The sequence below is a fragment of the Caulobacter sp. UNC279MFTsu5.1 genome, assembly GCF_900114015.1.
Taxonomy (GTDB): Bacteria; Pseudomonadota; Alphaproteobacteria; order Caulobacterales; family Caulobacteraceae; genus Caulobacter.
In genome coordinates this window covers 1-57,671 of the sequence record NZ_FORN01000038.1, presented here as the reverse complement: position 1 = coordinate 57,671, position 57,671 = coordinate 1, and the positions used below count along the sequence as shown (strand labels likewise).

The following is a 57,671-nucleotide window of genomic DNA, read 5'->3' as shown; positions in this document are numbered from 1 at the left end:
GTTGGAGCCTCTCGACGGAGCGGCCCTTGTCGAGAATGACCGGCCAAACTTGGTCGCGATACCGATCGGCGGAACTTCCGCGAGCCCAAGATAACGATAACGCGGCCTCCCATGAGGGGGCCGCGATCAAATGACAGAGCCATTAGGGAGAAATTGCATGCGATACGGATGGATGCTGGCCACCTGTCTTGGCTGGACGATGGCCGGCTCGGCGTTGGCGGCCTCGGAGCCGGTCAAGGTGACGATCGACGGCGCCCAACGCGCCGCACCGATCACCCGGTACGAGTACGGCATGTTCGTCGAGCCCATCGGCGGCCTCGTCGCGCGCACGCTCTGGGCGGAGATGCTGGACGACCGCAAGTTCTACTATCCGGTCGTCCCGCCCGCCCTTGATACGCCGCCGCCGCTGAACGCCGAGGGACGACCCGGCGTGTCCTACCGCAAATGGCGGCCGGTCGGCGGCGACGACGCCGTCGCCATGGACGCCAAGAACCCTTACGTCGGCGCCCGGAGCCCCCGCGTCGCGCTCGATCGAACGGTGCGCAGGGGTCTCGCGCAATCAGGTCTCGGGCTCGCCAGGGGCAAGCGCTACGACGGCTATGTGCTGCTGTCCGGGGACGCCGGCGCCCAGGTGGCAGTCACGCTGATCTGGGGCCCCGCCCCCGGTGATCGCCAGACCGTCGCCCTGCCCTCCCCCGACGGCGACTGGAAGCGCGCGCCGTTCAGCTTCGTCCCCACCGCCGACGCCGCCGATGCGCGCCTGGAGATCACCGGCCTCGGCTCGGGGGCGTTCCGCGTCGGCGCGGTGTCCCTAATGCCCTCCGACAATATCCGGGGGTGGCGCGCCGACACCACGACCATCGCGCGCTCGCTCAATTCCGGCATGTGGCGCCTGCCGGGCGGCAACTTCCTGTCGAACTGGGACTGGCATGGCGCGCTGGGGCCGCGCGACAAGCGCGAACCCATGTTCGACCACGCCTGGAGCGCGATGCAGCCGAACGACATCGGCATGGACGAATGGATGGACCTGACCCGGATTCTCGGCGTGGAGCCCTACGTGACCGTCGACGCCGGTCTCGGCGACGCCAATTCGGCCGCCGAAGAGGTCGAGTATCTCAACGGTCCGGCGACCAGCGTCTGGGGGGCACGACGCGCGGCCAACGGCCATCCCGAACCCTATGGCGTCAAGTTCTGGAACATCGGCAACGAGCCGTACGGCTGGTGGCAGATCGGCAAGACCTCGCTCGACTATTTCATGATCAAGCACAACGCCTTCGCCAAGGCGATGCGCACGGTCGATCCGACGATCACCCTGATCGGCTCGGGCGCCATGCCCGACCAGTTGCATCCGCGCGACGTCCAGGAGAACGCCTCGCTCGACAGCATCGCGCCCAAGTTCGGCACCGAGCAGGACTGGACGGGCGGCCTCCTGGCCAAGGCCTGGGGCAATTTCGACGGCATTTCCGAGCACTGGTACGACCGACCCGAGAAGCGCCCGGACGCTCCGGCCGACGCCGAACTGATGGAGTACGCCCGTGCGCCGTCCAATCAGGTGCGGATGAAGGCCGAAGAGTGGAAGATCTACGAACGACGCTTCCCGGCGATGAAGGACAAGAAGACCTTCCTGTCGATCGACGAGTACGCCTATTTCGGCGAGGTCAATCTGAAGTCCGCTCTGGCCTACGCCTTGGTCCTGCAGGAGATGCTGCGCCACACCGACTTTCTGACCATGTCGGCCTTCACCACCGGCGCCTCGACCATGGACATCACGCCGACCGACGCGACGCTCAACTCGACCGGCGCGGTCTTCAAGTTCTACGGCGAACACTTCGGCGCCGGCGTGACCCCGGTCGCCGTTCTCGGTGACTCCGCGCAGCCGGAACCGCGCTATCCGGTCGGCTTTGCTCACCCCAAGGTGCGCGCCGGCAGTCCCACCTATCCGCTTGACGTGATCGCGGGCCTCGGCCCCGACGGCAAGACCCTGCGGATCGGGGTGGTCAACGCCACCTTCGATCCGCAGCCGTTGGACCTGGATCTGAAGTCCCTCGCCGTACGCGGCGCAGGCCGCCGCTGGGTCCTCACCGGCGCATCACTGGAGGCGGCCAACAAGGTCGGGGCGCCAGCGGGCGTGACCGTCACGGCCGGTCCGGTTTCCCGTCCTGGTTCACGCCTGGTGGTTCCGCCCATCTCGGCGACGGTGTTCGAATTCCCGATCTCGGCCGGCTCGCGATAAAGACATGGGCGCCGACCTCCGACGGTCGGCGCCCTAGCCACCGCGCAGCATTCGCATGACGCTGGCGCGGATCTTCCCATAGTTCCCGTCCGCCAACGGCCCGAGGATTCCGTGGCGCGAGGGCGAAAGATGGCTCAGCGGATGGCCGTTCGGGCGAAAGACATAGTGGTCGAAGAACGCACGCCAGGCCTGGCGCTCGGCCGCAGGGCGTTCGGCGATGGCGATCATCGCCAGCATCATGGTGACGAACGGCGCGTCAGGTCCAGCTGAGAACCCGTCCCACCAATAGTTGACCAGAAGGTTCCGGGGCTCGAGCGCTTCGACCTGGTGCCACCAGAGCTTGGGCAGATAAAGCGCGTCTCCAGCCGCGAGCTCGACCACCACGGCGCGATGCCGGGCGTTTTCGAAACGCGGAAAGCGCGGGTCGTCCGGCTCGGCCCCGACCGCCAACCCCACCGGTTGGCCCGCCAGGGTATGATCGATCGGGCCCACATAGAGATCGCCGACCGCGTCCGGAGGATAGAGCGTGAAGCGGCGGCGGCCGGCGACGACGCAAGCCAGGTTGTCGTAGGTGTCGTAATGGCAGGCTACGCGGCCGGCGTTGCCAAGCCAGACGCGGGGTCGCGCTGTCGCTGGCAGGAAAGCGACCTGATGGTCCAGAGCGAAGCCCGGCAGATAGTCGTCGACCGGCAGCGAACCCATATAGATGCTGGTGCGGCCGGCGTCGGCGGCGGCTTGGTCGATGCGTTCCAGGGTCTGGCGCAGGGTGAGGGATTCGCGGTCGAAATTGAATCCGTCCGGCCCGTCACCGTAGTCATAACGCCCGGCGATGGCCGGCGCGCCGACAAAAGCCTGGCCGCGCAACCCGGCGTCGAATCCGATCAAATAGTCCGACAACTCCTGCCAGGAGCACGAGGCCGCCCGGGTCGACGGCCAATCGCGGCACAGACCGCGCAGCACGATCGGCCGGCAGGCCTGCGCCAGGTCGCGCGCGAACCCTGCCGCGTCCCATCCTTCCACAGCGTCAAGCTCGACAGGCGTCGGCTCCGGCCCGCCCGACGTCATGCCGCCAACCGCTCGTTTCTCAGATGCGCCAGGATCGAAACCTGCTTGAGCGATCCGGCCATAGCGTAGGCGAGCTGAAGGTAGCCTCGGCGAAAGAACTCGAGCACGGCCGCGTCTTCCAGCTCGGCCAGCGCATCCAGGCTGACGGTGTAGAGGCCGCCCAGGCTCACGGTCTTGCCGTCGTCGAAGGACAGGTCGATGTCGATCGGCTCGACCAGCCGTTGGGCGACGAGCGCTTGAATCAAGGCGTCGGTCTCCGGAACGCCGGTGGTCAACTGCGCGATCACGTGCTGGATGCGACGCAACGCCTGGCTTGGCTGCCCGTCCGCCTCGAAGAGCGCCGCCCCACGTCCAGCCCCAAATCGCGGATGGTCAGGGTCGATCGCGATGGCGCCGCCTGGCGCGAGGAAAAAACCCTGCCGCTCAAGATCGAGCGGCACGAACGCTCGCCGTCCAGACGAATCGCCCGCCAGCAGGTTTTCGCCCGGCTCGAAGCCGAACATCGCCCCGGCGTAGAACTGTCCCGTGTCCGGGTTCTTAGTCAGGAAGATCGGGCAGGTCGCCGCGGCGGCGACGAACTCGGCGGCGACGATTTGAACGAAATGCGGCCCTTTGGCGGGAAGGTCCGCCTGGCGCAAGCCGGCGTGATCCCGAGCGTTCAGCAGTTCCAGATCCATGGTCGTTTCCTCGTTGAACGCCGCCGCTTAAGGCCGCGTGCGTGTTTGCATGATCGATAGCCGCGATTGCGACACCGGCGCAACACGCCGACAACTACCCCGACAAATACCCTTGATACCGGTACCTGTTAGCGCTACCTTCTCAGTAATAAAAAGATATTCTGCATAGGGAGACGATGATGCGATCGGACCGTAAGGACGACGGCTGAGGCCCCTTTCTTTCAAAAAATGAGACGTAACGGCTGAAAACATGCGTTCGGCCGAGCGATAGCGCACGCGTTCATCTCGAGGAAACAGGAGGGGAAACATGAAAAAGACCCAACTCACTAGTCAGACTAGTCAGAATAATGCGCCCGCGATTCAGTGGGCGTCCAAGGCGGCGCTTGTCGGCGCATCCAGCTTTCTGACGCTCGCGCTGTGTGGCGCGGCCAACGCCGCCGAGCGCGCGGCCGAAGAGCCCATGGCGACCGCCTCGGCCGTCGCGGCGCCGGCGGGCGAACAGGCCGCCGAGCCGCAGTCCGGCGGAGCCACCGTCGTCGAAGAGGTGATCGTCACGGGCCTGCGGGGCTCGCTGCAACGCAACCTCGACATCAAACGCAGCTCGGCGGGCGTCGTCGACGCCATTTCGGCCGAGGACATCGGCAAGTTTCCCGATTCCAACGTCGCCGCGTCGCTGCAACGCCTGCCCGGCGTGTCCATCCAGCGCGCCGGCGCGCGCGGCGAGCCCACGGGGATCACCGTTCGCGGCTTCAGCGGCGACTTCAACGAAACTCTTTATGACGGCCGTCGGATCTCGACGGCCTCGGGCGGACGCTCGGTGGACTTCAGCACCGTCGGCGCTGACTTCGTCGGCGGCCTGTCCGTGCTCAAGACCCCCGACGTCTCGCTGTCGAGCAGCTCGATCGGTGCGACCGTCAATGTCGCCTTCCCCAAGCCGTTCGATCATCCCGGCCGCCGCATGGCGTTCACCGCCTCGGGTTCGATGCAGGACGACGCAGGCAAAGTCGTGCCGACCATCGGCGCGCTGTTCAGCGACACCTTCGCCGACAACAAGTTCGGGGTGCTGGTCGACGCGATGTACACGCGCCACGACACCCAGACCAACCGGGTCTTCGTCAGCGGCTGGCCGGGCGGCTACTACAGGCCTTGCCAGCTGACGCCCTCCTGTACGGACGCCCAGCTGGCCGACCCGGCCGGCAAGACCATCCTCGGCTGGTTCGAACAGCAAGCCGGCGCAAGCCAGATCTACACCAAGGATGAACGGATCGACGGGCGCATCGCCCTGCAATGGGCCCCGGTCGACGGCGTGACGGTGACCCTGGACGACAACTACTCGCGCCAGAACATCCGCGCCGACAACTTCGGTTACGGCATCTGGTTCAACCAGGACAACCTGAGAAACGTCAAGCTGGATCAGAACGGCACGACGGTCGACTTCACCCAGGGCGGCTCGCAGACCGATTTCGTGGCGGGAACCGATCGCTCGGTCCTGCAGACCAACCAGACCGGCCTGAACGTCCAGTGGGACGTGTCGGATAACCTGAAGTTCGAGGCCGACGGTAGCTACGCCAAGAGCTGGCTCAACCCCGGTGGCGAAATTAGCAGCGACAACGCCGACGTCGGCTACGGCTTCGACATCGGTCCAGCCCTGGGCATCAGCATCGGCGGCGACAGCAAGAACACCCTGCCGGTGCTCCACAGCTACGGCCCCAACGGCGACGCCACACGCTGGGCTGACACCGCGGTCATCGGTTCGCACGTCACCGTGCGCCAGGCCCAGGAGAACACCGACGTCGTCAAGCAATTGCGGTTCGCCGGCTCCTGGGAACAGGAAGGCTTCCGCATCAAGGCCGGCGGCAGCTATCTGGAAGATCACTACAAACTCCAGAACCGCAACACCTTCGCCAACAACTACTGGCAGGCCTATTCGGGCTATGGCCCGCCGTCCGGAAACCACGGCGGCGTCCTGGTTCCGGCCAGCTTGTTCACCGGCCGCGTCGGCACCAACAACTTCATCCCCGGCTTCGACGGCGCCCTACCGCCATACCTGCTGAAGTTCGACGCTCACGCCTACCAGCAGTACCTGACGAGCCTGGGCAATCCGCAGACCAAGAACATCCCCGGCTTCAACTACGGCGCTGGGACGGTCGGAACCCAATTCACCGGCGCGTTCGACCTGGCGCTGGACAACGGCAGCATCCGCGACATCACCGAAAAGACCTGGGCGCTGTTCGTGAAGGCCAATTTCGACGTCGATGTGGCCGGCATGCCGTTCCACTTCAACGCCGGCGTGCGCGAAGAAAACACCCGTGTCACGGCCAACGGCTTTGGTCAGCTGCCCACGGAGATCAAGCCCAACACGGGCGATCCGACCCTGCTGACGGTGGTCCTGAGCAATCCCCAGGCCGTCTCAACCAAGAGCAACTACTCCTACCTGTTGCCCAGCGTCGACATGAAGCTGGAACTGACCGACAGCATCCACCTGCGTCTGGACGCCTCGCGGACCTTGACCCGTCCGGGCCTGAACCTGCTGACGCCCGTACTCAGCGTCGGGACCGGCCAGCGGGTCGGCGCCTTGACGGCCAGCGGCGGCAGCCCGGCGCTGAAGCCGTACCTGGCCGACAACTTCGATGCAGCGGTGGAGTGGTACTACCGGCCCAACTCTTATGCGTCGGTCAACTTCTTCATCAAGGACGTCAGCAACTTCATCGTCGGGGGCACCCAGCGCCAGACGATCAACGGCGTGATCGATCCCTCCACCGGTCAGCCGGCGCTGTTCAGCGTCACCCAGCAGGTGAACGGGCCCGAGGCGACCGTGCGCGGCGTCGAACTGGCCTGGCAACACGTGTTCGGCGACAGCGGCTTCGGCTTCAACGGCAACGTTACCCTGGTCGACACCAACAAGCCCTATGACCGCACCGACATCTCCCAGAGCGGCTTTGCGATCACGGGCTTGGCCGACTCCGCCAACCTAGTGGCCTTCTACGACAAGAACGGCTTCGAAGCGCGGTTCGCGGTCAACTACCGCAAGGAATATCTGCGCCAGTTTGGCCAGAACCAGAACACCGGCGCCTTCGGTTCGGAGCCGACCTTCGAGAACCCAAGCCTGCAGATCGACTTCAGCACCAGCTACGCGCTGACCAAGCAGGTCAACCTGTTCTTCGAAGCCCTGAATCTCACCAACGAGACTCAGAGCACGCACGGACGGTTCGACAACCAGCTGCTCGACGTCTTCGCCTATGGCCGACGTTATACGGCCGGGGCGCGGTTCCGCTTCTAGGCACCTCCCCTCGACTGGGAAGATCAATCGTTCGATCTTCCCAGTCGTTTTTTCCGGGTTTCGAGGTCATGGTGCGTCCCATCAAGAACATCGTCATCGTCGGCGGCGGAACCGCCGGCTGGCTTACCGCCGGCATTATCGCCGCCAAACACCGCGCGCGCGCCGCGACCGGTTTTACCGTCACGCTGGTGGAGTCGCCAAACACGCCCATCATCGGCGTGGGCGAAGGCACTTGGCCGACCCTGCGCACGACGCTGGCCACGATCGGCGTGTCGGAGACCGACTTCTTTCGCGAATGCGACGCGGCGTTCAAACAGGGCGCCAAGTTCGCGCGCTGGACCACGGGCGCGGCCGACGACGCCTATTACCACCCGCTGATGCTGCCGCAGGGCTTCTCGCAGGTGAACCTCGCGGCCCACTGGCTGGCCGGCGACGGAACTCAGAGCTTCTGCGACGCGGTCACCCCGCAGGGACGGCTCTGCGACGACGGCCTGGCGCCCAAGACCATCACCGCCGGCCCTTACCAGGGCGTGGCCAACTACGCCTACCATCTCGACGCGGGCAAGTTCGCGCCGTTTCTGCAGCGTCATTGCTGCGACAAGCTCGGCGTGCGCCATGTCCTGGCGGACGTGCGCGGCGTCGCCTTGACCGAGGACGGCGATATACGCGGCGTCGTCACCGAACAGTGCGGCGAGATCCAAGGCGATCTTTTCGTGGACTGCACCGGCTTCCGGTCCCTGCTGCTGGGCGAGACCCTTGGCGTGCCGTTCCGGGATTGCGGCAACGTGCTGTTCTGTGACACGGCGCTGGCCATCCAGGTCCCTTACGAGAGCGAAACCAGCCCGATCGCCAGCCACACCATTTCCACGGCCCAGTCGGCCGGATGGATCTGGGACATCGGCCTGCCCACGCGCCGCGGCGTCGGACACGTCTATTCCAGCCGCTACATCTCCGATGAAGACGCCGAACGCGAACTGCGGGCCTATATCGGCCCGGCCGCCCGCGACCTCTCGGCCAGGAAGATTCCGATCCGCTCGGGTCACCGCGAGACGTTCTGGAAACGCAACTGCGTGGCCGTCGGCCTGGCCGCGGGCTTCCTGGAACCGCTGGAAGCCTCGGCCATCGTGCTGATCGAGCTCTCGGCCAAGATGATCGCCATGCAGATGCCGGCCTGCCGTGAGGTGATGGACGTCGTCGCCTCGCGTTTCAACGCCACAACGCACTATCGCTGGGGCCGGATCATCGATTTCCTCAAGCTGCACTATGTGCTCAGCCAACGGTCCGACACCGCCTTCTGGCGTGACAACCGCGATCCCGAGACCGTTCCCGAGCGCCTGGCCGATCTCCTGCGGCTCTGGCGCCATCAACCGCCCTGGCTGCACGACGAGTTCGACCGGGTCGAGGAGGTCTTCCCGACCGCCAGCTATCAATACGTGCTCTACGGCATGGGTTTTCGGACAGAGATCGAGCCGGAGGCCTTGGCGGACGAACGCTCGATGGCGGAACGAGCGCTGCGCGAGAACGCCGTCCAGACCGAACGCCTGCGCGCGAATCTGCCTCGCCACCGTGACCTGATCCGCAAGATCGTCGAACACGGCCTGCAGCCGGTATGAAGCCGGCCCAGGCGCCCAAGCCCTCCGCCCGGCCTGGCGCCGACGCGGCGAGCGTCCGATCGCGGATCCAGGGCGGATCCGCGATCGCGCACGCCCTGGGTTTGGCGCTGTTCGGCGGCGCGCCCGCCGTCGCCCAATCGCTTCCGACCTTCCCCATCCCAGCAATTCCATCGGCCAGCCGGCCCAACTCCGAGCAAGCCTTCGCCGCGGTGGAGATCCACGAACGCCCCGCGCCCGTCCCCGTGGTTTTCGAAGTCTCGCCGCGTGGATCTGACACCGGTAACGGCTCGTCGGCGCGTCCCTTCGCGAGCCTCGAGCGGGCCCAGGCGGCGGTTCGCGGCGTGAACGCGAGCCATTCGGTGACGGTGCGGCTGGCCGACGGCGTCTATCGCCTGGGCGCGCCTTTGCGCTTCTCCGAAGCGGATGGCGGCCAGAATGGCTACGTGGTGCGCTGGGAAGCGGTCGCAGGCGCCCGACCCGTGATCTCCGGTGGCGTCCCGGTCGCCGGCTGGCGAATCGCCGACGCGCGGCGAAACATCTGGGTCGCCGACATCCCGCGCGGCGCCGATCCGCGCCAACTCTGGGTCAATGACCGACCGGCCCGTCGCGCCGAGGTCGAGGCTCCGAGGCGGGCGTTCGCGTTTCACGACTGGGGCATCCAGATCGTCGATCCGGCTTGGCGCTTCCTGGCCGAGATTCCCGACCAGGACCGCATGGAGGTGGAGAACACCGGCTTCTTCACCGACCGCCGGGCCCGGGTGGAGAGCATTCACGGCGATCGCATCGTGCTGGCCCAGCCGGGCTGGCGCAACAATCTGATCGGCTATGACACCTTCGCCCGCCCGGTCTCAGGCGATCGGGCTCGGTTCTTTATCGCCAACGCCCTGGCCTTCGTGCGCGACGAGGGCGACTGGTGGGCCAATCCCGCGCGCGGCAAGCTCTACTACAAGCCAAGAGCCGGCGAACCGCTGGCCACGAGCCAGGTCATCATGCCCAGACTGTCGGCCCTGGTGTCGGTGGCCGGCGCGCCAGGCCGTCCGGTCCATGATCTGCAGTTTTCCGGGATCAGTTTCCAGCACACCAGCTGGCTTGGCCCCTCCGGGCCGGAGGGCTACGCCAGCCAGCAGAGCGGCGCCTTCCTGGCCGGCGAAACGCCGAACTATCCGGCGGACCCGATCCGGGATTGCAGCTGGGGGTGCTGGGCCTTCGAGGCCATGCGCAACCACTGGCGCCAGCAGCCGGCCGCGGTGCAGGTCGCGGCGGCGACAAGGATCCTCTTCGAGAACGCCGAATTCACCCGCCTGGGCCAGATCGGGCTGGGCGTCGGCAATGACGCCAGCGCCAATCTGAGCGGCGTGGGCCTGCAGACTCGCTCGGTCGAGGTGGTGCGCAGCCGGTTCGTCGACCTGGCCGGCGGCGCGATCATGGTCGGCGGGGTGACCCCGGACGCGCACCACCCCTCCAGTCCAGAACTCGCGGTGCGCGACATCGTCATTCGCGACAACACCATCACCAGGGTCTCGCAGGTCTATCGCGAACAGGCCGCGATCCTGGTCACCTATGCGACGGCGCCGATCATTCTACACAACGAGGTCTCCGAAACCCCCTATGACGGCATCGACGTGGGTTGGGGCTGGGGAGTCAACGACCCGGGCGGCAACACGGCCTACATGTCACTGAACCGAGGCTATTACGACCAGCCCGGCAACGTCGTCTACGACACCCCGACCATCCTGCGCGACGCGGTGATCGTGGGCAATCGGGTCCACGGCGTCAAACGCTGGTTCCCCGACGGCGGGGCCATCTACCATCTGTCGGCGGACCCTGGCGCCCTGATCGCCGAGAACCACGTATACGACGTCCCCGGCGGCATCGGCGTCTATCTCGACGAGGGCTCGCGCTACGTGACCGTGCGCGACAACGTGTTCGACGGCCTGGGCCTCTGGGTCAATCTGAACGCGCTGGACGGCGCCCACCCTCGGCGGACCGCGGCCGACAACGTCGCGCGCGGCAATTGGCACAACGCCGGCAAGGCCAACGGAAGCTGGTCCGGCTACGCCAACAATCGGCTCGTCGACAACATGGCCGTCGATGGTCAGGCCTGGCCCGAAGGCGCGCGCAAGGTGATCGAGCGCGCGGGCCCCGCGCCGGAAGAAAAGAAACCCCGGATCAACTCGCAAGGTGACGAATAATGTCCAGATCCAAATGGCGTCGACGCGGCCTGGCCGCGACCCTGTCCGGCGCGCTGTCGATCGGCGCGACGCTGGCCCGCGCCGCGCCCGCCGACCCGCCCTCCCCTTCGGTCTCGGCCGACCGCGTCAAGGCCGACCGCCTGGCCGCCCAACTGGTCGGCCAGATGACGTCGGACGAAAAGGTCGAGCAACTGCTCAACACCGCCCCGGCCATCCCGCGGCTGGGCATTCCGGCCTACAACTGGTGGACGGAGTCGCTGCACGGCGCGCTCGGCGCCTTGCCGACCACCAACTTCCCTGAACCGATCGGCCTGGCCGCGACCTTCGACCCCGCGCTGGTCCACGACGTCGCCGACGCGGTCGGGGCCGAAGTTCGCGGACTGCACACGCTGGCGCGGAACACCGGCCGCATGGGTCGCATCGGCACCGGCCTCGACACATGGTCTCCCAACATCAACATCTTCCGCGATCCGCGCTGGGGCCGAGGCCAGGAGACCTATGGCGAAGATCCCTTCCTGACCGCGCGCATGGGCGTCGCCTTCGTCCAGGGCGTCCAGGGCCCCAATCCGGACTTGCCGCAGGTGGTGGCCACGCCCAAGCACTTCGCCGTCCACAGCGGTCCGGAATCGACCCGCCACAGCGCCAACGTCTTCGTTTCGCGGCATGACCTTGAGGACACGTATCTGCCCGCCTTCCGCGCCGCGATCACGGAGGGGCGGGCCGGTTCGGTGATGTGCGCCTACAATCGGATCGACGGCCAGCCGGCCTGCGCCAGCGACCTGCTGCTCAAGGACTACCTGCGCGAGGCCTGGGACTTCAACGGCTACGTCGTTTCCGACTGCGACGCGGTTAAGGACATCAGCGACAATCACAAATACGCCCCGGACGCCGCCACGGCCGTCGCCGCGGCCATGCGAGCTGGCGTCGACAACGAGTGCAACGGCGCGACGCTCACTGACACCGACGGCCTGGCCGAGCGCTACCGCGAGGCCCTGCGGCGCGGCCTGATCAGCGCCGAAGACGTCGACAGGTCGCTGGTGCGGCTGTTCTCGGCCCGCCTTCGCGCGGGCGACCTTCCCGGCGTCCGCGCGCCCGACACCGCTTCGGAGGCTCCGGCGAGCGTGATGACGCCGGGACACGAGGCCCTGGCGCTGGTCGCGGGTGAAAAGAGCCTCGTCCTGCTGAAGAACGACGGCTTGCTGCCGCTGAAGGCGGACACACGGATCGCCGTGATCGGACCGCTGGGCGACGCCACTCGCGTGCTGCGCGGCAACTATTCCTCGGCCCAGTCGGCGCCGCCCATTTCCGTGCTGGCCGGCCTGCGCCAGGCCATGCCTTCGGCGCGGATCGTCCACGCGCCGTTCGGAGCCTCGTTCACCGACGGCGACCGCGTGCCGACCTCGGCGCTGCGGTCGCCCGACGGCAAGCCAGGCCTCCTGGCCCGCTACTACAATCCGACCGAGCCCGCGCCCAAGCGCTTCGCGCCTGGGACCTTCGGCGACATTGTCGCCAAGATGCGGTTTTCCGACAAGCCGGTGGTCACGCGCCTGGAGCCTGACGTGGCGGCCCGCAGCCTGGATCTGGCGACAGTCTCCGATCACCATCGCGTGGTCTGGACCGGCTTCCTGGTCCCCCCCGAGAGCGGGACCTATCGCCTGGGCCTGACCGGCTTCAACGGCGAGCTCAAGCTGGACGGCAAACCGTTCGCCGACCTGCGCAAGTCCGGCTGGGGCAGCCTGCCGACCTTGAAGACGATCAAGCTGGAAAAGGGGCGAAAATACCCCGTCGAGATCGCCTCGGAGTCTCACGCGCTGTCGGGCGTCGACCTGGTCTGGAAGCGCATCTCCGACGATCCCGCCGGCGATCTGAAGGCCGCGGCCGACCAGGCCGACGTCCTGGTCGCCGTCGTGGGCTTGACGTCCGATCTTGAGGCCGAAGAGGCGCCGGTCGACGTCCCCGGCTTCAAGGGCGGCGACAAGACCACGCTCGACATCCCGCCCGACCAGCAGGCCCTGCTGGAACAGGCCAAGGCGCTGGGCAAGCCGCTGATCGTGGTGACCATGAACGGCAGCCCGCTGAACCTCTCCTGGGCCAAGGACAACGCTTCGGCGATTCTCGAGGCCTGGTATCCGGGGCAGTCCGGCGGACTGGCCATCGCCAATGTCCTCTCGGGCAAGACCAACCCCGCCGGACGTCTGCCGCTGACCTTCTATCGCTCGGTCGACGACCTGCCGCCGTTCGGCGATTACGCCATGGCTGGCCGCACCTACCGCTACTTCGAGGGTGCGGCGGTGTACCCGTTTGGCTACGGCCTCAGCTACACGCGGTTCGCGTACGAGCCCCTGAAGATCGAGCCGGCCGCCGCTGGCGCGGGCAAGGGCCTGCGCGTGACCACAAGCGTGCGGAATGTCGGCGCGCGTTCCGGCGACGAAGTGGCCCAGCTCTACCTCGACTTCCCCGACACGCCCGGCGCTCCGCGGATCGCCTTGCGCGGCTTCCAACGGATCGCCCTCAAGCCGGGCGAGGCGCGAACGGTAACGTTCACGCTGTCGCCGCGGGATCTCAGCTCGGTGGACCTGGACGGCCAGCGCCGGGTCGCGGCGGGGCGTTACAAGGTGAGCGTGGGTTCGGGTCAACCCGACAGCGGCGCGCCCAGCCAGTCGGCCGCCTTCGCGGTTGATGCGGATGTCGCCCTGGCCAAGTAGCAACCCCAACAACCGACGCGCCGATCGCAGGCCCAAAACAACAAGCAAAGGGAGAAACTGTCATGAGAAACATCAGTTCGATGGAAAAGGTCCGACCGACCTGGACGCGTCTGGCCGCGATCGGCGTGGCGGTCGCCTGCGCCCTGGCGACGCCGGCCTACGCCCAGAACGACAAGATGCAAGTGGTGCCGATCCCCGCACAGCCGAACGCCATCACGCTGGATACCGGCGCCCTGCCGGGCGCGACGGCGCCGGAGTCCTGGCATAGCCAATATGGCAGCCTCTTCGCCCGCAACGTCACGGTCGCGACCCTGACCCCGTTCCTCCCGGATCCGGCCAAGGCGACGGGCGCCGCGGTGATCGTCGCGCCCGGCGGCGGATTCCGCACCCTGTCGATGGAGAACGAGGGCTGGGAGGTCGCCCGGGCGCTGGCCGACAAGGGCGTCGCCGCCTTCGTGCTCAAATACCGCCTGAACCAGACGCCAGCCGACATGCCCGGGTTCGAGCGCTCGATGAACCAGATGTTCTCGGGCGCCGCCGCCCGTCCCCCGCGGCCAAATCCGCAGATGGCCATGGCCGGCCTGGCCCCGCAGATCGCGGACTCCCGTGCGGCCTTCGCCCTGGTGCGCAAGCGCGCAACGGAATGGCATGTCGATCCCGATCGCGTCGGCATGATCGGCTTCTCGGCCGGCGCCATGCTGACCATGGCGACAACCCTGAACGGCGAAGACGCCAAGCCCGCCTTCATCGGCCTCATCTACGGTTCGCTCGCGCCCGTGACGGTCCCGACCGATGCGCCGCCGATGTTCGTCGCGCTGGCCGCCGACGACCCGTTCTTCGCCAACGGCGGCTTCGGATTGATCGACAGCTGGAAGTCGGCCAAGCGGCTGGTCGAGTTCCATCTGTACGAACAGGGCGGGCACGGCTTTGGCATGTATCAGAAGGAAACCACCAGCACCGGTTGGTTCGACGCCTATGTGCGCTGGATCGGCATGCATGGCCTGCTGAAACCCAAGCATTAAGCGCGACACGCTTGAGCAAAGCGCGACGGTCGGCCCAAGCCGACCGTCGCTGCGATAACAGCCAACAACCCTTTGAACCGCCGGTTCAGTTGCCGGGTCGGCGGCCTACCCATCCACGACCGCGAACGCAACCAGCGGCGGTCGGAGACGCCCGCGCCCTCGTACCAGGCGACCGGCTCGTCGACGCGGGGGCCGGGGGCGGCGCAGCATGGCGCCGCTGGCATTGTACTTGGCGGCGATGGCGGCGCCGTCATAGAGGAAGCGCGTCGCGGCGCTGGCCGAGATCTGCGACAGCCGGCCGGGGTCATAACCCAGGGTCGCGCCGGTCGAGGCGCTGGTCAGCTGGTTTTGGACGTCGTAGCCGAAGGTCCTCGCGCCGTCGGAGGAAGGATTGCCCCGTCCGTCATAGGCCAGGGTCAGCGAACCTGAGATGGTCAACGGGTTCAGGCCGTTCGAACCGTAGGATCGGCTAACCGCGCCGCCGCCCGTCCATTGGTAGGCGTCGTTGCTCGCCGTCCGGCTCTTGATCTGGCCGGCGGCATTATAGGTGTAACCATGGGTCTGGTCCTGGCCCGTGCCGGCCAGGTCCTGGCCAAGACTCGCCAGCCGCGAGGCCGCGTCGTAGCTGATCTGGAGGACCGATTGGATCGCCCCGCCGGCGTTCACGGCCACTGGATGAGCTCCAGGAAGCAGACCTCCGACACTACGCGTGCGTGGCCGGCGTCGACCTGTCGTCCCTCCACGACCCTTCGGCCTCACAGCCCCGCGCGCGTCCTGATGAACCCGTCCACGGCGTCGGTGTAGTCGCCGGGCAGGCCCAGGGTGCGGTTGATGTCGGCGTGGGTGAGAGCGCGGGGCAGCACCGGCATGGGGACCCCCGCGCGCCCGGCCATGGCCTGGAAGGCGCGGGCGTCGTCGCAGGGTTTGTCGGGACGCTTGGTCGAGCAGACCAGGAACATCGGCACGGCCGAGGGCGTCCACCGGTCCATCGGCGAAGCCTGGGCCCAACCGGCGGGATCGCTGCCGAACGCCTCGTCGTAGAATTTCGGATGGCGGCCGGCCATGGTCGCGGAGATCTTCATCGCCGCGGAGTCCAACACCACCGTCCCGGCCCACGGCTTGCCGACCATATCGGGTCTGGACGACAGCAGGGCGACCAGATGCGCCCCGGCCGAGTGGCCCATCAGGATGATCTTGCGGTCGCTCGCTCCCCAGTCGGCGGCGTGGCTCTGCGTCCAGCGCAGGGCGGCGGCGACGTCCTGGGCCTGGGCGTAGGCCATGGCCTGAGGCAGCATGCGATAGTTGACGCTGACGAACACATAGCCTCTGGGCAGCCAGCGCCGCAGCTTGTTCTCGACCGAGCCGGTATTGGCCTTGTCGCCGATCTTCCAGGCTCCGCCATGGACCATGATGATCACCGGCGCGTCGCGCGGGAGGTTCGGCGGCAGGTAGACGTCGAGGACCTGGGCCGGATCGGCGCCGTAGGCGGCGGTCAGCTTCCGGGCGCCGGGCAGGATGGTCTGGAGGTCGATCGGCCGCTCCTCCTCGGCCCTCTTCGCTTGCAGGCGCTGCGCCATGCGCTCGCGCATCTTGCCGCGCAGGCCGTTCTGGGCGTCGGCGACGCCAGTGACGCCGGTGACGACGAGGGCGGCGGCCAAAGTCGCGGTCAACAGGTGGGTCTTCTTCACGACGGTCTCTTCGAAACGGGAGGATGGGCCGGCGCGGGGGCGTGCGCCGGCCCGGGGAAGGTGCGATCAGGGACGGCTTACCGTGCCGCTGACCGAACGCGTGTCGCCATCGTAGCCGGTGCGGCTGTGGCTGTAGCTGTAGGAGCCGTCGCGGTTATTGACGACGCTGGTCGAACGGCTGGCGGAGGCGCCGTTGTTGAACGTGCGGCTGGCGCCGCTCGAATAGACGCCGTCGCCCCAGCTGGCGCCGCGCTGGCTGGCGACGCCGTAGCCGCCGTTGGTCTGGGTCCCGCGCGAGACCGAGACGGCGCCCGGCTGGCGATTGACGTGACGGTCGTGGACATAGCCGCGACCGAAAGCGCCCTGGACGCGCACGGTGCGGCCGTGCTGGCCGGCCTCCGCAGCGGGGGCTAGGGCGATGAACAGGGCCGTGGCGGACAGGCCGGCGGCAAGAACGGACTTACGCATGGTGTCTCCGTCGGTGGAGTGACGTCCCTCGTCGCCGGACAGAAACCACGTGATAGGGCTCTCCTTGATGTTTCGCCGTCGACGAAACGTATCGAAATGTAATTGTGGCTCCCTTGGCCTTTTCCGCGCCGCCCGGCTCGGGCAAGGCTTTGGACATGATCGACAACACCCTGATCGCGGTCGTCGAGGACGACGCCGAGATCCGCGACCTGACGTTGGGCCTCTTGCGCCGCGAGGGCTGGGAGGTCGTGGGCTGCCAGGACGTCGCGGCCTTCGATCGCTTGGCCGTCCGCCGCCGCGTCGACCTCGTGTTGCTGGACATCATGATGCCCGGCGAGGATGGCCTGTCGTTGTGCCGCCGCCTGCGAGCCACGGGCGACATGGCGATCCTGATGGTCACGGCCAAGGGCGACGACATCGACCGGGTCATCGGCCTGGAGATCGGCGCCGACGACTACCTGGCCAAGCCCTACAATCCGCGCGAGCTGCTGGCCCGCGTCCGCGCCATTCTGCGGCGCACGCGCCAGGTCCACCGCGTGGCCGCCGCGCCGCCGGGCGAGGTCTACGGCTTCGCCGGCTGGCGGCTGGACCCGGCCAGCCGCGATCTTATCGATGCGCGGGGTCAGCCGGTGGCCCTGACGGGCGGCGAGCACGACCTCCTGATGGCCTTCTTGCGCCATACCCAGCGGGTGCTGAGCCGCGACCAATTGCTCGACTGGACACGCGGTCGCAGCGCCAGCCCTTTCGACCGCTCGATCGACGTCCTGCTGGGGCGCTTGCGTCGCAAGCTGGCCTCCGGCGCGGGCGGCGAAGGACTGATCAAGACCGTGCGCGGCGGCGGTTACCTGTTCAGTGCGCCGGTCGAGCGACTCTGATGGCGCTGCTCGACAACCTCTCCTCGCGCGTCGCCGCCATCCTGCTGGCGGGACTGACGACCCTGCTGGTGCTGGGCGCGGTCCTGCTGATCTGGCCTTCGGGCAACGGCGGTGGCGTGCGTTTCTACCAGCTGCCGCAGCCGGTCGAAGCGATGGCCATGGTCGAGGCCCTGGACGCCTCGCCGCCGTCGGCTCGCCCGGCCGTGATGAAGGCGCTGGACACCGGGGTGATCCGCGCCAGCCTTGCCGCGGACTTCCCCGCCACCCTGCGCCGGGCCCGCCCGGCAGACGCCCGCGATCCGGGTTACGCCGCCTACGCCCGGGTCCTGGCGGGGCGCGACTGGCGGATCGAGGTGCTGCGCGGCGGGCGCCTGCGCGACGGCTACATGCCCGGCCGCGCAGCCCTGCGCCTGTCGGTGCGGCTGAAGGACGGCTCGGTCCTGACCCTGCGTCGGCGCGCGCCCGAGGCGGCGCGGCGCTATCTAGGCCGTATCACCCTGGCCTGCGCCTCCCTGCTGGCGGTGACCCTGCTGATGATCATGATGGCCGTGCACCAAACGACGCGACCGGTCGCGAGCCTGGCCCAGGCCGTGGCGCGGTTCGGCGACGATCTGGACGCCGCGCCCCTGCCGCAGGGCGGGCCGCGCGAGATCCGCGAGCTGTCGGGCGCCTTCAACACCATGCGCGGGCGCATCCGCGGCCTGGTCGACGAGCGCACGCGCATGCTGGCTGCTATCGCCCACGACCTGCGCACCTACCTGACCCGCCTGACCCTGCGGGCCGAGTTCATCGCCGATCCCGAGCAGCGGACCAAGGCGGCCAAGGACCTCTCCGAGATGTCCCAGCTCCTCGACGACACCCTATTGTTCGCCCGCCAGGAGGCCGGACGCGGCGAAGGCGCGCGGCCGGTGGAGGTGCGTCGCGAGCTGGAGGCCCTGGTGGCCCTGCGCGCCGAGATGGGCCAGAATCTGACGCTGTCGCCCGGCGCGCCGGTGACCGCCCTGGTCTCGCCCGTCGCCCTGCGGCGGATGCTGAACAACCTCGCGGACAACGCCGTCGCCTATGGCGGAGCGGTGACGCTGGAGGTCGAGGTCGCGGACGGAGAGGCGCGGATCGCCGTGCTGGACCGCGGCCCCGGCTTGCCCGATGCGACCCTGGCCCGCGTCGCCGCCCCGTTCGAGCGCGGCGAGGGCTCGCGCAACCGGGGCACAGGCGGAGCGGGCCTGGGCTTGTCGATCGTCCAGGCCTTGGCCAAGGCGCATAACGGCCGACTGGTCCTGGCCAACCGCGAAGGCGGCGGGCTGTCGGCGACGGTGGTGTTGCCGACGGCATAGATCACAAGGCGGGGCGGGCGACCGGCGCCAGCAGTGGTCCTCTGGCCGCCTACAGAAAGGCGACGTTCGGCCCCGACATCGGAGACCAGGACCGACCGGGGTGCGAGCGCCTACTGAGCTTCCGACAGGCGACGGACGAGAAACTCGGCTCGGTCCCTGCGCGCAGCCCCATCCGGCGCCTTGATGCGGATCAATGCCAAGGCCCCCTCCTTGCATAGGCTTACGTGAAAGATCCGTGGAGTACGGTCCGTGTCCTTGAGCTTCACAAGCCGCGCCCTTGCCTACGCTGCGCTGTCGGCCGGCGTTGTGCTGGCCTTCTTCGTTTTGCGCGAACACTGGGCTCATGCCCTAGGCTTGGCGCCCTACCTACTTCTGCTCGCCTGTCCCTTGATGCACTTTTTCCACCATGGGCATCGGCGCGCGGAGCTCGCCGAAGCACCGCCCCCAAGCCGCCTATCGACCCAAGTCGATCAGCCTTTCGAAGATTGATCCGTCGCAGTGAGGGAAGGCGTTTGGGGGTGCGTAATGCCCAGCGTGTCGTGGCGCGGAAGGCAGGCGGATGAATGGTTCGAACTCGCACCAAGGGCATCACCCCGATCTTGGCGCCTCGGGTAGCCATCATCGCGACCCGGTCTGCGGCATGAGCGTGGATCCAGCCACCGCCCCGGAGCACCGCCTGCATGCGGGGCGGCATTTCCAGTTCTGCTCGGCCGGCTGCGCTCGCAAGTTCGACGCCGAGCCCGAACGCTATCTGCAGGACGCCGCCTCGCCGAACGCCGCATCGTCCGAGGCCGCGCCAGGAGCGGTCTATACCTGCCCGATGCATCCCGAGATCCGGCGTTCCGGTCCGGGCAGTTGCCCGATCTGCGGCATGGCGCTGGAGCCGCTCACGGTGACGGCCGACAGCGGCCCCAATCCCGAACTGCGGGACATGACGATCCGGTTCTGGATCGGACTGGCCTTGGCCCTTCCAGTCTTCGCGCTGGAGATGGGCGGCCACGTCGGGCTGATGGCGCTGCACCTAGCGCCAGGAGTGTCCAATTGGGTCCAACTGGCCCTGGCCACCCCCGTGGTGCTGGGCTGCGGCTGGCCCTTCTTCGAGCGTGGCGCGCGCTCGCTGGCGACACGTCAGCTCAACATGTTCACGCTGATCGCCATGGGCATCGGCGTGGCCTGGGCCTACAGCGTGGTGGCCACCCTGACGCCCCAGCTCTTCCCGGCCGCCTTCCGCCGTCCCGACGGCTCGACGCCGATCTATTTCGAGGCCGCCGCGGTGATCACGGTCCTGGTGCTGCTAGGCCAGGTACTCGAGCTGCGCGCCCGCGAGAACACCTCCGGCGCGATCAAGGCGCTGCTGGACCTGTCGCCCAAGACCGCGCGCCGGACGTTGGACGGCGAGGATTTCGAGATTCCCGTCGAGGACATCCAGGTCGGTTTCCACCTGCGCGTGCGCCCCGGCGAGAAAATCCCTGTCGATGGGCGGGTGCTGACGGGCGAGGCCTCGGTCGACGAGTCTCTGGTGACCGGCGAGTCCATGCCGGTCCACAAGTCGCCGGGCGACAAGGTGATCGGCGGAGCCCTGAACAAGACGGGGTCGTTCTTGATGATCGCCGACAAGGTCGGCGCGGACACCCTGCTCTCCCAGATCGTGGCCATGGTGGCCGAGGCCCAGCGCAGCCGAGCGCCCATCCAGCGCATGGCCGACCGGGTTTCGGGCTGGTTCGTGCCGGCCGTCATGCTCGTCGCCCTGCTCGCCTTCGGCGCCTGGGCGGTGTTGGGACCGCCTCCCAGCATGGCCTTCGCCCTGGTCTCGGCGGTCTCGGTCCTGATCATCGCCTGCCCCTGCGCCCTGGGGCTGGCCACGCCGATCTCGATCATGGTCGGCGTCGGCCGGGGCGCCGCCGCGGGCGTGCTGATCAAGAACGCCGAGGCCCTGGAACGCTTCGAGAAGATCGACACCCTCGTCGTCGACAAGACGGGCACCCTGACGGAGGGCCGGCCGGCCGTCACAGCGATCCGCCCGGCGGCGAGCTTCACCGAGAACGAGATCCTGCGCCTGGCCGCCAGCCTGGAGCGGGCCAGCGAACATCCGCTGGCCGACGCGATCGTCCGGGCCGCGGCGGCGCGGGGGCTGGCGCTGTCGCATCCCGAAGACTTCGACTCGCCCGTGGGCAAGGGCGTGGTCGGTCGGGTCGAGGGGCGCGCCATGGCGATCGGTTCGGCCCGCTTCCTGGACGAGCAAGGCGTGCCGTCGGGACCGCTGGCCGACCAGGCCGAGGCCCTGCGCCAGGACGGCGCCACGGCGATCTATGTCGCCATCGACGGAGCGGTCGCCGCCGTGCTGGCCATCGCCGACCCCGTCAAGCCGACCACCCAGAAGGCCGTCGAGGCCCTGAGGGCCGACGGCGTGCGCGTGGTCATGCTGACCGGCGACAACCGCACGACCGCCCGGGCCGTAGCCAAGCGGCTGGGCATCGACGAGGTCGAGGCCGACGTCCTGCCCGACGAGAAGGCCGCCGTGGTCAAGCGCCTGCGCGCCGAGGGCCGCAAGGTCGCCATGGCGGGCGATGGCGTCAACGACGCGCCGGCCCTGGCGGCGGCCGAGGTTGGTGTCGCCATGGGCGCGGGTTCGGACGTCGCCATCGAGAGCGCGGGGGTCACGCTTTTGCACGGGGACCTGGAGGGCCTGGTCAAGGCCCGGCGCCTCTCGCGGGCGGTGATGGGCAATATCCGGCAGAACCTGTTCTTCGCGTTCGCCTACAATGTCGCGGGCGTGCCGATCGCGGCCGGGGTGCTCTATCCGGTGTTTGGCTGGCTGCTGTCGCCAGCGATCGCGGCGACCGCCATGGCCTTGTCCTCGGTTAGCGTGGTCGGTAACGCGCTGCGCCTAAGATCGGTGCGGCTCTAGGCGGCGACTGTGCAGGGGTGCTGAGGGATCGGGCCGCGGCCTGCGTAGGAACTCAAGACAATGTCGCCCTCATCAGGACCCGTCCCATGACCTATCGCGCCTTCCTCGCCACCGCCGTAGCGTCGGCCTCGATCCTGGCCGGCGGCCAGGCCAGCGCCCACGCCAAGCTCGTGGCTTCCGACCCCGCGGCCAACGCCACGGTCGCCGCGCCCAAGACCATCCGCCTGACCTTCAATGAAAAACTCGCCCCGGCCTTCTCGACCTTCGAACTGGCCATGGCCGACGGGATGAAGACGCCGGTGAAGACCACCGTCTCGGCAGACCGCAAGACCATCACGGGCGTGCCCAAGGGCCGGCTGATGGCGGGCGTCTACAAGCTCACCTGGCGCGCGGCCGCGGCCGATGACGGCCATCGCATGGACGGGACCCTGGCCTTCACGGTGAAGTAGCCGATGGAGTTCGCGGTCGTCCTGCTGCGCTGGGCGCAGTACGCGGCGAGCTTCGTCCTGGCGGGCGGGGCTCTCTTCGCGCTCTACGCCCTGCCGGCCGCGGGTCCGTCCAGCGCCGCGGCGCTGGGCTGGCCGCGCCGGCTGCTGGCGGGCTCGGCCGCCCTGCTGGTCCTGGCCAGCCTCTTGGGACTGCTGCTGCAAACCGCCGTGGTCGCCGGATCCCTTTCCGCGGCGCTCGATCCCTCGATCCTAGCCTCGGTGATCGGCGAGATGGCCATGGGCGCGGCCTCGCTTGCGCGGGCCCTGGCCGCGGTCCTGGCCCTGCACGTGCTGCTGTTCGTGCGACCTGGCCGCCCTGTCTGGATCGCTGTGGCGGCTTTGGGCGCCGCCGCGGCGGCGAGCATGGCCTGGATGGGTCACGGCGCGGCCACGGAGGGTTCAGGCGAGAGCCTGCACCTGGCGGCCGACCTCGCCCACCTGGCGGCGGCGGCCGTCTGGGTCGGCGCCTTGGTGTTCTTCGTCGGGCTGGCCGGGGTCAGCTGGCGCGACGCGCGACATGCGCCGACCTTCCACGCCGCATTGGCGGGATTTTCGGGAATCGGCTCGGGCGTCGTCGCCGTGCTGGTCGTCAGCGGCCTAGTCAACAGCTGGTTCCTCGTCGGGCCCACGGGCGTTCCGGCGCTGGTCCGCACGCCCTACGGCCTTCTCCTGCTTCTCAAGCTCGTCCTGTTTGGCGCCATGGTCGCGCTGGCCGCCGCCAACCGGTTTCGCCTGACCCCGGTCCTGCGCGAGGCCCTGGTCGAGTCGGCGAACTCCAACGCGGCGGTCAGGGCGTTGCGCCGCAGTCTCGCGCTGGAACTGGGCGCGGCGACGGCGCTTCTCGCGGTAGTCGCCTGGCTTGGGCGCCTCGCGCCGATCAGCGCGCAATAGCCGGAACGTTCAGATCACCGGGCACGGGTCGACGCTGGCGCCCCCGCCACGACGGCGGTGGAAAGTCTCTTCGTGTGGGGGCGCCTCGGAAAAAGATCGGCTAGAACCAGGCGCGCAGGCCGACAACGACGCTGGTGTCGGAAACGTCCTGTCCCAGGGCGCGGGCGTAGTCAGCGGTCCGTCCGAAGCGCTTGGCCCAGGTCACGCCGACATAGGGCGCGAAGTCGCGGCGGACTTCGTAGCGCAGGCGCAATCCCAGCTCGCCGTCCGAGAGCCCGGAGCCGGTCGCCGTCTCCGGGATGTCCTGGACCGCGAAATTGAGTTCGGCGCGAGGCTGCAGGATCAGGCGCTGGGTCAGACGCCAATCGATCGCGCCTTCGGCCCGGCCGAGCACATCGCCCTTGTTGGACAAGAACAGGGCGCCGCCGGCCTCGATCCAGTAGGGCAGCAAGGTCTCGAAACCGATCGTGGCGTAGGTGCGTGACTTGGGCTCGACGTCCTGGCGCAGGCCGACCTGCACGTCGGTGTAGAGGCCCACGGCCCGGGAATAGAGCGCCTGGACCTCGCCGGCCTCGACGCCGTGGCGGCCGCCCTCCCCCTCGGACTTCAGGACCAAGCGGTTAAGATCGCCGCCGAACCAGGCCTCGCCGTCCCAGTGGTAGCCGTCGCCGTCCGGGCGCGCCCGATATTCGAGGAGGTTGGCCATGACCTGCGAGGCCTGGGCTCCGCCATGCTCCTTGCGAAGCACGGCGCGAGCCCGGTCCATGGCGGCCGGATCGAACACCGTGTCGGCGAGGTGGCCGGCGGGTGACGCCGGCGGGGCCGTTTCCTGATCGGGCAAGGGCGGCGGCCCCATCGCTTCGGCCTGGCTCCCGGATTGACCGGGGGCGTTCATGCCGGGCATGGCGCCCATGTCATGGCCTGCGTGCGGATCGGCGGCCGGCGCGGCCTGCATATTGGGCATGGCCATGCCCGGCATGGCGCCCATGTCATGTCCGGCGTGGGGATCGGCGGCCGGAAGCGAGCTCGCCGGCGCGGGCTCGGGGCTGGTGGCCGGCGCGCCGGCGTGGCCGGCGTGCTGCGCCAAGGCCGGCGCCGCCCACAGGGCCGGCAGGAGGGCGATCAACGAGGCTCTCATCGCGCGCCCTCCGCCTGGGCGTCGCGCACGCTGAAGACCTGAAACATCCCCGCGTGCATGTGGTAGAGCATGTGGCAGTGGAAGGCCCAGTCGCCGGTCTCGGGCGTGAAGTCGAAGCTCGCGCGGCCGCCCGGCAGGACGATGACCGTGTGCTTGCGCGGCATGTGGCCAGCCGGTCCGAAGGCCAGTTCGAAGAAGTGGCCGTGCAGGTGGATCGGGTGGGCCATCATGGTGTCGTTGACCAGGGTGACCCGGACCCGCTCGCCGCTGCGGAACGCGTAGGGCGGCGGCCGATCGCTGAACTTGCGCCCGTCGAACCCCCACATGAACCGTTCCATGTTTCCGGTCAGGTGGATTTCGAGGGATCGCTGCGGGGCGCGGGTGTCGGGGTTCGGTTCGAGCGCCGCCAGATCGCGATAGACCAGCACCCGGTGGCCGACGCTTTCGAGGCCCTGCCCAGGCTCGCCGGTGCGATCCATCGGCATCGGCGCGATCGTCTGCACGCCCGGGCCAAGCCTGACCTGCGGCGCGTTGTCGGGATTACGCATGGACATGTCCATGCCGCCCATGTCCATCTTGCCCATCACGTCGCTTCCGCGCTGGCGGGGCGGCGCCATGCCGGGCGCGGGGCTCGTGGCGTCGTGCCCCATGGACCCGTGGTCCATGCCGCTCATCTGCATGCCGCTCATGTCCATGCCCATGTCGCGCATCGTGGTCAGCGGCCGTTCGCGCAGCGACGGGACCTCGGCGGTCATGCCTGGCCGCGGCGCAAGGGTGGCGCGGCCAAGTCCGGAGCGGTCGACCGATTCCGAAACGATGGTGAAGGCCTTGTCCTCGGCGGGCCGGACGATGACGTCATAGGTCTCGGCGTTGCCGATCTGAAACTCGTCGACCTCGACAGGACGCACGTTCTGGCCGTCGGCGGCGACCACGGTCATGCGCAGCCCCGGAATGCGGACATTGAAGACCGACTGGGCCGCGGCGTTGATGAACCTCAGGCGCACGCGCTCGCCCGGCGTGAACAGCGCGGTCCAGTTGTCCTTGGGTCCGTGGCCGTTGACCAGGAAGGTGTAGGCCGCGCCGGTGACGTCGGAGATGTCGGTCGGGTCCATCAGCATCTTGGCCCAGTCCAGGCGCTCGGCCAGGGTCTGATCCCTGCCGGCCAGAAGCCCGGCGATGGTCTGGCGCTGATAGTTGAAGGCGCCGCTCTGCTGCTTGAGCTTCTTGAAGATCTGGTGCGGATGCAGGCGGCTGAAGTCCGACAGCACCACGACGTGCTCGCGATCGAAGGCCACCGGATCCGGACCGGCCGGGTCGATGATGATGGGACCGTAGTGGCCCATCTGCTCCTGCAGGCCCGAGTGGCTGTGGTACCAATAGGTCCCCGACTGCCGGACGTGGAATTCGTAGACGAAGGTCTCGCCTGGCTTGATCCCCGGGAAGGTGACGCCCGGCACGCCGTCCATCTGGAACGGCACGAGCAGGCCGTGCCAGTGGATCGAACTATCTTCATCCAAGTTGTTGGTCACCGACAGCCGGACGTGCTGGCCTTCCTTCAGCCGGATCAGCGGGCCTGGAACCGTGCCGTTGATCGTCACGGCGTGGGCGCTCTTGCCGTCCACCGTGATCGGCGCGTGGCCGATGGTCAGCTTGATGTCCTCGCCGGAAAGGGCGGCTGGCGCGCGGCCTGGATCGCCCGCCGCGCGCGCCCAGCCCGGCAAGAGGCTGCCCAAGGTCGCGCCGCCGCCAAGGACGGCGAGCGATTGCAGGAAACGGCGGCGCTCGAAAGCCGCGCTGGATCGACGCATGACAGCCCTTTTGACGATGGCGCGCTGGCGGGAGACCGTGGGACGGCCGCAACGCGATCTCAAGGGAGGCTACGCGCCGAACCTCCGCCTCCCTCATCGGCGGACGAAAAAATCAGGGATCGACCAGCCAGTCGGCCAGGCGCTTGCGGGCGCGGTAGGCGCGCGTCTCGATCGTCTTGACGCTGACGCCCAGGAACGCGGCGGCTTCCTGTTGCGAGCAGCCTTCGAGATAGGTGAGGATCAGCGGCTCCTTGAGCCGGTCGGGAAGGCGCGCGATCGCGGCCTCCAGGCGCGACAGCTGCTCAGTGCGCAGACTCGCCGCCTCCGGTCCCGCCGCGGGGTCGGCATAGTCAGGCGCTCCAGAGGCGTCGATCGACCGCTCGCCCAGGATCAGTCGGCGAACGCGCAACCGCCGCCCCCGGTCGCGACACTTGTTGAGGACGATGGCCCGCATCCAGGCGCCGAATGGCCGAGTCGGATCATAGCGATCGAGCGCCTTCCAGGCCGCGACGAAGCTTTCCTGCACCACTTCGTGGGCCGCGTCGGGATCGCCGACATGTCGGCGCGCAAAGGCGTGCAGCGGGCTCTTGTGGCGGCGCATCAGCGTGCTGAACGCGCGCTCGTCGCCCCGTGCGGCCCCTTGCGCAAGCGCACCGTCCTCATCCTCGCCAAGGCCGGCGGTCACGGCGTCTCGTTCGTGAGCGCCTCGCTGACGCGACGATCGAACTTGGCCGCCTGCTCGGGGGTCAGCACCTTGCGCATCGCCAGGACGTGCTGGACCGTCTCCAGCTGCAGCGCGCCCATGGCCGCATGGAAGCGCTCGACCGCGGCCTCGACCTCGGGCCCGTATTCATGGCGCGCCTGGATCGCGGCGGCCAGCTGGGCGTTGGCCGCGCGCAACTCGGCCTCCCGCGCGCGACGACGCACGGCGAAGTCCTGTTCGAGCGCCTCCAGTTGGCGGTCCTGGGCCGGGCTGAGCTTTAGCTCGTGATGGACCATCTCATGTAGCGACTGGGCATGGTGCTTCGGCAGAAGCCGGCCCGAGCCGAGCCAGCTTCCGGCCACGCCCGCCAGGAGCGCCAGGACGACGGTCAGGACCGCGCCGCGCGAGATCCGGCGCATTTCAGCGCCCGCCCAACAGACTGGACGGTGCCAGGTGCGCATCGACGGAAAACACGGAGATCTCAGGGGGCGTTCGCGCGGCGGCGTCGGCCGCGAGACTCCCTCCGACCAAGCCCAGGCCCAAAGCCGCGACCACTGCGGCCGCGCGCAGAGGCGCAAGCGCGTTCGAAGCGCGCCGGCTCTCGCGCCATGCGTCGATCCTGGCCCAGACCTGGCCTTCCAAGCCGGGCAGCTCGGCGTATGTTTGTCGCCGCAACGCTTCGAAAAGTTGGTCGAGCTTGTCGCTCATGGCCAATCACCCTGACTCTACACGTCTACTTACGTGACCCGCGGTCCAATCCCTCACGAGAGGAATAATGCGCCTCGATGCGTAGCGTGCGGCAAGCGCCTAAAAACCTGCGACGAACGAGGCGCCAATCAGCGCCGACGCCTCTTCCAGATAAAGGCCGCCGCCCATCAGCCATGCAGGCCTTGACTGCACAACGCCAACTAGGTGGTCACTCGCCGCTAGACCAACGCCGCCAAATCCTCGGGCGCGCATGAACTCCGCCACCGCCCGGCCTTTCACGACCGCCAGCTGGGCTAGCAGATGGTCCTCCGCGCAGAAGCATGGAGACCCAGACGTTCGACCCGCGCCCTGGGTGCAGGCCATGCGCCAAGCCTGATAGCCAATCAGGCCGCACAGAGCAGCGGCGCGGCCTGAAGGTTCTCCAACCGTCGGGAATTGGCACGCAGGAGCGGACGTCGACCGCCATCAGCTCGGCGCGGCCGCCTTCACGGCCCAGCCCTGGACCCCGCCGCTCAAGGCGTAGACCGCGCCGACCACTTCATGGCCCTGTACGACCGGGGGTCCCCGGGTTCGGCAGGTCCGTTCAACAGGTGCAGATCAGTCCGGCACACACCCCGCAGGCCCGAACCTGCGCCAATAGATCCTGGGGTCCCTGGGCGCGAGGCGACAGACCAAGGTCAGCCGCCTCTGGTCAAGACCGTCGCCCGCACGTCAGGCCACGTCGGCCGGCTTGGGCGACTGGATGGCGATGGTCCGGCCCCCGGCTTCGGCGATCTTCGGCGCGGTGATCGTCAAGACGCCATTGACCAGGGAGGCGGCGATCTTGTCGCTGTCGATAGCGCGCGGCAGGGTGATCGACCGGGAAAAGCCCCCTGAGCGTCGCTCCATCAGGCGATAGGTCTTGGTCTTGTCCTCGGTTTCGGAGGCCTTCTCGCCGGCGATGGTGAGGACGTCATCCTCGACGGTGACGGCGATCTCACTGTCCTTGAAGCCGGGCACGTCGAGCTTGAGCTCGACGCCCTGCGGCGTCTCGCTGAAATCGAGACTGGGCGTGACGAAAGTTTCGAAGCCGCGGCCGAACTCGCCAAACAGGCGATCGATTTCCCGCTGCAGCGGCGCGAACGCGTGAGAGGCTTGCTGGCCGAAGGCCGGGATCAAGGATTTGCTGTCTTGCAGGCTCATGTCTGACGCTCCCTTGCGGTGGCGCGCCCAATCGGCGCGCGGCCAGTGTCCAGCTCCCGGCCCATGCCGCGTTGATCGGCGTCAATCCTGATGATCCCATCCGTCCCAGGATTGAGAAGATCGACGAGAACAGCGTCGAAACGCGCTGCGCCTCGAGGCTCTCCAGCGCCGCGCCGGAATTTGATCCGCGGCAAAGCAGGGCGCCGCGCGATCGGTCAGGATGATTGCCGACAGCATCTCGTGACCCGGAACCCCCTTGTGGACAAGGCCCGTCCTCGTGCGGCGCAGGATGCGTGGCAGCCAGCCCTAGCCACGACGCGAATCGACTGGCGCATCAGCTGCACGAGCTCAAGTTTGGCGGGCATACGCGCTGCGGCGCTCGGTGGCTTCGTGGCCAGCCCGTTGCCACAAAGCCTCGTTGGACAGGGCCTGCGAGCGCTTTCGGAGAATGAGGGACCGCCGACGCTGCCAGATGTGACACTGTTTTGAAAGCCGCACCCGGCGAACCTTCGGCCGCTGTTTAGGCCCTCGTGAGCGTCATACGAATTACGGTGAATTACGGGTGAATTACGGTGACAGTGCACTTATTTCGAAGGATTCGAAGAATTAAGTGCACTGTCACCGTAACTCCAACAACGAGACTACATTCATTTACAAACGGTCTTTTCCTACACGCTGCGCTACTCTGATCTACTCCACGGTACTCCCCTTCACTCCCACTCGATCGTGCCGGGCGGCTTGGACGTCACGTCGTAGACGACCCGGTTTACGCCGCGGACCTCGTTGATGATCCGGGTGGCGGTCTTGCCCAGCACGTCCCAGGGGAACTCGAAGAAGTCGGCGGTCATGCCGTCGGTCGAGGTGACCGCGCGCAGGGCCAGGACGTTCTCGTAGGTGCGGGCGTCACCCATGACTCCCACCGTCTTTACGGGAAGGAGCACGGCGAAGGCCTGCCAGATCTTGTCATAGAGGCCGGCGTTGCGGATCTCCTCGAGATAGATGGCGTCGGCGTCCTGTAGGACCTTGACCTTCTCGGGCGTGATGTCGCCCGGAATGCGGATGGCCAGGCCCGGGCCGGGGAACGGGTGGCGGCCGACGAAGGCCGGCGCCAAGCCCAGTTCGACGCCCAGGGCTCGGACTTCGTCCTTGAACAGCTCGCGCAGCGGCTCGACCAGCTGCAGCTTCATGTAGTCCGGCAGGCCGCCGACATTGTGGTGGCTCTTGATCACCGCCGAGGGACCGCCGCGCGCCGAGACGCTCTCGACCACGTCCGGATAGAGCGTGCCCTGGGCCAGGAACGCCGCGCCCTCGATTTTGGCGGCTTCCTTGTCGAAGACGTCGATGAACAGCTTGCCGATCGTCTTGCGCTTGGTCTCGGGGTCGCTGACGCCCGCCAGCTCGCCCAGGAACAGGTCGCCGGCGTCCACGTGGATCAGCGGGATGTTGTAGTGGTCGCGGAACAGGGTCACGACCTGGTCGGCCTCGTTCTTGCGCAGCAGGCCGGTGTCGACGAACACGCAGGTCAGCTGGTCGCCGATCGCCTCGTGGATCAGCACCGCGGCCACCGAGCTGTCGACGCCGCCGGACAGGCCGCAGATCACCTTGCCCTCGCCGACCTGGTCGCGGATCTTCTGGACCATCTCCTGGCGGAAGGCCGCCATGGTCCAGTCGCCCTTCAGGCCGGCGATGTTGAACAGGAAGTTCCTGTAGATCCTGGCGCCGTTGACGGTGTGGACCACCTCGGGGTGGAACTGCACGCCGTAGATCTTGCGCGCGTCGTTGGCGATGGCGGCGAACGGCGCGCCGGTCGAGGTGGCGATCACCTCGAAACCTTCGGGGATGGCGGTGACGCGGTCGCCGTGGCTCATCCACACGGTTTCCAACTCGCCCACCCCGGCCAGCCCCTGGAACAATGGGCTATTCTTGCCGACGGTCAGCTCGGCGCGCCCGAACTCGCCGGCGTGGCCGCCCTCGACCTTGCCGCCCAGCACGTCGCACAGCAGTTGCTCGCCGTAGCAGACGCAGAGCATCGGCACGCCCAGGTCGAACAGCTTGGTCCCGATCCGGGGGCTGTCGGCCTCTAGCACGCTGGCCGGGCCGCCTGACAGGATGATGGCGCTGGGTGCATAGTCGTCGACGACGGCTTCCGCCTTGTCGAACGGATGGATCTCGCAATAGACACCGGCCTCGCGCACCCGGCGGGCGATCAGCTGGGTCACCTGGCTGCCGAAATCGACGATCAGAACACGCTGGTGGTGGGTTTCGGTCGTCATCGGTAGAGGCTCTCCAGCGTGTCGTTTCGGTTTCGATCCCCTCGCGGGGCGGATGTCTTAGGGCGCGTAGGACCCGCGCTCGATCACGGCGGCGAAGAAGCCGTCGGTTCCGGCGCGATGGGGGGTCAGGCGCAGATAGCCTTCCGGCGTGAGATACTGTTCGACGCCGGCCAGGGTGACGGGCTTCACCGAGAAGCCCGGATGGCGCTCGACGAAGGCCGCCACGCGGTCCTCGTTCTCCTCGGCCAGCAACGAGCAGGTGACGTAGATCAGGCGGCCGCCCGGTTTCACGAAGTCGGAAGCGTCGGCCAGGACCGCGTCCTGCTCGATCTGGCGCTTGGCCAACTGGTCGGGCGACAGGCGCCACTTGGCGTCGGGATGGCGGCGCCAGGTGCCCGAACCGGTGCAGGGGGCGTCAACGAACACCAGGTCCAGCTTGCCCTCCAGACCCTTCAGCGGCTCGCCCTCGATCGGCGAACGGATCTGCAGGTTGCGGACGCCGGCCCGCTGGCCGCGACGGATGGTGTCGGCCAGGCGGCGGGCGTCACTGTCGTGGGCGTAGATCTGGCCGCGATTGTCCATGGCGGCGGCCAGGGCCAGGGTCTTGCCTCCGCCCCCGGCGCAGAAGTCGAGCACCTGCTTGCCCTTGACGTCGCCGGCCACGGCCGCGGCGATCTGCGAGCCGAGATCCTGGACCTCGAACCAGCCCTTGGAAAAGGCCGGCACGGCCTCGACCGAGGGCGTGCGGTCGGCCGCGCCCGGCGCGGGGATGCGGAAGGCCGTGTCCAGCACGCCCGCCGGCTCTGCCCCGATCAGGGCTACGGCCTTGGCGCCGCGCTCGACGTCCGTCTTCAGCAGATTGATGCGCAGGTCGACCGGCGCCCGCTCGGCGAGCGCGGCCATCTCGGCGGCGCGGTCATCGCCCAGAGCCCGCGCCAGGGAAGGCTCCATCCAGTCGGCGTAGTCGCCGGCCACGGCGGCCGGAGCGTCCGCCATGGATCGTGGCGAACCGATGCGCTCGCGCTCGGCATCGGTCAGGGCGCCGGGCCCATGTTCCTCGCCGGCCGCCTCAGCGATGCGCTCGACCGGCCATTTCCAGTCGTGGGCCAGCACGCCCAGCACCACGCCGCGCGGGCTGTCGTCACCCATCATCCAGCCCAGCGAGCGCTTGCGGCGCAAGGCGTCCAGCGCCAGGCCCGAGACGAAGGCGCGATCCTTGGAGCCCGCGTAACGGGCGCTCTCGCCCCAGCGCTTCAGCGCCATCCGTACGGGGAAATGACGCGTCTCGATCTCGGTGAGGACCTCGATCGCCGCTGCTAGTCTGCCGCCGTCGCGCATTTTTGCTTTCAGATCACCAGGGCCGCCAGGATCAGGCCGATGCCGATCAGGGAGGCCAGCCATACCAGCGACCGGGCGACCGGTACGCCGAAGGCGTAGAGAAGGATGTAGATCGTCCGCGCCCCGACATAGAGCACCGCGCCATGGGCCGAGAGCATGCCGAGCCGGCCGCCCAGATAGGCGACCAGCACAGCGGCGGCGAAGAACGGGAAGGTCTCGCGGAAATTGGCGAAGGCGCGTTCGAGGCGCCCCGCCATGCCCGTCAGCACCACCGGCGTGTCGCGAGGGCCCACGTTCCACTTCAGGCCGCGCTGCGGCTGGGCGGCCGCGGCCGCCCAGAGCAGGTGGACCAGGCCGATCACGACGGCCAAGCCTAGCATCTGAAGTTCGAGGGCCATCCGCACCGGTCTAGACCGCGCTCGGATAGTTCGGCGCTTCCCGGGTGATCATCACGTCGTGGACGTGGCTCTCACGCAGGCCGGCGCCGGTGATCCGCACGAAGCGGGCTCGCTTCTGAAATTCCAGGATGTCCGGCGCACCGACATAGCCCATGGCCGCCCGCAGGCCGCCGACCAGTTGGTGCAGCACCGGAGCGATCGGCCCCTTGAAAGGCGTTTGCCCTTCAATGCCTTCCGGCACCAGCTTGAAGCTGTCGGTGATGTCTTTCTGGAAGTAGCGATCAGCCGAACCGCGGGCCATGGCGCCCACAGAACCCATGCCGCGATAGCTCTTGTATGAGCGCCCCTGGTATAGGAACACCTCGCCGGGCGCCTCCTCGGTGCCGGCGAACATCGAGCCCATCATGGCGGTCGAGGCCCCGGCCGCGATGGCCTTGGCCAGGTCGCCCGAGTATTTGATGCCGCCGTCGGCGATGACCGGCGTGCCGCTCTCGCGGGCCGCGCGGACGGCCTCGGCGATCGCGGTCAGCTGCGGCACGCCCACGCCGGCGACGATGCGCGTGGTGCAGATGCTGCCCGGACCGATCCCCACCTTCACCGCGTCGGCGCCTGCGTCGATCAAGGCGCGGGCGGCGTCGTAGGTGGCGATGTTGCCGGCCACGATCTGCACGCGGTTGGCTTCGCGCTTGAGGCGCGAGACCGCCTGGGCGACCTGGCTGGAGTGACCGTGGGCGGTGTCGATGACGACGACGTCGACGCCCGCGTCGACCAGGCCCATCGACCGCTCGAAACCAGCATCACCGACTGTCGAGGCCGCGCCGACCAGAAGCCGGCCCTTGTCGTCCTTGGCGGCCAGGGGGTGGGCCTGGGCCTTCTCGATGTCCTTGACTGTGATCAGGCCGACGGCGCGATAGGCGTCGTCGACGACGATCAGGCGTTCGATCTTGTGCTTGCGCAGCAGTTCGCGCGCCTCGCGGTGATCAATGCCTTCCGAGACCGTGATCAGGTTGTCACGGGTCATCAGCGCCGAGGCCGGGACCTTGTCGTCGCCCTCGAAGCGCATGTCGCGGTTGGTCAGGATGCCGACCAGCTTGCCGCTCTTGGCCTCCACCACCGGGAAGCCCGAGATCTTGCGGCGAGCCTTGATCTCACGGATCTCGGCCAGGGTGGTTTCGGGATTGATGGTCAGCGGATTGATGACCATGCCGCTTTCGTAACGCTTCACTTCGCGCACGTGGTCGGCCTGCTCCTCCACCGTCAGGTTGCGGTGCAGGATGCCCATGCCGCCGGCCTGAGCCATGGCGATGGCGAGGCGGCTTTCAGTGACCGTGTCCATGGCGGCGGACACGAGCGGGATGTTCAGACTGATTTCACGCGTGAACTTGGTCTCGGTCGTCACCTGGGTGGGCATGACGTCTGACGGACCGGGTTCGAGCAAAACGTCGTCGAAGGTGAGCCCTTCGCGAATCTCCATTGGAGTCTCCATTTTGCGAGCCGCGTATACCTATGGAGCTCGTCCGTGTCGACCCGCTTGGCGGCATAAATAGGGATGAATTGGCCAAGGGAAGTCGCGAGCGACGATCGATCGCCAAATCACCTGGACGCGACGCCTAGCTTGACCGCGACCATGTCCAGGCGCTGGTCAAGGGTCCAAAGCCTGGCTCCCGCCGTCAGCATGGCGCTGGCCAGCAGATGGGCGTCGATATAACCCACGCCCAAACCGTAGAGCCGACGCCCCTCGATGAGGAACAGGACCTCCTCGTCCCGCGCCAGGACAGCGGCCGGCATCTGAGCCAAAGCATCGAGCATGACGCGCCGCTCACGAAGATTGCCAAGCGCCAATTCGCCCACCACGAACGGATGGACCAGAATCTGGCCTTGCTGAAGCAGATCGACGAGGCGCTCGTCGCGGGCACGAAGGTGCGCCACCCAAACGGAGGTGTCGGCGAGGATCACGCCGGTTCGGGACGACGGCGCGACGCGACGGCGAGGTCAGGCTGACTTCCGCCGAGCAAGGCCAACCGACGCGCGCTTTCCCGCTCGATCAACGCCTTCAGGGCTTCGCGGACCAACGCCGATTTTTCCGTGATGCCGGTCAGGTCGCCGGCGCGTTCCAGAAGAGCGTCATCCAAGGCCAGGGTCGTGCGCATGGCTTACTCCGATCGCACGAAAGATAGCATCAAGTGATGCGCTTTTCCATGCCCACTACCGCCCCTTGAACCCCGTCGCCACTAGGAAGACCTCGGAGCTGTCGCTGCGGCTGGCCTTGGGCTTGAAGTGGACGACCTTGTCGAAATGCTTCTTCAGCTGGGCGATCACCGCCGCCGTCTCGCCGCCCTGGAAGGCCTTGGCCACGAAGGCGCCGCCCGGCTTGAGCACTTCGATGGCGAAGTCGGCGCCGATCTCGATTAGGCCGACGATCCGCAGGTGATCGGTCTCGCGGTGACCGACGGTGTTGGGGGCCATGTCCGACATCACCAGATCCGGCGCGCCGCCCAGCAGTTCCAGCATCTTCGGCGGACAGGCAGGGTCGGTGAAGTCCATCTCTAGGATGTGAGCCGGCGCGACGGGGTCGACCGGCAGCAAGTCGACCCCGACAATGTCGGTCACGCCGCGTTCGGTGGCGATCTGCAGCCAGCCGCCCGGCGCGCAGCCCAGGTCGATGACCCTCGCGCCCTTCCTAAAGAACCGGTGCTTGTCGTCGATCTCGCTGATCTTGAAGGCCGCGCGACTGCGGTAGCCCAGGGCGCGGGCCTTGGCCGAGAACGGGTCGTTGATCTGGCGTTCCAGCCAGGCCTGCTGTGAGGGCGTGCGGCCGAACGCGGTCTTCAGTCGAGCCGGCTTGGCGCGGCCGCTCTCATTGCCGCCGGCCGGCGGCTTGACCATGCGCTTGCGGGGAGGTTCGTCGTTCATGCGTTCACCGTTGCGGGGCGAGACGACCGACCAGAGCCGCCTCGCCGACGCCGGCGCGGCTTCTTCTGCTGATCGGACATCAAGGACATCAGGAGACCCTCTCTAAGCCCCCGATCGGCGACGCGCACGCGCGAACACGGCCAAAGCTCCTGGACGGCCTGCAGGATCGCCGCCCCGGCCAGCACCAGGTCGGCCCGATCGGCGCCGATGCAAGGCTCCAGGGCCCGCTCCCGGGCGGTCAGGGTCAACAGCCGGTCGGCGGCCGCCTCGCACTCGTGCCGCTGCATCCACAGGCCATCGACGATGTTGCGATCATAGCGCGACAGGCCCAGATGCAGGCCGGCCAGACTGGTAATCGCGCCCGACGTGCCGACCATGTGGGCCCGGCCGTTCTCGAACAATCGCCGCATCGGCTCGGCGTGCGGGAAGGCCTCGATCCGTGCCTTGACCGCGTCGACCATGGCCCGGAACCACCCCTCCTCCGCCCGCTCGCCCTCGGGAAAGCGTTCGGCCAGGGTGACCACGCCGATCGGGATCGACAGCCAGGCCTTGATCGGCAGCTTCCAGGCCGCGAACTGGCGCGGCTTGCTGTCCAGTCCGCCGCCCTTGAGATCCACCCACGACAGCTCGGTCGAGCCGCCGCCGACGTCGACCACCAGGGCGGCCTCCGCCGCGCGGTCGAACAGGCTCATGCAGCCGGCCACCGACAGCTGAGCCTCTTCCTTCGGGGTGATGATCTGCAGCCGCAGGCCGGTCTCCTCGGCCACGCGGCGCACGAAATCGGGACCATTGGCCGCACCCCGGCAGGCCTGGGTGGCCACGGCCTTCACCCGCACCACCTTGCGACGGCGGATCTTCTCGGCGCAGACCTTCAAGGCCGCCATGGAGCGGTCCATGGCTTCGTCCGAAAGCTGGCCCGTCTGGGAGAGACCCTCGCCCAGCCGCACGATCCGGGAATAGGCCTCGACGACGCGAAAGCCCCGCGGCGAAGGGGTCGCCACCAGCAAGCGACAGTTGTTCGTACCCAGGTCGAGCGCCGCATAGCACGACTGCTCGCCCGATGGCCGGCGCCGGCCAGAGCCCGCGGGCTGAGGCGCGCCGGGCGCTCGCGGCGCCTCCGACATGGTCGTTCCACCTTGTCTCGCAGGCGATTCATATCGAACCGCCTCACTTCGGAAGCGAGCATAGCGGCGAGATTCCCGCGCCGGAAGGCCTTGCCTTGTTATCCGATGACGGAAGTCTACGTTCAGGTTCTAGTCAGGAGACTCGTGTAGGCTGGTCGACATGAATTCGAGACTCGCCAAATTCGCGATCGGCCAGGTGGTCAAGCACCGGATCTTCCCCTTCCGGGGCGTGGTGTTCGACGTCGACCCCGTTTTCGCCAACACCGAGGAATGGTGGAACTCCATTCCCGAGGACATCCGGCCGACCAAGGACCAGCCGTTCTACCACCTGCTGGCCGAGAACGACGACAACACCTATGTCGCCTACGTCTCCGAGCAGAACCTGCTGGCCGACGAGAGCGGCGAGCCGGTGGGGCACCCGCAGACGGCGGTGATCTTCGAGAGCTTCGATCACGGTGCCTACAAGCTTCGCCCCCGGATCTCGCACTAGGCGCAAGCTCTCTGCGAACGACCCCGGTTCTCACGCAAAATCCGAACGGAATTTGCTGCGAACCGGGCGTAACGTCGTTTCATGAGCGCAGACGGTTTTAGCAGCGGCCCGCCGCCCGGCGCGGCCGCCGATTGGACGATCGACCAGGGCTGGGAAAGCTACGCCCAAGCCGAACACGACGTCTGGATGACCCTCTACGAGCGGCAGACCGCCCTGCTGCCAGGCCGGGCCTGCGACGCCTTCCTGCGCGGGCTCGACGCCCTGGATCTGCACCGCTCGGGCATTCCTGACTTCAAGCGGATCAACGAGGAACTCCAGCGCCTGACCGGCTGGAGCGTGGTGGCCGTGCCGGGCCTGGTGCCCGACGACGTGTTCTTCGACCACCTGGCCAACCGCCGTTTTCCGGCCGGCCAGTTCATCCGCAAGCCGCACGAGCTGGACTACCTGCAGGAACCGGACGTCTTCCACGACGTCTTCGGCCACGTGCCGATGCTGACCGACCCGACGTTCGCCGACTACATGCAGGCCTACGGCCGCGGCGGCCAGCGGGCCCTGGAGCTGGGGCGGCTGGCCAACCTGGCCCGGCTCTACTGGTACACGGTCGAGTTCGGCCTGATGGAGACCCCGGAAGGTCTGCGGATCTACGGGGCCGGCATCGTCTCCTCGCACGCCGAGTCGATCTTCGCGCTCGACGCCCCCTCCCCCAACCGCATCGGCTTCGACCTGGAGCGGGTGATGCGCACACCCTACCGGATCGACGACTTCCAGCAGGTCTATTTCGTCATCCCCTCGATCCAGACCCTGCAGGAGGTGACCCTGCGCGACTTTGGGCCGCTGTACGACCGCCTGGCCGGCGCCAGCGACCTCGGCATCGCCGAGATCACCGGCGCCGACCGGGTGATCACCATCGGCACTCAGGCCTATGCGAAGACCGGCGGGCGGCTGGCCTCGGCGGGCGGCTGATCGCCTTTCAAGCCGAACAGGATCCGCACCCCAGGGACGCGCCGCACCACCTCGTAGGTCGCGAAGCAGCCGGCGAAGGTCAGGACGATCAGGATCAGCGCCTCCAGCGGCTGGGGCAGGCCCAGCTTGGCGAGATGGTGGGCCATCACCACGATCAGGGTCTGGTGGACCAGATAGAACGGGAACACGCCCAGAGTCAGGTAGCGCAGGACCGGTCCGCCTCGGTTCAGATGCCTGGCCCCGAAGCCGAGGATGGCGGCGATCGAGCACCAGGCGTCGGTGGGGTGGACGAAGCGCATGACCAGGCGCATCCACTCCGGCGGGATCGGCGTATCGCCGCGATAGACGTAGGCATAGGTGGCCCAGCCCAGGTAGCCGGCGATCGCCAGACCCAGGGCCGGCCAGCGGGCTGAGATCAGGCGCTGGCGCAACACCTCCGACTTGGCCAGGCCGAACCCCAGCAGGAAGGCCGAGAACGACACGGCGTGCACGTAGTGGTCGCCGACCAGGGCGTGGGTCTCGCCGAAGCGCGGATAGAGGGTGGCGCGCAGCAGACCCAGGAACAGGATCGGCCACAGGATCAGGCCCGGTCCCCGCAGCACCGCCTCGGCGGCGGACTGCAGATGATCGCCCAGCCGCCGCCAGATCAGCAGCAGCCCCGCCAGCACCAGGGTGTAGACCAGCAGGTAGGCCACGAACCACATGTGGTTCCAGGTCGGCGTGATCAGACAGCCGTCCGGCGAGCACCAGTGGCCGGAGCCTGTGACGTATTTGAGCCAGAAGTCGCCATAGGACCAAGCGGTCACCGGCGTCCCGTGCGCTGCGGCGTATTCTACGATCTGGTAGTAGGACTGCGGCGGCACGATCACCAACATCGCGAACAGCAACGGCGGCAGCAGACGGGCGATCCGCGCCCCGGTCAGTTTCCCGACCGTGACCTTATCGGCCATGAACCGGGTCGCCGCGCCCGAAACCAGGAACAGCAGCGTCAGGCGCCAGGGATTGGTCAGAAACATCGCCAGTTCCAGCTCCTCGACCGGATGCGGCGACTTCACGTGCCACTCCCAGGGCACGTAGAACATGCCGACGTGATACAGAATCAGCAGGAAGAACGCGCCGACCCGAATCCAATCGAGGTCGTAGCGGCGGTCAGGGATTGAAGCGGTCAAAGGCATGACAGGGCGTCCGGCGTGAAAAACGATGCGAACGTCGTGACCCGGACCGCCGCGGGCGGCCAAGGGCCCGGGGACCAGCGGCCGCCGGCAGGGACGAGCGGAAAATACCCGGGGACCAGCGGCGCGCTTTTCGGGATCAGCGGCGAAGAGCGCCAGGGCCTCTGGCGCGCCTGGCTGCTGGGCGCGGGCCTGATCTCGTGCGTCGCCGTGGTCAACGTCCTGACCGTCCGCCACGACGCGCCGCGCCTCGGCACGCTGGCGCCGACGATCTGGGAAGCCAGCAGCGCCCTGGTGACGATGGTGATCTTCGCGATCCCCGCGGCGGTGGCGGTGTGGACCACGCGCGTCTCGCCGCGCTGGTGGCGGGCGGCGCCCGTCCACCTCGTGGCGGTCGTGCTCTATTCGGTGCTGCACGTCTCAGCCTTCGTCGCTCTGCGCAAGCTGGCCTATCTGGCCGTGATGGACGGTCCGTACCGGTTCGGCCCGCTGTCGACGGAGTTCCCCTACGAGTTCCGCAAGGACCTGTTGGCCTACGGATTGGCCTCGATCATCTACTACCTGTCGCTAAGGCGCAGCGCCCGCGAGGCCGCCGCCCACGCCCAGACGGCGACGACGGCCGTCGCCAGCTTCGACATCCGCGACGGCGCTCGGCTGCTCCGCGTCCCCGTGTCCGAGATCCTGGCCGTGCGCTCGGCCGGCAACTACGCCGAGTTCCTGCTGGCCGACGGCCGGCGGCCGCTGATGCGCTCGTCGCTCGGCGCTCTGGAGGCCGGCATGGCCGAGCACGGCTTCCTGCGCACCCATCGTTCCTGGCTGGTCAATCCGACCCGAGTGACCGGCCTGCGCCCCGAGGGCTCGGGCGACTATGCGGTCGAACTCGGCGCGGTCGAGGCGCCGCTGTCGCGACGCTTTCCCCAGGCCCTGGCGGCGCTGCGCGGTTAGTCGAGCAGCAGACCCATGACGATGTCGTCGTCGACCGTGCCGTCGGGCAGACGGCCCCGGCCGGTCATCCGCCCTTCGATCCGGAAACCCAGCCGCTCGTAGAGTCGCTGGGCGCCGAGATTGGCCGCGCCGGTCCACAGCTCGATCCGGCCTACCGGCGGCGTCATGGTCCTGGCCGTGTCGATCAGGGCATGGAACAGGGCGGAGCCGACGCCCCTGCCCTGCCAGTCCGGATCGACCGCCACGGTCAGGTCGGTCAGCACGTGGGCGAAGATCGCAATCTGCATTCGCTCGACATGCAGCTCACCGCAGAGCGTCCCGTCGGCGGCGACCGCGACCAGGTTCACGCCGCCGCTCGCCGAAGCCGCCAGGGCGTGGGCCACATAGTCGGCCGTCACCTCTTCCGGCTGGCGGGCCAAACCGCCGGGCTGGGCGGCGACCTTGCGGTGCAGCGCCAGGACGGCGGCGGCGTCGTCGGGCGTCGCGGGACGAACGATGAAGCTGCTCATGATCAGGCGGTTCGCTGGAACGGGTAGAAGCCGCCGCCAAGGTCGAGGATCGCGGTCAGCTCGTCCAGCGCCTCGCGACACTCGACGATCAGCGCCGGGTCGGCCAGGTCGGCGGGGGCCAGACGGTCGCGATAGCGGCGCCCGGCCCAGGCGTTCAAGCGATCATGCAAGGCGGCGCCGAAGCGCTGGCCGGGGTTCGTGGCCGCCAGCTCGGCCTCGGTCAGGACGACCCGCAGCCGCAGGCAGGCCGGACCGCCGCCGTTTCGCATGCTCTGGCGGACATCGACATATTCCACCCGGCCGATCGGGCCGTTCGAGCTGGCCAGCGCCTGGGCGGCCGCATGAGCGCGTGGGTTGTCCCGGGTCTCGCCCGGCGCCAGCAGCACGAGGCGGTCCTCGCCGGGCAGAACCAGGAGCTGGGAGTTGAACAGATAGCTCTTCACCAGGTCGTCCATCGGCAGGTCGGCCTCGCTGATCTCGACGAAAACCGGCTCGAACAGGCCCTCGGCGGCGCGGCGGACCTGCGCCTCCATGGCCGCGCGATCCTCGAAGGCGCGTTCGTGGAACAGGAGGCATTCGCGCGTGCCGACGCAGACCACGTCGTTGTGGAACGCTCCGCCGTCGATCGCCGCCCGGCCCTGGCGGGCGAAGACGCCGCGCGCCGCGCCGTGGCGGCGTTCGATCGCCTCGAAAGCCTCGCGGGTCTGGCGGGCCGGATAGCGGCCGTCCCAGCGCTCCCAGGCCTCGCGACCCCAGACGAACAGGTTGACCCCGGCCGCGCCGTGATCGGCGCACAGCCGCACGTGGTTGGCCGCCCCTTCGTCGGCAAAGTGCGGTTGGGACGGCAACGGATCGTGCACGGCGAACCGGGTCTCGTCCGGGAACAGCCGGCGGAGGCCGCGGGTGGTCTGCTCGCCTTCGAGGCTGCGGTGCAGGTTAGTCAGCAGATTGGCCGGGGTGAAGTGCACGCGGCCATCGGCCGTGTCGGCGCTGGGCGTGACCGTGGCGGCGTTGGCCGCCCACATCGGCGAGGCCGAGCAGGCGGCGGCCGCCAGGGCCGGCGCGGCCTTCCAGGCCGTTTCCAGCGCCTGGGCGTCGGAGCCCGAAAAGCCGATCGACCGCAGCAGCGCCAAATCCGGCCGCTCGTGCGGCGGCAGCACGAACTGCGGCACGCCCCAATCGGCCAGCTTGCGCATCTTGGTCAGGCCCTCCAACACCGCGGCGCGGGGATTGGAAACCTCGCCGGCGTTGGTCTGGCTGGCGATATTGCCCGGCGACAGGCCGACATAGGAGTGGGTCGGGCCGACCAGCCCGTCGCAATTGGCCTCGACCGCGCGCGAGGTCATTCGCGCAGGCCCTTGATATCGCCCAGGGTATCGGCCACGCCCTGCGCCTCGAAACTGGCCACGGGATAGGCGCAGTAGTCGGCCGCGTAATAGGCGCTGGGCCGGTGGTTGCCCGAGCTGCCCAGGCCGCCGAACGGCATGGTTCCGGCCGCGCCGGTGGTCGGCCGGTTCCAGTTGACGACCCCGGCCCGGATCCGCTTCAAGAAATGATCCCAACGCGCCGTTTCATTGGAGACAAGACCCGCGGACAGGCCGTAGCGCGTGGCGTTGGCGGCGGTGATCGCTTCCTCGAACGACCCGACCCGGCGCACTTGCAGCAGCGGCGCGAACAGCTCCTCGTCCGGCACGGTTTCGCCGGTCACCTCGACCAGGCCCGGCGAGACGAAGGCCCGGCTCAGGCCATCGACGGCGGTCATGGCGCGTACGGCCTTGCCGGGCATGGCCTTGGCGCCGGCCAGGGCCATGGCGGCTGCGCGGTCGGAGATCAGTGGACCCATGAACGGCTCCTCGCGGCCGTTCCACGGACCGATCACCAGCCGCTCGGACAGCGCCGCCACCGCGTCGATCACCGCTCGCCCCGCCGCGTCGTCCGAGACGATCAGCCGCCGGGCGCACGAGCAGCGCTGGCCGGTGGTGATGAAGGCCGACTGCACGACCAGGGCCGCCACGGCTTCGGCGTCACCGGCGTCCCAGACCACCAGCGGGTTGTTGCCGCCCAGCTCCAGGGCCAAGATCACGTCCGGCCGATCGGCGAAGTGACGGCGGAAGAAGGCGCCGGCCGCGGCCGAGCCGGTGAACAGCAGGCCGTCGATCTCCTGGTCGATCAGCGCCTGGCCAACCTCGCGGCCGCCCTGCACCAGGTTGACGACGCCGGGCGGAACGCCCGCCTCTTCAAGGGCTTCGACCAATAATTGACCCGCCAGGGGTGTCTCTTCCGACGGCTTGAACACCACGGTGTCGCCGGCCAGCAGGGCCGGCACGATGTGGCCGTTGGGCAGGTGGCCCGGGAAGTTGAACGGACCCAGCACCGCCATCACCCCATGCGGACGATGACGCAGCACCGCCCGACCGAAGGCCATGTCATTGGCGTGCTCGCCGGTGCGCTCGTCATAGGCCTTGATCGAGGCCTCGACCTTGCCGGCCATCGAGCCCAGCTCGGCCTTGGTCTCCCACAGCGCCTTGCCGGTCTCGCGGCTCAGGGCCTCGGCGAAGGTCGCCGTACGGGCCGCCAGCACGTCCTTGTAACGGCGCAGGACAGCGATCCGCTCTTCGCGCGACCGATCGGCCCACGCCAGGAAGGCCTTGCGGGCGGCCACGACCGCCGCCGCCACATCGGCCGGCCCAGCGGTCGCTTGGCGCCAGATCACCTCACCGGTGGTCGGATCGACCGAGGTCGCCTCGGAACTCGCGCCCGCCCGCCAGACGCCCTCGATGAACACGCCGCCGCTCATGCCTTCACCCGCACCATTTCGCCGTCCTTGACGCCCAGGGCCGCCGCGGCGTCCCGGCCGATGATCGCGCTCTCGCCGTCGATCAGCACCGGCGCGCGCACCGCCCGGAAGCGGGCCACCGCGCCCGAGCAGATCAGGGCTTCCTCGCCATAGGCGTCCTCGCCCAGCCGGACGCGCAGCCGCCGGCCCTCGCGCACCGTCTTGATGTCGTCACGCCGCGCGGCCACGGTCGGGCCGGCGTCGAAGATGTCGATCAGGCCCGAGAAGCGGAACCCCTCGGTCTCCAGCATGGCCCGCGCCGCCTCGCCCTCGCGGTGCACCCGGCCGATGGTGTCGGAGGCGGCCTGGGGCAGCAGCTCGACATAGATCGGATGGCGCGGCGCCAGGTCCAGGATGAACTGGCCGTCGGTTGAGGCGCTCATCATGTCGGCCTCGTCGAACTCCAGCCGGAAGAATTTGCTGGCCACGTGGTCCCAGAACGGACAGCCGCCGTCCTCGTCGAACCAGCCGCGCAGCTCGGCCAGCACCATCTCGGCGAAACGCTGGGGCTCCAGACCGATCAGCATGTAGCGCGACTGGGCCAGCAGCCGCCCCGCCCCGCCCTTACGGCGTTCGGGCTTGAGGAACAGCGACCCGACCTCCGACCAGCCGGCGCATTCGTTGACCAGCACCAGGGCGCGGTGGTCGAAACGCTTATCCAGGGTGGGAGAAGATTGCGCCAGGGTCACGACGCGGAACGAGAAATGCGGCCGCTTTAGACCCACCCCCGCCTTGACCCCGGCAACGCCGATCACGTCGCCGGCCTCCAGGTCTTCGAGCATCAGGGTGTACCAGGCCTCCGGCGCGGCCACTTCCGAATGGAAGCTGGCCTGCGACAGGTCCAGGCGGGCGCGTAGGGTGTGCTCGTCCTCCGGCAGGCTGGTGAAGCCGCGGCCCGACAGCACGGCCAACTCCATCAGGCTGTCGAAATCGACGGGCGTCGCGGGGCGGACGACAAGCATGCTCAAAAAGTCTCCGCGAGGTCGGTCATGGCGGCGCGCAAGGCGGGACCGTCGATCTCGCCGCTGGCCAGTTTCATCAGAATCAGGGCCGACAGCTGGGCGCGCTCGACGAAGCTGTCGGGCCAGGCGTGCTCGGCCTCGCTGTGGATGTCGCCGCCGCGCACCCCCAGGGTGTCGACATTGGGCAGGCCCGAGGCGAACAGGTTGTTGCCTTCGCAGACCCCGCCGGACGGCTTCCAGGCGATATCCTGGCCCAGCAGGGCGCCGGCTTCCTTGATCGCGCCGAACAATCGCTGCTGGGCGGTGTTGAACGGCTTGGCGCCGCGGGTGATGCGGCCGTGCAGGTGGGCGTGCAGCCCCTCCCCGGTCGAGGCGACGATCTTGTCGACCTCGCTCTCGAACCACGCCGCGTCGTCGGCGGCGGGGAAGCGGAGGTTGAAGCGGACCACGGCCACGTCGGGCACCATGTTCAGCGGCGAGCCGCCGTCGATCTTGGCGACGTTGCAGGTCACGCCCTCGCGCAGCCCGTTCAGGGTGTGCAGGGCCTGGGCGATCCGGGCGGCCTCCATCACCGCGTTGCGGCCGGCGGTGAAGTCGCGCCCGGCGTGAGCGGCCTTGCCGTGGACCACGATATGGAAATTGCCCGAGCCTTTGCGGGCGCTGGCCAGGGCTCCGTCGGCCAGGGCCGGCTCGTAGGTCAAGCCCACATGCCCCAGATGCGCGAACTGGGCCAGGATCGGAGCCGAAGCGACCGAGCCGATCTCCTCGTCCGGCGACAGCAGCACGCGATAGCCGACCCGGTGGGCCAGCGGATGGCGCTCGAAAGCCTCCAGCGCCGCCAGCATCACCGAAATCCCGCCCTTCATGTCGGCGATCCCCGGCCCATGCAGAGCGCCGTCCGGCCGCGTGGCGACGGCCTGAAAGCCGGAGGTCTCGGGATAGACGGTGTCGTAGTGGCCGGTCAGCACGACCTGGACCGGCGCCTCGGGTCGCACGACCACGGCGATGGCCGCCGGGTGCGCCTGCTCGCCGATCCGCCCGTCGGCCCCGACCTCGGGCGAGGCGCCCAGCGGAATGTCGGTCGGCGCGGCCGGCAGGTTCCCGAAAGCATCGAGCAAAACTTGCCGTTGGCGCTCGAGGCCGGCCAGGTGCCGGCTTCCCGAGTTGATGGCGCACCAGGCGACCGCCCGATCGATGATCAGGGGGCCTTGATCGGCCAGATGTCGCAGAACGGCGCGATCCTCGTCGTTGAGTCGCATGAATCCACTGTCTCCCTCAGTTCAAACTAAACCAAGGGCCGCGGACAATTCGTGCTTCCTCAAAGCCGGAAACCGGTCGCCCGCGCAACAGCCTTGCTCCGAACAAGGTCCGATCCCAGGTCAAGCCTGGGTTTGGAATTCGGATCGGTCACTGCATGCGCTCGCCGCGTTCCCCGCGCCTTCGGACCGGGGAACGCGGCGAGCGGTCTAGTTGTAGTCCTTTCTCCAGCGGACCGAAAGCTGGGCGTCGCCCTGGCTGCCGATCTTGGACACCAGCGACAAGGCCCTGCGGACCCGCCACTCGACCTGGGCCGAGGTCCCTTCCCGTCCGCCGCCGATGATCTCGACATAGACGTCGTCGGTCACGTACTTGCCGCCGGACACCGTCATACCCGTGGCGCTCTCAGCGAACGACAGGCGGTCCAGGCCGGCCAAGCTGCGCAGGTTGCCGATCACGTCGAAGCCGCCGCCGCCGGCCAGGGCCGCCAGGGCCGAGGCCAGTTGCGCGGCCTCGATTGGGGTCAGGTTGGCGGCCGACGAGCCAAACAGCACCTGCGACAGCACCTCGTCCTGTGGCAGTTCGGGCTTGGAGGTCAGAGTGATCTCCGGCTTGGCGGCGGTGCCCTGCACCCTGACCACGGCGGTCAGGGCCGGGTCTTCGCGGGTGGCGGTCAGGTCCAGCCGGATGCGGTCCAGTTGGGTGGCCAGGCGAACCGTGCCGTTCTGGTCGAACTCGAAACGCTTGCCGGCGAAGTCGTACTCGCCGCGCACCATTCGCGCCTCGCCGTCAAGCACGGGGCTGTTGGTCGAGCCGCCGACATGGGCGTTCAGCGACAGCTCGACATCCAGGCCCCGGCCGCGCACGAAGATCCGCCGGGGCGCGGTCAGGGTGACGTCCAGCAGCATGCCGCTGCCCGGGACGACCTTGCGGGCCTCGACGCCCTGATCCAACTCGTCCGGACGATTGCGTTCGATGACATCCATCGACACCACGCCGGCCGGGGTCTTGGTCTGGGCCGAGACGTCGGCGCGGTCGATGACCAGGGCGCCGACCATCTTGACCTTGCCGTCGGCGCCGCGGTTGATCGTGGTCTGGCCGCTGGCCGTGGCCGAGGCCAGCTCGTTGTCGATGACGCGGAAGCCCTTCAGGTCCAGCCTGAAGCTGCCCAGGCCGCCGCGCGCCAGGCTGATCCGACCCGAACCGGCCATCGTCCCGCCCTGGCCGTCGCCGGCCGAGACCTGGCTGACATCGATGGCGTTGTCGGCCAGGGCCACGCGCACGATGACGTCGCGCAGGCTGAGGCCCGTCTGGCCGTCGTCGACCCGGCCGCTCTCCAGGCTGGCTCGGCCGGTCAGGCGGGGGTCGGCCAGGGTGCCGGCCAGTTCGCCCTCGGCGTCGACCTTGCCCGACACGCTGCGTTCGGAGCTGCCCAGCAGGTCCCACAGCGGCTTGATCTCGCCCTGGGCCGTGAACTGGCCGCGAACGGCGCGCTGACGGTTGATCGCCAGATGGAACGGCTTGGCCGAGGCCTCGGTCGGCAGGATCACCTCGGCCCTGGCCTGCAGACCCTGGCTGGTGGTGCTGGTGGCGTTGATGGTCATGGTGTTGTCGCGCAGCACGCCGCGGATCTCGGCGTTCAGCGCACGGTCGGTGCGCGGGCCGCGCTCGCGGGCCCCGATCAGGTTAGCGTCGAACTCGCCGGTCAGGGTCGGGCCCGAACCGCTCAGCGTCACATGGGCGTCGACCTTGCCGGCCATGTCCGGATTGATCGCGGTGAGGCTGACCCCGGTCAGCTGGGCGCGAAGCGTGGCCAGGTCGCCGCCGACGTCGGCGTCTAGGTCGGCCGCGCCGTCGCCGACCGCGAGCCGCAGGCGGGCGTTGGTGCGCGGGCCGCCGAACCGGATCTGGGCGGCCTCGCGGGTCTTGATCTCGGTGCGCGCCATGGCCCCGGCGGCGTCGAGGGCCAGCAGGTATTCCGGGCCCGACTGGGTCAGCACGCCTGAGCCGTTCAGCTTCCAGCGGCCAGACGGGGCCTCGCCCCGCGCATCGACGGTCAGGGGCAGGCGCGCCATCGGGCCGGCGGCCTTGACCGCGGCGTGCCGGACCTTCCAGGCCCCGCCGACGATGTCGTCGGCGGCCAGGTCGAGCTGGGCCGAGGGACCGGTCGCGCCGTCGGTGATCCGGGCCGTGCCGGCGACCCGCCCCTGGGTCAGGAAGGCGCCGGGTCCGATCGCCACCACGAGATCGGCCGTGGCCGGACGGCCGCTGCGCAGCGACACCGCGCCCTTGGCCTTGGCGCCGCCGGCGTCGACGTCCAAGTCTGTCAGCTCCAGCCCGCCCGGCGCGAAATTGAAAGCCGTGCGCCCCTTGGCCGGGCCGTACTGGCTGCCGGCCTCGATCGACGCCACGCCGTCGCCGCCGTCGGCGCGCTTGGCGAACGACAGCACCACGTGGGCGTCCTTCAGCGGCAGGCGCGGCACGTCGACGGAGTCGAAGTCGGCGATCAGGTCGGCCTTGGGCGCCGCCAGGGTTCCGGTCACCGCGCCCGTGCCCCTGGCCTTGCCGGCGACCTCGATCGGCCCGGCGACGAACGGTCCCGAGGCGGTCCAGTCCAGCTTGAAACTCAGCGCCGTTCCGGGACCCAGCACGCCGGAGGCGCGCACCGAGGCGGCGGTCCCGTCCAACTTGGCGTCAGCCACCGACAGCCGATCGTTGGCCCAGGACGCGCGGGCGTTCAGCCGCGGGCTCTTGCCCAGCAGCCGGTCCAGCTCGGGCAGGCCGGTGGCGAAATTACCGCCGCGCGCGTCGACGGTCAGCAGCCAGGGCTTGTCCACGCCCTGATTGGCCGACCATCTGGCGGTCGCCTGGCCCTTCATGCCCGGACGGACCGGCGCCAGGGACCCGACCTTGGCCTCGCCCTTGAACGACAGACCGCCCAAGATGCCCCGCTCGCCCTGCGCCACTACGGTCAGGTTCGGGGCCTGGACCTTGGCCGAGCGGATCAGGAACCGGCCGTCCTTCAGTCGCGCCCCCTCGAACTGGGCCGAGGGCGACCGGCCCAGCACGGCCAGGAGCCCCTGTCCGCCACCGCCTTCGGTCGTGGCCGCGGCCTTGAGGCTCAGCTCGCCGCGCTTCCAGCCGACGCTGGCCGGTCCTCGGGCCCGCGCCAGGCGATAGCCGAGCAAAGAGAGGTCGCGCACGTCGACCCGGCCGTCGATCTGTAGACCGTCGCCGGTCAGATGCAGAACCCCGTCCGCGATGCCGGCGCCCATGGTCGGCAGCGGCGTCACGCGGGACAGGTTGCCGACCTTGGCGGTGAAGGTCAGACCGGCCGGGGCGGTGACCCGATTGCCCAGGTCGGCGGGGCCGTGAGCAACCAGGCTCAGGTTCTGGCTGTCGATCTTCAGGTCCAGGTCGCTGAACGCCCCGGCCTTGCGCCCGACGATCGAGAAGCGGGCGTCGGCCCCGAACATCTTCTCCTCGCGATCGGTCAGGGTCGAGGCGGCCAGGTCGATGTGGCCCGTCGCCGACCCGCCCTGGGGCGTCCAGGCCCCGCCGGCCTTCAGCGGCGTGGCGTCCCCGGACCGCGCAAGGACCGTGAAGGCGCCCTGGCTCATCGTGCCATGGGCCTTGGCGTTCAGGTCGAAGGGCCGGTCGGGCGACAGTCCCATCGCCCCGGCCAGAGCCCCGCCGTTGGCTTCCTGGGCCTCGGCGTCCAGCAGCAGCGTCTTGTCGCGCCCCAGGTCGAAGACCAGCTTCAGGTGATCGCCGACGTGCAGGCGACTGGACGCCCGCAGATTGCCCTTCTGGCCGCCCTGCCGCTCGGATTCGTAGTCGCCGCTCAGGTCGAAATCGCCCGCCTGACGGCTGAATTCGGGTCGGGTGATCAGGCGCAGGGCGACACGGTCGAGGTCCACCGACAGCGGCGCGGCGCTGGACTTGCCCTTGGGGGTCAGTGTCGGGCGCCGCAAGATAACGACCTGACGGGCGGTGATCTCGTCGGCGTGGAAGCGGCGGTAGAACAGCTCGGCCGGACGCCAGTCGACATAAAGGTCGGCGGCGTCGAGCCAGACGCCCTTTTCGTCGCTGATCGTCAGGTGCCGGACGCCGAACGCGCTCCAGATGTCGCCCGTCAGCCCCTCGATCTTCAGGCGGCCAATCCGGCCCAACTTCAGCCCGCTGGTGCGCGCCTCCAAGAAGGCGCGGCCTTGCGGGGTGATCGCCCCGAAGCGCACGCCGCCCAGCAGGACGGCGACCAGCACCACGAGGCTGACCGAAACGATGATGACCAGGCCCGGCCAGCCGATCTTGCGCGCGACCTTGGTCGCCGTCTCGGCGACGACTTCGGGAATGTCCTCGGGCGGCGGCGCGCCAGGTGGTTTTTGGGCGTCGGTCAAAAGGCCTGCCCGATGCTGATATAGACCTGGAACGCCGGATCGCCTTTCCGCCGGCTGACCGGCATGGCGATGTCGGCGCGGATCGGCCCGAAGCCCAGGTCGTAGCGGACGCCGACGCCCACGCCGACTCCGAAATCGTCGCCGTTGGGCCACTTGTCGACCCCGACCGCGCCAGCGTCGACGAAAGCCACCGCCCCCCAAGTGTCGGTGAACTTGTGGCGCAGCTCGAGCGAGCTTTCCAGCAGCGACAGGCCGCCCTGCGGCGTGGTGGTGTTGTCGATGCGCGGGCCGATGGCTTGGTAGGAAAAGCCACGCACCGAACCGCCGCCGCCGGCGTAGAAGCGCTTGGAGGCCGGCACCTCAGGCATGGTGCCGCCCAGAATCTGCCCCGCCTTGATCCGCCCGGCCAGCACGGTGCGCGCCCCCTGGCCGAACGGCAGATAGGCCGTGCTTTGGGCCTGGACCTTCAGGAAGGCCATGGTCAGGTCGCCGGTGATGGCCGTGGGTTCGGCCCGCGCGTCCAGCCGCCACCCCTTGGTCGGATCCAGCACGCTGTCGGAGCGGTCCCAGGCCTGGGCCCCCAGCAGGGTGAAGGTGGCGAAGTTCTGCCGGATGTCGGTGGTCACGCCGTTGGTCGTGGTCGGCGAATCGATCTGCGAGAGGTCCAGCGAGACGCCGTAGGTGCGGTAGACGGTCGGCCGCAGCCGCCGGGTCAGGTCCGCGCCGATATGGCCGCCGGTCTCGACATAGGCGTCGGTGTTGTCGCGGAAGACAGCGGTGTTCAGCTTCAGGGTCTGCTGGCTGCGTCGCCAGTGCGGCAGGGCCAGTTCGGCCTCCAGGCGACTGTCCAGCTTGGCCAGCCGCGCCGTCAGGGTGGTGGTGTCGGCCCGGTGAAGCCGATTGTAGCGGATCCACTTGGCGTCGACGCCCGGCCCGTCGGTGCTCGAATAGCTGGCGCCCAGCTCGATCGTCTTGGCCTTGCGATCGGCCAAGGTGACGATCACCGGGCGCAGCCCGTCGGGCAGCGCCTTCTCCTTGGGAGCCAGCGAGACCGAGACCGTGTCGTAGACCCCGGTGTCGCGCAGCCGGCGCTCCAGTTCGGCGATGTCGTCGGGCTCGTAAATGTCGCCCGACTTCCAGGGCGCCAGATGCTGCACCCAGGCGGGGTTCGACCGCCCCTGGGTCAGGACCTGGATCCCATCGACATGGGTCAGGTCGCCGGCCGCGATATGGAAGGTCGGACGCAGCGTGTGGTCGGCGTGGTCGACGACGACCTCGCGCGGTTCGGCCGTGGCGTCGGCATAGCCCAGTTGCTGCACCTGGGAGACCACGCGCCCCTCGGCCGCCAGCACGTCAGCGGCGCGGCCCGGCGCGCCCAGCGTCAGCCGGATGACGCTCTGCGCCCGCTGGGCGACGCCTTCGTCTGGCGGGGTTCCGCTCCAGGCCAACTGGGGATCGGCGATCACGAAGACCGGTCCAGGGGTGATCTTGAGAATCGCGCGGGGCGGATCGGCTTCGGAGACGTCCGGCTCGACGACATAGGCGTAGTAGCCTTCCGAGCGCAGCACGGCGACAGCCTCGTCGCCGGCGTCGCGAGCCCGGCGGCGGGCTTCGGAACGGCTGCGGGCCGGTTGCTTGGCCTCGGTCATGGCGCGCTGGATCGCCTCGCGCAGCGCACGGTCCTCGACGCCGGTGATGGTGGCGGCGGGCTCGGCCGCATTGGCATGCCCCGCGGCCATCAGGGCCGCCGCGGTCATGCCAAGGGCAAATCTCTTACGCACCAAGCCTTCCATTTCCCGCGCGGAGCACCCCCGAACCCCTGTAGTCGCCCCCCCGCCCCCTGTCACGCGGTGAAATTTCCGAACCGGTACAACTGATGGCTTCCCGGATCACCAGAACGGCGCCCAAATGTTGGGCAGTCCCAGGCATCGAATGCTCAAGAGGCGAAAAGCGCCGCTTGCGAACTTCGTGCGTTCTAGGCTGGATCGGGACGCGCCGCCTCAATGCGGCGCGCAAGGGCGGACAAAGTGGACACAGGCGTGGTGGCGAAAATCAAGGACATCGACGATACCCCCACCTTGCCGATGACCGGGGCGGCCTATCTGCCTGGCGCGGCCTATGACGAGATGATCGCCCAGGGCGGCGACGTGCGGGCCCACTACGCGGCGCTGCAAAGCCGGATCTCCACCCTGGGCGCGGGCGAACTGGCCGACCGGCAGCGGATGCTGGAGCGCTCGTTCCTGCTGCAGGGCATCACCTTCACCGTCTACGGGGCGGACAGCGCCACCGAGCGGATCATCCCGACCGATCTCTTTCCGCGCATCCTGCCGGCGGCGGAATGGGCCAAGATCGAGGCCGGTTTGACCCAGCGCCTGCAGGCGCTGAACATGTTCCTGGCCGACATCTACGGCGAGCAGCAGATCCTGATGGACGGGGTCGTGCCGCGCGAGCTGGTGCTGGGCGCGCCCTCGTACCGTCGGGAGATGCAGAACCTCTACGTGCCGCACAAGGCCTACGCCAACGTCTGCGGCAGCGACCTGATTCGCGGCCAGGACGGCGAATTCGCCGTGCTGGAGGACAATCTGCGCGTGCCGTCCGGCGTGTCCTACATGCTGGCCAACCGCGACGCCTCCAAGCGGACCTTCCCCGGGGCCTATCGCGAGGCCGGCGTGCGGCCGGTCGAACGCTATCCCGACCTGCTGCTGGCCACGCTGAAGAGCATGAGCGCCGACTGGCGGCCCAACCCGCAGGTCGTGGTGCTGACCCCCGGCGTCTACAACTCCGCCTATTACGAGCACGCCTATCTGGCGCGGCTGATGGGCGTGCCGCTGGTCGAGGGCCGCGACCTCGTGGTCCATGACAACATGGTCTACATGCGCACCACCACGGGCCTGCGCCGGGTGGACGTGATCTATCGCCGGGTCGACGACGACTTCATCGACCCTCTCACCTTCCGGCGCGATTCGTCGCTGGGCGCGGCGGGCCTGTTCAACGCCTACCGAGCCGGCAACGTGGTGATCTGCAACGCGCCGGGCACCGGCGTGGCCGACGACAAGGCCGTCTACGCCTTCGTGCCCGACATCATCCGCTACTATCTGGGCGAGGACGCCATCCTGCCCAACATCGAGACCTTCCTGTGCCGCGAGCCGGCCCAGCTGGGCCATGTGCTGGACAATCTCGACAAGCTGGTGGTCAAGGCGGTGGGCGCCTCGGGGGGTTACGGCATGCTGGTGGGACCTCACGCCTCGGCCCGGGAGCGCTCGGAGTTCGCCGACGCCCTGAAGGCCGACCCGGCCAACTACATCGCCCAGCCGACCATCCAGCTGTCGACCGCGCCCTGCCTGGTGGACGGCCGCATCGAACCGCGCCACGTCGACCTGCGGCCGTTCATCCTGTCGGGCGAGAAGACGGTGGTCACCCCCGGCGCCCTGACCCGGGTGGCGCTGAAGCGCGGCTCGCTAGTGGTCAATTCCAGTCAGGGCGGCGGGTCGAAGGACACCTGGGTGCTGGCCGAGGAGAACGGCCATAACGGCAACGGCCACAACGGAAATGGCCACGTCGAGAAAGGAGCCGGCCAATGATGCTCGCCCGGGTCGCCGACAGCCTCTACTGGCTGGGTCGCTATATCGAGCGGGCCGAGCACCTGTCGCGCCTGTCGACCGTGATGCTCAACGCCACGCTCGACCAGACCGACACCGGCGCCGAGGCCGTGCGCATCGCCCTGTCGGCGGTCGGCGAGACCGACCTGACCGCCGGCGCCTTCGAGGCGGCCAAGGGCCTGGTGCTGGACCGCTCGGACCCCAATTCGGTGGTCGCCTCGCTGTCGCGAGCCCGGGAGAACGCCCGCCAGGTCCGCGACCAGATCACGACCGAGACCTGGGAGCGGCTGAACCTGCTGTACCTGAAGGTCATCGACCGCAACGCCGGCCGCGAGTTCGCCGACAACTCGGTGACCTTCCTGCACGACATCATCGCCGACGTGCACCTGTTCAAAGGCGCGGCCGATACGACCATGAGCCACGGCGAGAGCTGGCGGTTCATGATGGTCGGCATGTACCTGGAGCGCGCCCAGCTGATCGCCGGCCTGCTGGAGGCCTGCTTCGCCGAGGACAGCCCCAAGGTCAACGATCACCTGGCCCTGGTCAGCCTGCTGCGGATGGGCTGCGCGCTTGAGCCGTACCTGCGGGTTTACACCGCCGAGATCGAGCCGCGGCACATCCTGGAGTTCATGGTCTTCGACGAGGACTTCCCGCGCTCGATCCGCTTCGCCACCAGCCAGATCGAAAAGCACCTCAGCGAGCTGGCTCGCCACGTCGAGGCCACCGGCCGCGCGGCCCCCGAACGGCTGGCCGGCCGGCTCAAGGCCCGGCTGGAGTTCGCCGACGTCGGCGAGCTTGAGGCCCAGGGCGCGGGCGACCTCCTGACCACCGTCGCCAACGAATGCGCCCGCATCCACCAGGCCATCTACGAGACCTTCGTCGCCTACCCGCTGGAAATGCGCCTGCCTGCTTAGAAGGCCTGTTTAGGAATACCGCCCGTGTTGCTCGAGATCCGCCACGTCACCCAGTACCATTACGAGCGGCCCGTCCGCGAAAGCCTGATGGAGCTGTGGATGCAGCCCCAGAAGGGCGCCCGCCAGCGGCTGGTCAGCTTCGAGCTGGACATCGAGCCGGCCGCCCAGGTGTTCTCCTACGCCGACAGCTTCGGCAACGCCGTCTACCATTTCGACGTGCCCCAGCCGCATGACGGCCTGACGATCATCGCCCGCTCGGCCGTCGAGACCGAGCCGGTCCACGAATGGCCCCTGCCGCTGGACATGGGCGAGTGGGAGCGGCTGAAGAGCGCCTTCGTGAAGGGCGAGTGCTTCGACTATCTGCGGCCGCACGGCTTCGTCCACGTGACGCCGGCCCTGGAGACCTTCATCGCCGAGCACGACCTGGACGACCTGCGCCGGCGCGACCCGTTCTCGGCGGTCCAGGCCCTGTGCGACACGATCTACAAGGCCTTCGAATACCAGCCGGGGGTCACCGACGCCGACAGCCCGATCGACCTGGCGCTGAGCGCCGGCCGCGGGGTCTGCCAGGACTTCGCCCACGTGATGCTGGCCGTCTGCCGGTCGTGGGGCATCCCGGCCCGCTACGTCTCCGGCTACCTGTTCACCGACCGCGAGGCCGGCGACCGCTCGGACCCCGATGCGACCCACGCCTGGGTCGAGGTGTTCCTGCCCAGCTATCGCTGGGTGGGCTTCGACCCGACCAACAATGTCATGACCGGCGAGCGCCACGTGGCCGTGGCCGTGGGCCGCGACTACAGCGACGTCACCCCTTCGCGGGGCGTCTACAAGGGCGATTCCGAAAGCCACCTGGCGGTCGGCGTCTCGGTGCGGCGGGCCCGGGCGGCGGTGGCCGAACCGGAGTTCCTGCGCCTGCCCCGCCCCTCGGCCCCGTTCGGCTCGGCCAATCGCCGCCGGGCCAGCGCCGACGCCATCCGCGAACAGCAGCAACGCCAGCAGCAGCAGCAACAGCAGTAGACCGACGGCGGCGACCCGGCCTAGGTTAGCGCTAACAAAGCGACGACCTGGGAGGGGCGCGAATGTCGGAAGACCCGAACGGGGCGTCGCCGCGCCTCGCGATCGTGGACGGCCTACGGGGCTACGCCCTGATGGGCCTGTTCCTGGTCCACATGCTGGAATATTTCGAGCTCTACTGGGCCCATCCGGCCCCGACGCCGGTGACGACGGCGGTCTTCACCCTGTTCATGGGCAAGACCTTCTCGCTGCTGGCCCTGTGCTTCGGCTTCAGCTTCTTCGTGATGATGGACGGCGCGGCGCGACGGGGCCAGCCTTTCGCCGGCCGCTTCGCCTGGCGGCTGACCCTGCTGGCGGCGATCGGCATGCTGCACGGCCTGGTCTATCGCGGCGACATCATCGTGGTGCTGGCCCTGGCCGGCTTCGTGCTGATCCCGTTCGACAAGGTCCGCTCCAACCGCGTCCTGCTGGCGGTCGCCGGCCTCTGTTTCCTGCAGCCCTATATCCTGCTGTGGATCGCGGCGGGCGCGGCCGGCGCGCCCTGGGCGCTGAAGCCGCCCCATCATTTCTCCGATCCGGCCATGGCGACCTATCTGACCGGCGACCTCGGCCAGGTGCTGCGCGCCAACCTTTGGGAGGGCCAGGTCAACAAGTGGTGGTTCTTCATCGAGACCGGGCGCTGCGTGCAGGTGCTGGGCCTGTTCCTGGTCGGGCTGGTCCTGGGCCGGATCGGCTTCTTCGCCGATCCCGGGCGATTCCGTCGGGGCCGGGCGATCGCCCTGGCCGCCGTCGCCCTGGTCGCCGCCGCCTGCTACGGGCTGAAGGCCAGGACCGGCGGTCACGGGAGCGGTCCGGTGTTCTGGACCAACATGCTGGCGGGCGGCTGGTTCGACCTGTCGTGCATGGCCGCGTCGGTGCTGGTCTTCGTCCAACTGTGGCGGGCCGGCGGCGAGCGCGTCCTGCGGGTCCTGGTCCCGACGGGGCGGATGACGCTCAGCCTCTATGTCGGCCAGTCGCTGGTGTTCGTCCCGCTGTTCTATCCGCTGGGCCTGGGCCTCTACGAACGGATGACCCCGCCGCTGGCCCTGGCGATCGGCCTCGCCGCCATCGCGGTCCAATTGGTGCTGGCCGCGGCTTGGTTCAAAGCCTTCCACTACGGCCCGCTGGAGTGGCTGTGGCGATGCGGGACGCGGCAGTCGTTCGGCGTTCCGTTCCGGCGCCGGCCGGAGCCGCAGTTGGCCTAGATGTCGTTTCCAAGAAGGTTGTTCACACGCTGCCAGGGTGTGAGGCCTTTGATGCCGGAGTGCGGTCGGGCGAGGTTGTAGCTGTCGGTCCAGGGCTTGATGGCCTTGGCGCGATCATCCGAGCAGGCGTAGGGGCGGCCATAGGCCCATTCGCGCAAGCTGGTCTGGATGAAGCGCTCGGCCTTGCCGTTGGTCCTGGGCGTGTAGGGGCGGGTTCGCACATGCCGGGCCCCGGCGGCCTGCAGGGCCCTGGCGAACAGCTTGGAGCGATAGGCCGAGCCGTTGTCGGTCATCACCCGCTGGACAGTGACGCCGTGGCGGGCGAGCCAGGCCAGGGCGCGT

General features: G+C 68.7%; 47 protein-coding genes. 19 read left to right on the top strand and 28 right to left on the bottom strand.

The annotated features are described in order from the left end of the window. The first annotated feature begins 157 nt into the window (after nt 1–157). Complete coding sequence (locus tag BM066_RS18905) at nt 158–2,233, top strand: alpha-L-arabinofuranosidase C-terminal domain-containing protein (RefSeq protein WP_049801611.1); 2,076 nt, start codon at nt 158–160, stop codon at nt 2,231–2,233. Between the two features lie 33 nt (nt 2,234–2,266). Here BM066_RS18905 and BM066_RS18900 read toward each other — a convergent pair whose 3' ends face one another. Further along, nucleotides 2,267–3,253, bottom strand: coding sequence for a cupin-like domain-containing protein (locus BM066_RS18900; protein WP_255367648.1), 987 nt, complete (start codon nt 3,251–3,253; stop codon nt 2,267–2,269). 41 nt (nt 3,254–3,294) lie between these two features. Further along, complete coding sequence (locus BM066_RS18895) at nt 3,295–3,975, bottom strand: SapC family protein (RefSeq protein ID WP_018113052.1); 681 nt, start codon at nt 3,973–3,975, stop codon at nt 3,295–3,297. 307 nt (nt 3,976–4,282) lie between these two features. Between BM066_RS18895 and BM066_RS18890 the strand changes: the two genes are divergently transcribed. The 5 genes from BM066_RS18890 (at nt 4,283) to BM066_RS18870 (ending at nt 14,787) form a co-directional block, all read left to right on the top strand. Further along, nucleotides 4,283–7,255: a TonB-dependent receptor gene (locus BM066_RS18890; RefSeq protein ID WP_089929910.1), complete on the top strand. Its 2,973-nt coding sequence runs from the start codon at nt 4,283–4,285 to the stop codon at nt 7,253–7,255. Between the two features lie 68 nt (nt 7,256–7,323). Next, entirely contained in the window at nt 7,324–8,868 is a 1,545-nt protein-coding gene (locus BM066_RS18885) for a tryptophan halogenase family protein (RefSeq protein ID WP_018113009.1), read from the top strand. After that, nucleotides 8,865–11,060, top strand: a complete 2,196-nt coding sequence (locus tag BM066_RS18880) for a right-handed parallel beta-helix repeat-containing protein (protein WP_089929909.1) — start codon at nt 8,865–8,867, stop codon at nt 11,058–11,060. The genes BM066_RS18885 and BM066_RS18880 overlap by 4 nt, the downstream gene beginning before the upstream one ends. After that, nucleotides 11,060–13,765 (top strand): glycoside hydrolase family 3 protein, encoded by a 2,706-nt coding sequence (locus BM066_RS18875; protein ID WP_089929908.1) that lies wholly within the window; start codon nt 11,060–11,062, stop codon nt 13,763–13,765. Before BM066_RS18880 ends, BM066_RS18875 begins: the two co-directional genes overlap by 1 nt. Nucleotides 13,766–13,827: 62 nt before the next feature. Continuing rightward, nucleotides 13,828–14,787, top strand: coding sequence for an alpha/beta hydrolase (locus BM066_RS18870; protein ID WP_089929907.1), 960 nt, complete (start codon nt 13,828–13,830; stop codon nt 14,785–14,787). A 105-nt stretch (nt 14,788–14,892) separates the two neighbouring features. Here BM066_RS18870 and BM066_RS18865 read toward each other — a convergent pair whose 3' ends face one another. The 3 genes from BM066_RS18865 to BM066_RS18855 form a co-directional block, all read right to left on the bottom strand. Next, complete coding sequence (locus BM066_RS18865; protein WP_177218497.1) at nt 14,893–15,459, bottom strand: hypothetical protein; 567 nt, start codon at nt 15,457–15,459, stop codon at nt 14,893–14,895. Nucleotides 15,460–15,542: 83 nt separating this feature from the next. Further along, nucleotides 15,543–16,475, bottom strand: a complete 933-nt coding sequence (locus BM066_RS18860; protein ID WP_089929906.1) for an alpha/beta hydrolase — start codon at nt 16,473–16,475, stop codon at nt 15,543–15,545. Nucleotides 16,476–16,541: 66 nt separating this feature from the next. Then, nucleotides 16,542–16,943, bottom strand: coding sequence for a hypothetical protein (locus tag BM066_RS18855; RefSeq protein WP_089929905.1), 402 nt, complete (start codon nt 16,941–16,943; stop codon nt 16,542–16,544). A gap of 155 nt (nt 16,944–17,098) precedes the next feature. Here BM066_RS18855 and BM066_RS18850 point away from each other — a divergent pair, with 155 nt between their 5' ends. From BM066_RS18850 to copD, 6 genes are all read left to right on the top strand, one after another. After that, nucleotides 17,099–17,818: a response regulator gene (locus BM066_RS18850; protein WP_089929915.1), complete on the top strand. Its 720-nt coding sequence runs from the start codon at nt 17,099–17,101 to the stop codon at nt 17,816–17,818. Next, on the top strand, nt 17,818–19,152 hold the full coding sequence (locus BM066_RS18845; protein WP_089929904.1) for a sensor histidine kinase: 1,335 nt from the start codon (nt 17,818–17,820) through the stop codon (nt 19,150–19,152). The genes BM066_RS18850 and BM066_RS18845 overlap by 1 nt, the downstream gene beginning before the upstream one ends. Nucleotides 19,153–19,401: 249 nt before the next feature. Beyond that, nucleotides 19,402–19,641 carry a DUF2933 domain-containing protein gene (locus BM066_RS27375; protein ID WP_369823254.1) on the top strand — a complete coding sequence of 80 codons (240 nt, stop codon included), beginning with the start codon at nt 19,402–19,404 and terminating at the stop codon, nt 19,639–19,641. 70 nt (nt 19,642–19,711) lie between these two features. Further along, complete coding sequence (locus tag BM066_RS18835; protein ID WP_089929903.1) at nt 19,712–22,060, top strand: heavy metal translocating P-type ATPase; 2,349 nt, start codon at nt 19,712–19,714, stop codon at nt 22,058–22,060. A gap of 86 nt (nt 22,061–22,146) precedes the next feature. Then, on the top strand, nt 22,147–22,509 hold the full coding sequence (gene copC / locus BM066_RS18830; protein WP_089929902.1) for a copper homeostasis periplasmic binding protein CopC: 363 nt from the start codon (nt 22,147–22,149) through the stop codon (nt 22,507–22,509). 3 nt (nt 22,510–22,512) lie between these two features. Then, entirely contained in the window at nt 22,513–23,439 is a 927-nt protein-coding gene (copD, locus tag BM066_RS18825; protein WP_089929901.1) for a copper homeostasis membrane protein CopD, read from the top strand. A 100-nt stretch (nt 23,440–23,539) separates the two neighbouring features. Here the strand turns inward: copD and BM066_RS18820 are convergent, their stop codons facing one another. The 14 genes from BM066_RS18820 to BM066_RS18755 form a co-directional block, all read right to left on the bottom strand. Further along, nucleotides 23,540–24,577, bottom strand: a complete 1,038-nt coding sequence (locus tag BM066_RS18820) for a copper resistance protein B (protein ID WP_089929900.1) — start codon at nt 24,575–24,577, stop codon at nt 23,540–23,542. Next, nucleotides 24,574–26,385, bottom strand: coding sequence for a copper resistance system multicopper oxidase (locus BM066_RS18815; protein WP_089929899.1), 1,812 nt, complete (start codon nt 26,383–26,385; stop codon nt 24,574–24,576). The genes BM066_RS18820 and BM066_RS18815 overlap by 4 nt, the downstream gene beginning before the upstream one ends. Nucleotides 26,386–26,497: 112 nt before the next feature. Continuing rightward, nucleotides 26,498–27,070: an RNA polymerase sigma factor gene (locus BM066_RS18810; protein WP_089929898.1), complete on the bottom strand. Its 573-nt coding sequence runs from the start codon at nt 27,068–27,070 to the stop codon at nt 26,498–26,500. Further along, nucleotides 27,067–27,507, bottom strand: coding sequence for a periplasmic heavy metal sensor (locus tag BM066_RS18805; RefSeq protein ID WP_089929897.1), 441 nt, complete (start codon nt 27,505–27,507; stop codon nt 27,067–27,069). The genes BM066_RS18810 and BM066_RS18805 overlap by 4 nt, the downstream gene beginning before the upstream one ends. Nucleotide 27,508: 1 nt before the next feature. After that, nucleotides 27,509–27,796: a hypothetical protein gene (locus BM066_RS18800; RefSeq protein WP_089929896.1), complete on the bottom strand. Its 288-nt coding sequence runs from the start codon at nt 27,794–27,796 to the stop codon at nt 27,509–27,511. Between the two features lie 711 nt (nt 27,797–28,507). After that, on the bottom strand, nt 28,508–28,978 hold the full coding sequence (locus BM066_RS18795; protein ID WP_089929895.1) for an Hsp20/alpha crystallin family protein: 471 nt from the start codon (nt 28,976–28,978) through the stop codon (nt 28,508–28,510). A 710-nt stretch (nt 28,979–29,688) separates the two neighbouring features. After that, nucleotides 29,689–31,251 carry a glutamine-hydrolyzing GMP synthase gene (gene guaA / locus BM066_RS18790; protein WP_089929894.1) on the bottom strand — a complete coding sequence of 521 codons (1,563 nt, stop codon included), beginning with the start codon at nt 31,249–31,251 and terminating at the stop codon, nt 29,689–29,691. 57 nt (nt 31,252–31,308) lie between these two features. Next, the gene (locus BM066_RS18785; protein ID WP_089929893.1) at nt 31,309–32,589 is read right to left on the bottom strand and encodes an RsmB/NOP family class I SAM-dependent RNA methyltransferase; all 1,281 of its coding nucleotides are present in this window, start codon (nt 32,587–32,589) and stop codon (nt 31,309–31,311) included. Nucleotides 32,590–32,597: 8 nt separating this feature from the next. Then, entirely contained in the window at nt 32,598–32,993 is a 396-nt protein-coding gene (locus tag BM066_RS18780; RefSeq protein ID WP_177218496.1) for an MAPEG family protein, read from the bottom strand. A 4-nt stretch (nt 32,994–32,997) separates the two neighbouring features. Beyond that, nucleotides 32,998–34,461 (bottom strand): IMP dehydrogenase, encoded by a 1,464-nt coding sequence (gene guaB, locus BM066_RS18775; protein WP_089929891.1) that lies wholly within the window; start codon nt 34,459–34,461, stop codon nt 32,998–33,000. A 119-nt stretch (nt 34,462–34,580) separates the two neighbouring features. After that, nucleotides 34,581–34,943, bottom strand: a complete 363-nt coding sequence (locus tag BM066_RS18770; RefSeq protein ID WP_089929890.1) for a type II toxin-antitoxin system VapC family toxin — start codon at nt 34,941–34,943, stop codon at nt 34,581–34,583. Beyond that, nucleotides 34,940–35,137: a type II toxin-antitoxin system VapB family antitoxin gene (locus BM066_RS18765; protein WP_089929889.1), complete on the bottom strand. Its 198-nt coding sequence runs from the start codon at nt 35,135–35,137 to the stop codon at nt 34,940–34,942. The genes BM066_RS18770 and BM066_RS18765 overlap by 4 nt, the downstream gene beginning before the upstream one ends. A gap of 55 nt (nt 35,138–35,192) precedes the next feature. After that, entirely contained in the window at nt 35,193–35,900 is a 708-nt protein-coding gene (locus tag BM066_RS18760) for an RlmE family RNA methyltransferase (protein WP_177218495.1), read from the bottom strand. After that, nucleotides 35,897–37,024 (bottom strand): Ppx/GppA phosphatase family protein, encoded by a 1,128-nt coding sequence (locus tag BM066_RS18755; protein WP_089929888.1) that lies wholly within the window; start codon nt 37,022–37,024, stop codon nt 35,897–35,899. The genes BM066_RS18760 and BM066_RS18755 overlap by 4 nt, the downstream gene beginning before the upstream one ends. A gap of 160 nt (nt 37,025–37,184) precedes the next feature. On the opposite strand from BM066_RS18755, the gene hspQ reads away from it, so the two are divergent. After that, the gene (gene hspQ / locus BM066_RS18750) at nt 37,185–37,514 is read left to right on the top strand and encodes a heat shock protein HspQ (protein ID WP_089929887.1); all 330 of its coding nucleotides are present in this window, start codon (nt 37,185–37,187) and stop codon (nt 37,512–37,514) included. 81 nt (nt 37,515–37,595) lie between these two features. After that, nucleotides 37,596–38,477, top strand: coding sequence for a phenylalanine 4-monooxygenase (phhA, locus tag BM066_RS18745; protein ID WP_089929886.1), 882 nt, complete (start codon nt 37,596–37,598; stop codon nt 38,475–38,477). On the opposite strand, the gene BM066_RS18740 is transcribed toward phhA, so the two are convergent. Beyond that, nucleotides 38,435–39,652, bottom strand: coding sequence for an acyltransferase family protein (locus tag BM066_RS18740; RefSeq protein ID WP_089929885.1), 1,218 nt, complete (start codon nt 39,650–39,652; stop codon nt 38,435–38,437). The genes phhA and BM066_RS18740 overlap by 43 nt on opposite strands. A gap of 36 nt (nt 39,653–39,688) precedes the next feature. On the opposite strand from BM066_RS18740, the gene BM066_RS18735 reads away from it, so the two are divergent. Further along, nucleotides 39,689–40,594 (top strand): LytTR family DNA-binding domain-containing protein, encoded by a 906-nt coding sequence (locus BM066_RS18735; RefSeq protein WP_255367647.1) that lies wholly within the window; start codon nt 39,689–39,691, stop codon nt 40,592–40,594. On the opposite strand, the gene BM066_RS18730 is transcribed toward BM066_RS18735, so the two are convergent. The 7 genes from BM066_RS18730 to BM066_RS18700 form a co-directional block, all read right to left on the bottom strand. After that, complete coding sequence (locus tag BM066_RS18730) at nt 40,591–41,103, bottom strand: GNAT family N-acetyltransferase (protein WP_089929884.1); 513 nt, start codon at nt 41,101–41,103, stop codon at nt 40,591–40,593. The two genes, BM066_RS18735 and BM066_RS18730, sit on opposite strands and share 4 nt — an antisense overlap. Before the next feature lie 2 nt (nt 41,104–41,105). Then, nucleotides 41,106–42,449 (bottom strand): N-succinylarginine dihydrolase, encoded by a 1,344-nt coding sequence (gene astB / locus BM066_RS18725; RefSeq protein ID WP_089929883.1) that lies wholly within the window; start codon nt 42,447–42,449, stop codon nt 41,106–41,108. Beyond that, nucleotides 42,446–43,900 (bottom strand): succinylglutamate-semialdehyde dehydrogenase, encoded by a 1,455-nt coding sequence (gene astD, locus BM066_RS18720; protein WP_089929882.1) that lies wholly within the window; start codon nt 43,898–43,900, stop codon nt 42,446–42,448. The genes astB and astD overlap by 4 nt, the downstream gene beginning before the upstream one ends. Then, nucleotides 43,897–44,901, bottom strand: a complete 1,005-nt coding sequence (locus tag BM066_RS18715; protein WP_089929881.1) for an arginine N-succinyltransferase — start codon at nt 44,899–44,901, stop codon at nt 43,897–43,899. Before BM066_RS18715 ends, astD begins: the two co-directional genes overlap by 4 nt. A gap of 2 nt (nt 44,902–44,903) precedes the next feature. Next, nucleotides 44,904–46,160 carry a hydrolase gene (locus BM066_RS18710; protein WP_089929880.1) on the bottom strand — a complete coding sequence of 419 codons (1,257 nt, stop codon included), beginning with the start codon at nt 46,158–46,160 and terminating at the stop codon, nt 44,904–44,906. 207 nt (nt 46,161–46,367) lie between these two features. Beyond that, on the bottom strand, nt 46,368–50,558 hold the full coding sequence (locus BM066_RS18705; protein WP_089929879.1) for a translocation/assembly module TamB domain-containing protein: 4,191 nt from the start codon (nt 50,556–50,558) through the stop codon (nt 46,368–46,370). Further along, the gene (locus BM066_RS18700; protein WP_255367646.1) at nt 50,555–52,315 is read right to left on the bottom strand and encodes an autotransporter assembly complex protein TamA; all 1,761 of its coding nucleotides are present in this window, start codon (nt 52,313–52,315) and stop codon (nt 50,555–50,557) included. The genes BM066_RS18705 and BM066_RS18700 overlap by 4 nt, the downstream gene beginning before the upstream one ends. A gap of 282 nt (nt 52,316–52,597) precedes the next feature. Here BM066_RS18700 and BM066_RS18695 point away from each other — a divergent pair, with 282 nt between their 5' ends. The 4 genes from BM066_RS18695 (at nt 52,598) to BM066_RS18680 (ending at nt 57,329) form a co-directional block, all read left to right on the top strand. Further along, a complete protein-coding gene (locus BM066_RS18695; protein ID WP_089929877.1) occupies nt 52,598–54,139 on the top strand; it encodes a circularly permuted type 2 ATP-grasp protein in 1,542 nt (513 codons plus the stop codon). Next, nucleotides 54,136–55,071, top strand: a complete 936-nt coding sequence (locus BM066_RS18690; protein ID WP_089929876.1) for an alpha-E domain-containing protein — start codon at nt 54,136–54,138, stop codon at nt 55,069–55,071. The genes BM066_RS18695 and BM066_RS18690 overlap by 4 nt, the downstream gene beginning before the upstream one ends. A gap of 24 nt (nt 55,072–55,095) precedes the next feature. Then, on the top strand, nt 55,096–56,088 hold the full coding sequence (locus tag BM066_RS18685; protein ID WP_089929875.1) for a transglutaminase family protein: 993 nt from the start codon (nt 55,096–55,098) through the stop codon (nt 56,086–56,088). Between the two features lie 62 nt (nt 56,089–56,150). Continuing rightward, nucleotides 56,151–57,329 (top strand): DUF418 domain-containing protein, encoded by a 1,179-nt coding sequence (locus BM066_RS18680; protein WP_089929874.1) that lies wholly within the window; start codon nt 56,151–56,153, stop codon nt 57,327–57,329. On the opposite strand, the gene BM066_RS18675 is transcribed toward BM066_RS18680, so the two are convergent. Continuing rightward, a partial coding sequence (locus BM066_RS18675; protein ID WP_143093767.1) for an integrase core domain-containing protein occupies nt 57,326–57,671 on the bottom strand: 346 nt, incomplete at its 5' end. The genes BM066_RS18680 and BM066_RS18675 overlap by 4 nt on opposite strands.

Bases quoted from the DNA above. Each gene is read 5' to 3' on its own strand.
- BM066_RS18795 (WP_089929895.1), bottom strand. From the start codon at position 28,978: ATGAGCCTGCAAGACAGCAAATCCTTGATCCCGGCCTTCGGCCAGCAA.
- BM066_RS18690 (WP_089929876.1), top strand. From the start codon at position 54,136: ATGATGCTCGCCCGGGTCGCCGACAGCCTCTACTGGCTGGGTCGCTAT.
- BM066_RS18710 (WP_089929880.1), bottom strand. From the start codon at position 46,160: ATGCGACTCAACGACGAGGATCGCGCCGTTCTGCGACATCTGGCCGAT.
- BM066_RS18755 (WP_089929888.1), bottom strand. From the start codon at position 37,024: ATGTCGGAGGCGCCGCGAGCGCCCGGCGCGCCTCAGCCCGCGGGCTCT.
- BM066_RS18850 (WP_089929915.1), top strand. From the start codon at position 17,099: ATGATCGACAACACCCTGATCGCGGTCGTCGAGGACGACGCCGAGATC.
- guaB (WP_089929891.1), bottom strand. From the start codon at position 34,461: ATGGAGATTCGCGAAGGGCTCACCTTCGACGACGTTTTGCTCGAACCC.
- BM066_RS18680 (WP_089929874.1), top strand. From the start codon at position 56,151: ATGTCGGAAGACCCGAACGGGGCGTCGCCGCGCCTCGCGATCGTGGAC.
- BM066_RS18870 (WP_089929907.1), top strand. From the start codon at position 13,828: ATGAGAAACATCAGTTCGATGGAAAAGGTCCGACCGACCTGGACGCGT.
- BM066_RS18835 (WP_089929903.1), top strand. From the start codon at position 19,712: ATGAATGGTTCGAACTCGCACCAAGGGCATCACCCCGATCTTGGCGCC.
- BM066_RS18895 (WP_018113052.1), bottom strand. From the start codon at position 3,975: ATGGATCTGGAACTGCTGAACGCTCGGGATCACGCCGGCTTGCGCCAG.
- hspQ (WP_089929887.1), top strand. From the start codon at position 37,185: ATGAATTCGAGACTCGCCAAATTCGCGATCGGCCAGGTGGTCAAGCAC.
- copC (WP_089929902.1), top strand. From the start codon at position 22,147: ATGACCTATCGCGCCTTCCTCGCCACCGCCGTAGCGTCGGCCTCGATC.
- BM066_RS18760 (WP_177218495.1), bottom strand. From the start codon at position 35,900: ATGAACGACGAACCTCCCCGCAAGCGCATGGTCAAGCCGCCGGCCGGC.
- BM066_RS18805 (WP_089929897.1), bottom strand. From the start codon at position 27,507: ATGCGCCGGATCTCGCGCGGCGCGGTCCTGACCGTCGTCCTGGCGCTC.
- BM066_RS18740 (WP_089929885.1), bottom strand. From the start codon at position 39,652: ATGCCTTTGACCGCTTCAATCCCTGACCGCCGCTACGACCTCGATTGG.
- BM066_RS18765 (WP_089929889.1), bottom strand. From the start codon at position 35,137: ATGCGCACGACCCTGGCCTTGGATGACGCTCTTCTGGAACGCGCCGGC.
- BM066_RS18820 (WP_089929900.1), bottom strand. From the start codon at position 24,577: ATGAGAGCCTCGTTGATCGCCCTCCTGCCGGCCCTGTGGGCGGCGCCG.
- astD (WP_089929882.1), bottom strand. From the start codon at position 43,900: ATGAGCGGCGGCGTGTTCATCGAGGGCGTCTGGCGGGCGGGCGCGAGT.
- phhA (WP_089929886.1), top strand. From the start codon at position 37,596: ATGAGCGCAGACGGTTTTAGCAGCGGCCCGCCGCCCGGCGCGGCCGCC.
- BM066_RS18905 (WP_049801611.1), top strand. From the start codon at position 158: ATGCGATACGGATGGATGCTGGCCACCTGTCTTGGCTGGACGATGGCC.
- BM066_RS18885 (WP_018113009.1), top strand. From the start codon at position 7,324: ATGGTGCGTCCCATCAAGAACATCGTCATCGTCGGCGGCGGAACCGCC.
- BM066_RS18815 (WP_089929899.1), bottom strand. From the start codon at position 26,385: ATGCGTCGATCCAGCGCGGCTTTCGAGCGCCGCCGTTTCCTGCAATCG.
- astB (WP_089929883.1), bottom strand. From the start codon at position 42,449: ATGACCTCGCGCGCGGTCGAGGCCAATTGCGACGGGCTGGTCGGCCCG.
- BM066_RS18890 (WP_089929910.1), top strand. From the start codon at position 4,283: ATGAAAAAGACCCAACTCACTAGTCAGACTAGTCAGAATAATGCGCCC.
- BM066_RS18845 (WP_089929904.1), top strand. From the start codon at position 17,818: ATGGCGCTGCTCGACAACCTCTCCTCGCGCGTCGCCGCCATCCTGCTG.
- BM066_RS18800 (WP_089929896.1), bottom strand. From the start codon at position 27,796: ATGAGCGACAAGCTCGACCAACTTTTCGAAGCGTTGCGGCGACAAACA.
- BM066_RS18855 (WP_089929905.1), bottom strand. From the start codon at position 16,943: ATGCGTAAGTCCGTTCTTGCCGCCGGCCTGTCCGCCACGGCCCTGTTC.
- BM066_RS18875 (WP_089929908.1), top strand. From the start codon at position 11,060: ATGTCCAGATCCAAATGGCGTCGACGCGGCCTGGCCGCGACCCTGTCC.
- copD (WP_089929901.1), top strand. From the start codon at position 22,513: ATGGAGTTCGCGGTCGTCCTGCTGCGCTGGGCGCAGTACGCGGCGAGC.
- BM066_RS18730 (WP_089929884.1), bottom strand. From the start codon at position 41,103: ATGAGCAGCTTCATCGTTCGTCCCGCGACGCCCGACGACGCCGCCGCC.
- BM066_RS18880 (WP_089929909.1), top strand. From the start codon at position 8,865: ATGAAGCCGGCCCAGGCGCCCAAGCCCTCCGCCCGGCCTGGCGCCGAC.
- guaA (WP_089929894.1), bottom strand. From the start codon at position 31,251: ATGACGACCGAAACCCACCACCAGCGTGTTCTGATCGTCGATTTCGGC.
- BM066_RS18700 (WP_255367646.1), bottom strand. From the start codon at position 52,315: ATGACCGCGGCGGCCCTGATGGCCGCGGGGCATGCCAATGCGGCCGAG.
- BM066_RS18785 (WP_089929893.1), bottom strand. From the start codon at position 32,589: ATGCGCGACGGCGGCAGACTAGCAGCGGCGATCGAGGTCCTCACCGAG.
- BM066_RS18715 (WP_089929881.1), bottom strand. From the start codon at position 44,901: ATGCTTGTCGTCCGCCCCGCGACGCCCGTCGATTTCGACAGCCTGATG.